The organism is Aeromonas sp. FDAARGOS 1417, assembly GCF_019046985.1.
In the GTDB taxonomy this organism is placed as follows: domain Bacteria; phylum Pseudomonadota; class Gammaproteobacteria; order Enterobacterales; family Aeromonadaceae; genus Aeromonas; species Aeromonas veronii.
Window position 1 is genome coordinate 3,357,501 of record NZ_CP077221.1, and the last position, 56,509, is coordinate 3,414,009.

Below are 56,509 nucleotides of genomic sequence, written 5' to 3' on the forward strand. Positions count from 1 at the left end.
CGAGACGGACAGGTCGAGCAGGTACGAAAGTAGGTCATAGTGATCCGGTGGTTCTGAATGGAAGGGCCATCGCTCAACGGATAAAAGGTACTCCGGGGATAACAGGCTGATACCGCCCAAGAGTTCATATCGACGGCGGTGTTTGGCACCTCGATGTCGGCTCATCACATCCTGGGGCTGAAGTCGGTCCCAAGGGTATGGCTGTTCGCCATTTAAAGTGGTACGCGAGCTGGGTTCAGAACGTCGTGAGACAGTTCGGTCCCTATCTGCCGTGGGCGTTGGATGATTGAAGGGAGTTGCTCCTAGTACGAGAGGACCGGAGTGAACGAACCTCTGGTGTTCGGGTTGTCACGCCAGTGGCACTGCCCGGTAGCTAAGTTCGGAATCGATAACCGCTGAAAGCATCTAAGCGGGAAGCGAGCCCTGAGATGAGTCATCCCTGACCCCTTGAGGGTCCTAAAGGGCCGTTGGAGACCACAACGTTGATAGGTGGGGTGTGTAAGCGCGGCGACGTGTTGAGCTAACCCATACTAATTACCCGTGAGGCTTAACCATACAACACCCAAGAAGTGTTCTAAGGCTTGTAGCAAATAGAACGAACTACTCAAATTCAGTGATAGTGACAAGCCAAGCGCAACATCACTACTCACGTCAGCTTTCTAGATTAAGAATTTGCCTGGCGGCCATAGCGCCGTGGAACCACCTGATCCCATGCCGAACTCAGAAGTGAAACGCGGTAGCGCCGATGGTAGTGTGGCATTCGCCATGCGAGAGTAGGACACTGCCAGGCACCCAATTAAACAGCGATGTGAAGAATCACGTCACTGGCTGCGAGGATGACACCTCAGAAGAAGCAGCAGAAGATTTAGCGCAAGCTAACCGAATGCGGAGCGGTAGTTCAGTCGGTTAGAATACCGGCCTGTCACGCCGGGGGTCGCGGGTTCGAGTCCCGTCCGCTCCGCCAATAATTTGAAGGCCTTCCCGATTGGGAAGGCCTTTTTGCTATGGGCGTTTTTACCCACTGACCCCGATGGTTGCACACCAGAATCAACACAAAGCCCGGCTTCACGACCGGGCTTTTGTATTTTAAGCGCCTTAAATCACCAATATCTGGCTTTTCCCTGCCGAGAGAGTGCCAGATAGCCGGTTATTTCCATCATTTTCTGGCTATATCTGCGTTATATCAGCTTCATTTACAGCCATTTGAACGATCCTGCAGGTGGTCAAATCAGGCTTCTGCCGCTTGCTGACTACAGGGCAGTTCCATATTGACGACCCCTCTTCCATCTGCACATCGATCTTGAAGCCCAGCAGCTTGGCTAGGTTGGGAATACCGAGATTGCCGGATTAATCAGGTACTGTTCAAGCAAAGAGGCCTTCCCGACGGGAAGGCCTCTTTGCTTTATGTATCAGCTGATTACCATCACTCGGTCTATTTATCAGGGCTTCTCTTTGTTGCCAATGCTCAGGCCGAGCTTGATGGAGAGGGCCGCCAGTAACAGCAGCATCATGATCAGGGAGAAGAAGTTGCTGCCAAGCTCCGGGTATTGCACCTTGAGCAGCGCTGAGTGGCCGAAGGCACCGATAAAGAAGCAGAGCAGGGTGCAGATGGGGGTGTTGCCCACCATGGGTTCATGGCGATAGTGCTGGAACAGCTGATAGGCCGCCAGCCAGAGGGCAATCAGCGGGAAGAAGGAGAAAGGCACAACCGAGTTGGTCAGCACGGCCAGAGAGGCATCGCCACAGATACCAATCAGCATGGCCATGGCGAGCGGTTTTTTCGGAATCATAAGCTGTTCAGTCATATCGTTCTCCATCCTGTGGTCATGGGTGAGGTTCACGGCGCTTCTGGTTTTGTACCTCGGCGCCCATGGCGATCATCCGCAGTTGGCGAATTGTTCGGTCGGAGAGTGCACGGCACTCTTCGCTGGTCATGTCGAGTGCATCGGCACCGGCACTGAAGACGATGGTGACCATGGCTTCTGCCTGGATGTAGGCATCTTCCCGTGGTGCTTCGGTGGTAGCTTCCAGATAATCGGTCAGCTCTGCGATAAAGTGCTGGATTTCGCGAGCCACTGCCTGACGAAAGGCGGCCGAGGTGCCGGAGCGTTCCCGCAGCAGCAGCCGGAAGATGTTGGGGTTGTTCTCGACGAACTCCATAAAGGTCTGCACCGAGGTGCTGATGACACTGCCACCACCGGCAATGCGCTGGCGTGCCTGGCGCATCAGTTGGCGCAGGGTAAGGCCTCCTTCGTCAACCAGGGTCAGGCCCAGCTCCTCCATATCGCGAAAGTGGCGATAGAAAGAGGTGGGCGCGATACCCGCTTCGCGAGCGACTTCCCGCAGGCTGAGATTGGAGAAACTCCGATTGGCGCACAGTTGGCTGAATGCAGCATCGATCAATGTACGCCGGGTTTTTTCTTTTTGTTGAGCGCGAATACCCACGAAATCAGTCACCTTCAGCTTAACGAGGACAAATGATAACCCGAAGGCGCCTCAGGATCAGGTTTGTATCCTACTTTTTTACCATTGACCGTGAGGAAATCACCATAGAAAATGGCTAACAGCTGTTCGCTGAAAGGATGCAATGAGATGGCCAGACCCCCCATTATTTTGACCAATACCCTTCTGTTTTCCCTCTCCGGGATAGTGGCGTTGATTGTCGTACCCTGGTACGGCATGAGCCACGGTTACGATTTCTGGCAGTGGGCCAGTTTCCTGTTGTTGTTCTGCCTGAGTGGTCTCTCCATCACCGCAGGCTATCACCGGCTCTGGTCGCACAAGGCTTACAAGGCGCACCCCGCTTTGCAGTGGTTATTTGCCATCGGCGGTGCGTTGGCGCTGCAGAATTCTGCCCTGCACTGGTCGGCCGATCACCGCCGTCACCATCGTCATGTGGATGACAACGATAAAGACCCCTACAGCGCGGGGCGCGGTTTCTGGTATTCCCACATCGGCTGGATGCTGCGGGAGCATCAGGGAGATCTCTATGGCGATTACAGCAATGTGCGTGATCTGCAGAACAACCCGGTGGTCGCGTTTCAGCACCGTCACTATCTGACGCTGGCACTGGCGGCTAATGTGGGGCTGCCGCTGCTGCTCGGCCTGTGGCACGGGGACTTGCTCGGCATGTTGCTGTTGGCGGGCGTGCTGAGAATGGTGATGACTCACCACACCACCTTCTTCATCAACTCGCTGGCCCATATCTGGGGCAGTCAGCCCTATACCGACCGCAATACCGCTCGCGATAACGGCATCCTGGCCTTTTTCACCTTTGGCGAGGGGTATCACAACTTTCACCACCTGTTCGAGAATGACTACCGCAACGGCATTCACTGGTGGCAGTTCGATCCGACCAAGTGGTTGATCCGGCTCGCCTCCTGGTGTGGTCTGGCGGGGGATCTCAGATCTTCGCCGGAGGAGCGTATCGAGCAGGCCCGGCTGCAGATGCAGCTGAAACGGGCACAAGCCAAGTTGCGCAAGCAGGAAGATCGAGAACTGTGGCAGGCGCTGCTGCAGGAGGAATACGACAAGCTGAGCCAGCAGTTGCAACACTATTATGCCAGTCGCAAGCGGCTGCTGGAGCTGCGCAAGCGCAAGGCGCTGGCGCGCTATGACCGCCTCAAGCTGCAACTGGAGTATCGGGCCCTGCGGGACGGCTTTATCGCAGGTAAACGCAACTGGAGTCGTTTGCTGGCAGGTATTGCATGATGCCGTCCGATTATCACAGAGACTAAAGGAGAAGACCGCCTGCTGGCGGTCTTCTCTTTTATGATTCAACTCAAGCTAGTTGGCTTGGCTCTGCTGTTGCTGCAACTGATCCAGTGCCTGTTGCTCCTGCTGGCTGAGACCCAGTTGTTCACAGGCCTGCTCAAAGCTGATCCCCAGATGGCGCATCATGATATCCAATAACGGGAGGGCTTAGTTGGCTTGGCTCTGCTGTTGCTGCAACTGATCCAGCGCCTGTTGCTCCTGCTGGCTAAGACCCAGTTGTTCACAGGCCTGCTCAAAGCTGATCCCCAGATGGCACATCATGATATCGATGGCGGGCAGATAGTTCTTCATAGCTTCTTCCATGGTGATCCTCCAGACCCGTCACTTATGCCCTGAACCACTCGGTGCGGCAATTAGACTTTAGGCTTAGCCTGCCCATTTGATAAGCACCCCTGCCACTGGGGGAGGGAATTTGTTACCCTGCACCATGATAAAAACGGTTGCCGTATGACTGCGAGCAACAGGTGAGGAGCAGGGCATGTTATTGAGTTTCTTGATCATCGCTTCAGGTTGGTGGCATATCCGTGCTGCCTATGGTTCAGACAGCCGCCAGTTCTATATCAGCAAGCCGCTGACCATGCTGCTTATCATCGCGTTGGCGTTCGGCTACCAGAGTTATGACCACGATGGCTCACACGCCTGGATCCTGCTTGGCCTCTGCCTCTCGCTGGCGGGCGATGTGCTGCTGATGTTGCCAAGCGATCGCTTCATTCAGGGGTTGGCGGCATTTCTTGTCGCGCATCTCTGCTATATCGTCGGTTTTGCCCAGGGGCCGTTGTTGCTCAATCTGGTGGATGGTTTGCTGCTGTTGCTGATCGCTGGCATGGTTTTTGGCCTGCTGTGGGGCAAGCTGGGGGAGATGCGGATCCCGGTCTTCTGCTACATGCTGGTGATCATTGGCATGGCCTGGGTGGCCGCCGGTGCCTGGCACGCCTCTCTCACTGCCGGTTCTGCCGCCGCTCTGGTGGGGGCGCTGATGTTCCTCTTCTCCGACAGCATGCTGGCGCTCGATCGCTTCCGCCGCCCCTTTCCCCACGCCCGCGCCTGGGTGATGAGTAGCTACTTCGCAGCGCAATTCCTGATTGCAGGGTCGCTGGCGGGATAACGCCTTTTGGTTGAGTGCAGGTAACAGATAACGAAAAACGGGCCTTGGCCCGTTTTTCGTTTTATGCCCGGCGGTTTTTCACGCCTCTAGCGGTTCGGCATCCGCAGCCCGTGGGGCGGGGGATTTGAGCAACAGCATCAGTGCGCTGGCGATCAGAAGGAAGATCCCCATGATGTAGAACACCTGGTTGTAGGCCATGATGGCCGCCTCCCGGTTGATGGTATTGGCCAGCATGGCGTGGGCTTGTTGCTGGGCTATCTCGGGGCCTGAACCCTGCGCCATCATGCTCTGGGCCAGTTGCAGCAGATAGCTCTGCCCCTCGATACTGCTGGCGGCCAGAGTGCTGCCAATTTGCAGCACGTGGGTGCGGGTATCGTTGTCGAGCATGGTCGCGATGATGGCGATACCGAACGCACCACCGAGGTTGCGCAGCACGTTGAGCAGGGTCGAGGAGGAGGGGATCTCGTCGTGGCTCAGGCTGGCGGTGGCGACCAGGGAGAGCGGCACCATGATGAAGGGCTGCCCCAGCGCCCGCACGATGAGCGACTGGATCAGCTGCGGCCCGGCGTAGTCGGCACTCATGTTGACGTTCATAAAGCAGCTGACGGCGAAGATCAGGAAGCCGAAACTCACCAGATAGCGCGGGTCTATCTTGTGGGTCAGTTTGGGCACCAGCGGCAACACCAGCAGTTGCGGTAGTCCCATCCACATCAGGACTTCGCCGATTTCCAGCGCGTTGTAGTTGTGGATCTGGGTCATGTAGAGCGGCAACACATAGATAGATCCCATCAGCGCCATGCCGAGGATCAGGTAGGCAAAACAGGCGAGTGCGAAGCGCGGGTTGTGCAGCAGCCGCAGATTGACCAGCGGGTGACGGCGGATCAGCTGGCTGATGACAAAGAACACCAGCGCCACCGCCGAGATGACCGCCAGTCGCACGATGAAGCTTGAGCCGAACCAGTCCTCCCGGTTGCCCTCCTCCAATACCACCTCCAGCAAGCCGAGGCCAAGCGCCATGGTGACAATCCCGATGAGATCCACCCGCTTGATCACGGCCCAGTCCACCGGTTTTTTATCAAGCCCGTGGGCCAGCATGGCCATCACCAGCAGTCCCGGCGGCACGTTGAGATAGAAGATGTAGTGCCACGACATCTGCTCGGTGAGCCAGCCACCGAGGGTCGGGCCGATGGCGGGGGCGAAGGTGGCGCAGAGGCCAAAAAGCGCCATGCCGGTGGCCCGCTTCTGTAGCGGCAACAGGGTGACGATGAGGGAAAAGGCCATCGGGATCAGCGCCCCGCCGGTGAAGCCTTGCAGCGCCCGGAAGACGATCATGCTGGTGAGGTTCCAGCTGAACGAGCAGAGCACGGAGGCGGCGATAAACGCACCGGTGGTCCAGAGCAGGTAACGGCGCACACTCAACCCCCGGCTCAACCAGCCGCTCAGGGGGATGGCGATCATCTCCGCCACCAGATAGGAGGTGGAGATCCAGGAGCTCTCGCTCAGGGTGGCTGACAGGGCCCCCTGAATGTCCTTCAGGGAGGCATTGGTGATCTGGATATCGAGGATGGCCATAAAGGCGCCGATAAGGCCCCCCATGACCGCGATCCAGTTGCGACGTGGAATGGGTTCCATCAGTTGGCAGCCACCACGGGCTCAGGAGTGCGGGTATCCACGATCACTTCGGTGGAGAGACCCGGCAGCAACTTGCCTGCCAGCGGGCCCGGCTCGGGGATGCGGATCTTGACCGGTACCCGCTGCACGATTTTGGTGAAGTTGCCGGTAGCATTCTCCGGTGGCAGCAGGGCGAACTTGGCGCCGGTCGCCGGGGCCAGGCTGTCGATGATCCCTTCGACCGGTTGATCCGGGTAGGCATCGAGTACCACTTCGACCTTCTGGCCCGGCTGCATATGGGCGAGCTGGGTCTCCTTGAAGTTGGCCTCGACCCACACCTGTTGCAGCGGCACCAAACTGGCGACCTGCATGCCGGACTGGACGTAGAGCCCTTCCCGCAGGCTGCGCTTGCCGATGATGCCGTCGGCAGGCGCCCGCAGTTCGGTGTAGCCGAGCTCCAGCTTGGCCTGCTCCAGTTGTGCTTCGCTCAATGCCAGCTTGGCCAGATTCTGTTTGCGCTCGGCATCCAGTACCAGCAGTCGCTCACGGGCCGCTTGCAGGGCGGCTTGGGCCTCCCGGGCTTGCGCCTGATTGACCTGCAGGCCGGCACGCACCTCGTCCAGACTGTCTTGCGAGCTGTAGTGGCGCTGGTTGAGCTGACTGATCCGGTTGACCTGCTGGCTGGCGCGCAGCTGTTCGGCATTGGCGGAGGCGACTTTGGCCTCGGCCTGCTGGATCAGGCTCAGTTGTTGGGTGCGGGTGGCGGCCAGATTTTCGGCCGTCGCCTGATTGAGGCGCAGGTCGGCTTCGGCCTCCGCGACCCTGGTTTTGTATTCGCGATCATCGAGCCGGGCGATCAGTTGGCCCGCTTTGACCGGCTGGTTGTCGGTGACCAGCACTTCGCGGATATAGCCGGGCAGCTTGGAGCTGATCCCGGTCACTTCACTTTGCAGATAGGCGTTGTCGGTGCTTTCAAAATAGCGGCCGTGAAGATACCAGTAACCGGCGAACAGCAGACCGAGCAGTGCCAATATCATGGCTGCCAGCAGGGGAATTTTTTTGTGTTGACTCATTTTTGTGATTCCTGAACTTAAGGGGCGCAGGCTAACACTGGTCAACTGTTTCGATTAGTATTGGTTCACGAGATATACAGTTTCACTGGTGCAACAATGGATCTCAATGCCGCGTTAATTCTGGTGCGTATCGTCGACAAGGGCTCGTTTACGGGGGCTGCCCGTGAGTTGGGGATGACCAAGGCGATGGTCAGCCGCCGCATCGCCGAGCTGGAACAGCGGCTCGGTGTACGCCTGCTCTATCGCTCCACCCGTCAGCTTACTTTGACCGAGGAGGGGGAGAAGTACTACCTGCACTGCAGCAAGGCGGTCGATGCCCTGACCGAAGCCGAGCTGATGCTGAGCGCCAGCCAGCAGGAGGTGACCGGTACCCTCAAACTGGCGGTGCCCATCGAGACGGGGCAACTGGTGGTCGGGCGCTTGGTCGCCAAGTTTTTGCAGGCCTATCCCGCCCTGCAGGTGGAGCTGGAGCTGACCAACCGGGTGGTGGACCCCATCAGCGAAGGGCTGGATGCGGTGGTGCGGATTGGCGACATGAGCGACTCCAATCTGGCGGCGCGCCGACTCTGGAGCACCGGAAGGCTGCTCTGTGCCAGCCCGGACTATCTGGCCCGTAGTCCGGTCATCGAGCGGCCGGAGGATCTGGCCAACCACGAGCGGGTGACGGTGAGCAGCGGGTTTCTCGCCTCTCACTGGTGTTTCGAGCTGGATGGCAGAGAGGTGCTGGTTGACCCCCCATCCCGTTTTCGGGTCAATAATATTACCTGTGCCCGGGAGGCGGCGAAGGCGGGGCTGGGGTTGGCCTCGTTACCCGCTATGCTCTGTCAGGATGAGCTGGCCAGCGGCGAGCTGGTGATCCTGCTGCCAGACTGGCAGCAACCCAGGGTGCCGATTTATTTGCTGTTTCCGGAGCGGCAACTGATGCCGCGCAAGTTGCGGGCATTCATCGATTTCATGATTGATAACGGCGCCGAGTTTGGCATCGACAAGTTGTTGTAAGGGGGAGCTATGGATAACTGGATCAATCTCTATCGCGCCTCACACACCCTGGAGGCACACGCGTTGAAAGGGGCGCTGGAGGCGGAAGGGGTGCTGGTGCGCCTCAATGGCGAGGGGCTGTCGGGCGCCCTTGGCGAACTGCCGGTCGACATGTTGCAGGTGACCCTGATGGTGCGGGCCGAGGATCGCAGCAAGGCAGGACGGGTCATCGAGCGTTACCAGCAGCGTCAGGGTAATGGCTGGCTGTGCGGCCAGTGCGGGGAGGAGAACGGCGCCAACTTCGACGTCTGCTGGCGCTGTCACCACGATCCCCACGACAGCTGAGCTTTCTTCCGCTAGCGCGGCGGGAACTCGATATCTTCCCCTGCGCTGGCATCGTGATAGGTCGCCAGATCCAGCTCGTTTTCGCTGCGGGCGATCAGCACCGATACCAGAATATCCCCCGATACATTGACCGTGGTGCGCGCCATGTCGAGGATCCGGTCAATGCCTGCAATCAGTGCCACCCCTTCCAGCGGCAAGCCCACCGCCGTCAGGGTCAGGGTCAGCAGCATCAGCCCGGTGCCAGGGGTACCTGCCGTACCGATACTGGCCAGGGTGGCGATGCTGATGATGGTCAGATAATCGACCATGTGCAGATCCACCCCGAATGCCTGAGCCACGAACAGCGCAGTCACTCCCTGATAGAGGGCGGTGCCATCCATGTTGATGGTGGCGCCGATGGGCAGCACCTTGGCGGTGATGGCGGGGGAGACTCCCAGCCGCTTCTCGGCGCAGGCCAGACTGATGGGCAGGGTGGAGTTGCTGGAGCTGCTGGTGAAGGCCACCGCTTGGGCATCAACGATGCTCTTGAAGTAGTGCAGCGGATTGAGCCGTGCCAGCAGGAGCAGCAGGGTGCTGTAGACCCCGAGCACGTGCAGTAGGCAGCCGAGGTAGACGGCGCCGATCACCTTGAGCAGGGGCAGCAGCAGGTCGATGCCATATTTGCCGGTCATCCAGGCCATCAGGGCGCAGACACCATAAGGGGCGAGTGCCATCACCATCTGGGTCAGCTTGAACATCCCCTCGGCCAGCGAGATGAAGAAGAGGATGGCGGGACGGCCACGGCGACCGCTGGCATTGAGGGCGACCGCCAGCGCCACCGCAAAGACGATCACTTGCAGGATCTTGCCATCCACCATCGCCTGTACCGGGTTGCTCGGCACCAGATGGCTCAGCACGCTGGCCAGGGTGGGTGGTTCCGACATACCGATCCGCTCATAGGGGCCCATGTCGGCACCCATGCCGGGCTCCAGCAGCCAGCCCATCATCAGGCCGATGCAAATGGCGATGGCGGTCGAGCAGAAGTAGAGGCAGATCGCCTTGCTGCCGATGCGATCGAGGGCCTTGCCCTTGAGCAGCGAGGTGAGACCGGCGATGACCGAGCAGAAAATGAGGGGCACCATCAGCATCTGGATGGTGTTGACGAACAGGACGCCAAGGGGCTTGAGCAGCAGGGCTTGCTCTTCAAAGCCGACGCCCAGACCCACCCCTGTCAGCATACCGATCAGGGTCTTGAGCCAGAGTGGTCGGCGGGTCCAGATCTGCCAGGGCTTGAGAGCCTCTCCATGGAACAGCATGACGCCAATATCCTTATACATTGTCTGCGATGGCCAAAAAGGGGCGCCAGTGTAGCGATCCCTGACGCGGGTTGCCACATTATCGACAAAGCGGTGGCGGTGACCACTCTCCTGACCAGGTAATGCGCAATTTATTGGCCTATATCAAGATCCCTCCGGGCGTGGAGATATTTAATTGGCATTAAATATGTTCATTATTGAGGTGAGAGATGTCGCAATCGGTTCATGGTCACGAAGTGATGGAGATGATGCTGGCGCAAGGAGGGCAATTTACCCGTGCCAGCCTGAAGCTGGCGATGGCAGAGCGGTTTGGTGCCGAGGCCCGTTTTCATACCTGCAGCGCCAGCGAGATGGATGCGGAAGCATTGATCGACTTTCTGGCTGCTCGCGGCAAATTCATCGACTCGGCCGAGGGTTTCCAGACCCGTGCCGACAAGATCTGCAACCACGGTTAATCCCGCTGCGAGCGCATCATGGCGCTCGCTCAATTCTTCGCCCTTTGCTATATTTCGCCCCCTCTATTTTCCCTATTCAGGGCGTAGCCCGGACGTTGTATGGATACTTTTTCTGCCGCAGTCATGCTGTTTCTGATCATGGACCCGCTGGGCAACCTGCCGGTCTTCCTCTCTATCCTGCGTCATATCGATCCCAAGCGACGTCGCAAGGTGATGGTGCGCGAGCTGCTCTTCTCGCTGGCCATCATGATGCTGTTCCTGTTCGTTGGTCAGCAGATCCTCGGCTTCCTCAACCTGCGGCAGGAGGCGGTCAGCATTGCGGGGGGCATTATCCTGTTCCTGATCGCCATCAAGATGATCTTCCCGAGTGAGGGGGGCGTGACCGGGCTGGCGGCGGGCGAGGAGCCCTTCCTGGTGCCGATGGCGATCCCGATGATTGCCGGCCCCTCGATCCTCGCCTCCTTGATGCTGCTGGCCAATCAGGAGCCGACCCGGATGGTGGACTGGTCGCTGGCACTCTTTCTGGCCTGGGCTGCCAGCGCGGTGATCCTGATGTTCTACGAGGTATTCAACAAGCTGTTGGGTGAGCGGGGACTCACTGCGGTGGAGCGGCTGATGGGCATGCTGCTGGTGATGATCTCGGTCCAGATGTTGCTGGACGGGGTACATCACTATCTGGCGGTGACCGGTCAGGGCTGAGTGGGTTACATCTTGAAGTGAATGAAACGGGGCTACGCAGAGCCCCGTTTTTTGTGCCGCCGAGCAGGCGTACCGTCACCCGTGAGTGGTCGCAGCGGGTTCCAGTTTGCTCATGATGAGGGACAGCAGCAATTCCCGCAGCCAGCGGTGGCCCGGATCCTCGCTGTGACGCTGATGCCAGATGAGCAGATGGGAGATGCTGTCCAACCCGATGGGCAGCGGCAGCTGTAACAGCGGATAGACCTGGGTAGCGTGGCGGGCGTAGAGCCTGGAGAGGGTCACTATCATGTCGGAGTGCATCCCCATCCGCAGCGCAGCCTCGAAGGAGGGTACGGTTGCCTCGATACGCCGGTAGAGATCCTGCTCTGCCAGCTTGTGATCCAGCATCCAGCGGTCCCGCCCCTCGCAGTAAGTCTGTACATGGGGATAGCTGAGGTAGTGCTCCAGATTCCAGTTGGGCTCTCGCAGCGCGGGGTGGTGCTGCTGCACCAGACAGGTGAGATCATCGACAGCCAGCACTCGCTGACAGATGCTGTCGGGCAGGGTATCGAGCCGATAATCGGAGCTGATGCAGTTCTCTCGCACCGCGAAGGCGATGTCCACCTGTCCCTGACTCATCTCGGTCAGACTGTTCTCGGTCCACTCCTCGTAACGCAAGCGGATCCTTGGTGCCTGCCGCTTCAGCTCGCTCAGGTAGAGCGGGGCAAACAGGGTGAAGGCGCTGTCCATGCTGGCGATGACGAACTCTCGCTCCGAGCTGGCGGGGTCGAACTCGGGCGGCTGGATCAGGTTGTCCAGCGACAGCAGGATGGGCTGCAACTGCTGTTGCAGCGCAAGGGCGCGGCCGGTGGGTTCCAGCCCGTAGGCAGAGCGGATGAAGAGGGGATCATTGAAGGTATCGCGCAGACGGCCGAGGGCTTTGCTGACGGCGGACTGGCTCAGATGAAGGCGGCGTGCCGCCTTGCTGCCGTTGCGCTCCTCCAGCAGTACCTGCAGGATAATCAGCAAATTGAGGTCGATGCGACCCAGTTGTTCCAGCAGCATGATATGAATCCTCTTCAATTCTAAGATGAATTTATACCATTTGTTTTCATATCTTGGCGATCTTATCCTCGAATGGTCTCAGGTTCGCATGAACCACTGGTACAGGATGTAGCGGTTGAGGGGACATGTAGCACAATCAATATGGCGACCTCAGGGTCGCCCTATTTTTTGGCTATGATTTATTTGCTCACTTGCACCTGCCTTGATTTTGCCCAACAATCCCTGCGCTCTATTTTGATACAAGTAACAGATATCTCTTTGTGAGGGAGTATCCCTATGGGACTCGGTGGAATTCATATCTGGCATATGCTGATCCTCTTGCTGGTTGTTGTGCTGGTCTTCGGCAGCAAGCGTCTTGCCAGTGCAGGTGAGGATCTGGGTACCGCCATCAAAGATTTTCGCAAGGCGATGCGTGACGACGCAAATCATCCGAAATAAGCAGTAGGAGTAGAAAATGTCTGTAGACGAGAAAGTTGAACTGAACGAAACCTGTGACAGCTGCGGCTGTTTTGCCGAGATCGGCACCATCATCGGCGAAGGCGACGATGTGATGGATCTGGTGATTGAAGCCGCTGCCGAGGCGGATGCCCGCGCCAAGCTGGCTGCCTATGAAGCACTGGCCAAACAGGTCACTGCCGAAGCTCAAGTGAGCAGCGAACTGACCCAGGGCGCTAACGGCGTGATCCTGAAAGCCCGCCTGCAATTCACCTGCACCGCCGAAAAACTGATTTTCGAAATGCGGGCCCGCTCTATCTGAGTTGTCTGATAACGCGGCAGGTTTGCCTGCCGTGTTGACCCTTCTGCTGTGGGTCGGCGTTCTATAGTTACTCTATCCCACAGACGTTTTTGCCCGGCGCGAGTCGGCCAACAGAAGGCGCAAACATCATGACGCAGCGATGGATCTCTGCTCCCAATCCCAGCCTCTATCGTGATCCGTGCTGCCAACAGGCAGCAGGTGTGACGTCAGCACAGGGGCAGCCATCGTGATGCGACGCTGGATCTGGGCTCTGCTGGCCCTCTGCTGTTTTCCCCTGCTGGCGGCTGAACTCAAGCCACAGCGTCTGCCCCAACCCGGGGACCTCGAAAGCATTCTGCAAAAGCGCGAACTCAGGGCTCTGGTGGTCTATGAGCGCGGCTTCTACTTTCTCGATCGCGGCGCCCAGTACGGCATTCTGGTCAATCAGCTGCAAGGGTTCGAGCGCTGGCTGAACAAGACCTATCTCGCCAAAGAGAAGGTCAAACTCAAGGTGGTCTACATCCCGGTGCGTCAGGACAAGCTGCTGGACTATCTGACCGAGGGGCGTGGCGATCTGGTGGCGGCAACCATGACGGTGACCCCGACCCGGCGTGAACAGGTGGCCTTCTCCCGACCGCTCATTTCATCCATCGAGGAGTGGGTGGTGAGCCAGCAGAGCCTGCCCGCCTTCAGCCGCATTACCCAGCTCTCCGGCAGGCGGGTCTGGGTGCGCGCCAGTTCCAGCTACTACGAGAGTCTGCGCCAGCTCAACTGGCTATTTCGCGAGCTGGGGCTGCCCCCCGTCTATATCGAAACGGTGCCCGAATACCTGCAGGATGGTGATCTGCTGGAGATGGTAGCCGCCGGCATTATTCCCCTGACGGTGACTGACAGCTACAAGGGGCGGATTTGGCTGGGTGGCATGATCTCCGGCCTCAAGGCCCACAAGCTGATCCCCCTGCGCAGCAATGGCACCAGCGCCTGGGCGCTGCGCAAGAACAGCCCCGAGCTGCTCAAGGCGGTCAATGGCTATCTGGCGAGTGTCAGCCGCAACAGCCTTTACAGTGACATGACCCTGCGCCGGTTGCTGGTTCGCAGCGATCAGATGAGCAATATCCTGGCGCCGGATCCCATGGGGCGCCTCGCGACCATTCGCAAAGTGCTGGAGAAGTACGCCAATCAATACGATCTCGACTGGCTGATGCTGGCGGCGCTCGGCTACAAGGAGTCCGGCCTCAATCCCAAGGCGCGTTCGCCCAAGGGGGCCGTGGGCCTCATGCAGCTACTGCCCAGTACGGGGCGGGAAGTCGGCATCAACGGCGCCAGACTCACCACGCTGGAGGGAAATGTGGAGGCCGCCTGCCGCTACATGCGGTTGATCCTCGATACCTACTTCAATGATCCCAAGCTGGATCGGCTCAACCGCCACCTGTTTGCCCTTGCCGCCTACAACGCCGGGCCGAACCGGGTGCAGGCGCTGCGAGGCAAGGCGGAGAAACTGGGGCTCGATCCCAATGTCTGGTTCGGTAACGTGGATCAGCTGGTGGCCAACGAAGTCGGACAGGGGCCGATCAACTATGTCGGCACCATCTACAAGTACTACGTAGCCTATCGTTTCAGCCTGCCCCAGATCGAGGGCAAGGCTGCCGCTATCGAAGCGGCTCAGCCCTGAGCCGGTTGACCGGCAGGGTCGCCTGCACGGTCGGCAATTGCCAGCCACCGTCCCTGTGTTGCAAAAACCAGTGAGCAGGGCCGGTGGCCGGGATGAGATCTGGCTGGCTGAGCTGGCCCAGATAGCGCAACATCGGGGTATCATGCAGTTCCATCAGCAACTCCTTTTGAATATGTGAAGAGGCTCGCCAGCGTTATGACACCCGGCCATGACAGCAGGATGACACCATGATCCCCGGATCCTTTGCCCTGATCGACGATCCCCTGCTGGCGCTCAAGGTGCGCTGCCACTGGATCCGTCATGCCCGCGAGCGGATCCAGGCGCAGTACTACAGCTGGGAGGAGGACAGCAGCGGCAAGCTGCTTCTGAGCGAGCTGCTTCACGCCGCCCGGCGCGGTGTCAAGGTGCAGCTGCTGGTGGATGATCTCTATGCCGGTGACAACCGCTTTCTGGAGATGGTGGCTCACTACCCGGGGATCGAGGTGCGGCTGTTCAACCCCTTCTGGCTGCGGGGCTGGCGCCCGCTGGCACTGCTGCTGGAGGGGTTGCTCAGCTTTCGCCGCATCAACCACCGGATGCACAACAAGCTGCTGCTGGTGGATGGCAAGCTGGCGCTGATCGGCGGGCGCAACATCGGCGATCGCTACTTCGGTCTGGATCCGCAAGCTCCCTTCGTGGATCTCGATCTTGCCTGTCAGGGGGGACTGTGCCAGCAGATGGTGCAGGGGTTCGAGCAGTTCTGGCACAGCCGCTGGAGTCACCCCATCCGCCATCTGCTGCGCCGCGAGCTGCTGCCCGCCGAAATAGAGGTGGTCAACGACTTCCTGTTTACCATGACGGATCCGGCGGTGGCGACGGTCTACGATCTGCCTGCGGCGCTGTTTGACGAGCGCGATTTGCCGCTGCAATGGCATGAGGGGCGGGCCGAGGTGTGGTTCGACCGTCCCGGCAAGGGGCTTATCTCCCGTCCCACCACTGCCCGTCAGCTCTGGCGGCAGCTGGCTGACAATCCCGGCTCGCTGGGGTTGGTGACCCCTTACCTCATCCTTACTCGCGGGTTTCGGCACCGTCTGGCGCGGCTGCGCCAGCAGGGGGTCGCCATCGACATTCTCACCAACTCGCTGGCCAGCACCGATGTGCCGCTGGTCTATGGCGCCTATCAGCGTTATCTCGGCTGGTTGCTGCGCTGCGGGATCCGGGTCGCCGAGTTTGACCATGGCCACGGCAGCCTGCACGCCAAGCTGATCCTGCTGGGGGAGGAGCGGGCGCTGTTTGGCAGCCTCAACCTCGATCCCCGCTCGCTGTTTCTCAATACCGAACTGATGCTGCATTTGCACTGCCCGCTGATCTGCGAGGCGCTGCGAATGTGGCTGGCTCGCTGGCAGGAGCAGGCGGGTGGATTGCCGCGCAAACCCGAAGGGTGGTCAAGGCGACTGATAGCCCGCCTTAGCGACTGGTTGCCCCTGCGCCGTTGGCTGTGAGGCGGCCATTTTTTGTGCGAGATCTCGCAAAGCCTTGTAAGCCATTGCTGATACCCTTTGCGGGTGAATAACCATGCATGAATCTATCTTGCTGTTTTATAACAATTTAGTGGTGATGATAAGGCTGTTTTTTGTACTCTGATGTGAATGGAATTAGCATAAAAACGTTTTTTATTTTGTTTTTATGCGTAATATTTCAGTTGCAAGGACAAACACGGTGGCTTGTCTGCCGTGTGGATGAAGGTTGTAACGGGTAGCTGGTCGGTTGCATTGCTGCAATTGGCGCGCACTTCAGATGGGTCGCGAACTATCGGAAAGTGAAACAGAGACCCGGCGTGGCCGGACTCCAATATGGAACATGCTATTTGCGAGGGGGTGACATGGACATGTCACCCCACTTTTTTGGCCGCTCGCCACCGTTTATCTTTTTCCATGATTGTTGCTCATCGCAAGAGCCGCAGAGGGCAAGGCAATAACAAGGCAATAGAAAGAGGGCCGCAATAGCGGCCCTCTGTCTCATCTGCCCGGTGGATTAACCGGCCTTGACGCTGCGGCGACGCTGCAGCCAGACGATCGCCCCGAACAGCAGGAAGCCCGGGATCCACATCCACTCCTTGGTCCAGCGCTCGGTCGGCGCCTTGACGATGAGGATCTCCTGATCGAACTCCAGTCCCATGGTGGCGGCCGGGCTGCCAAAGGCGACGTTGTCGATCAGCGTCTTGCCATCCTGCTCATAGAGGCTCAGCCCCAGATTGGCCAGCCGCTCCTCGCCATTTGCCCCATCCGGTACGGCGACCAGCAGGGTGAACTTGCGTGGCTTGCCCACGGCATCTTCACCGAGGATCCGCAGCCGCAGGGTGCTCTCCGCCTCCACTTCACCCATGGTTTGGGCCAGCTGGGCAGGCGGGGTCTCACGATAGGGGTCGTGCACCATGTCCATCCAGAAACCCGGGCGGAACAGGGTAAAGGCGACCAGCAACAGCAGCACGCTCTCGTACCAGCGGCTCTTCACCAGGAACCAGCCCTGGGTGGCGGCGGCGAAGATCAGCATGGCGATGGTCGCCACGATGAAGATCAGCACCCCGTGGGCGAAGTCCACGTCGATCAGCAGCAGATCGGTGTTGAAGATAAACAGGAATGGCAGCGCCGCGGTACGCAGGCTGTAGTAAAACGCCGTGATCCCGGTCTTGATGGGATCACCCTTGGAGACAGCCGCAGCCGCGAAGGAAGCCAGCCCCACCGGCGGCGTCACATCCGCCATGATGCCGAAGTAGAAGACGAACAGGTGCACCGCGATCAGCGGCACGATCAGCCCGTTTTGCTGCCCCAGCGTCACCACCACTGGTGCCAGCAGGCTGGAGACGACGATGTAGTTGGCAGTGGTGGGCAGCCCCATGCCGAGGATCAGGCTCAGCAGGGCGGTGAGCAGCAGCATCAGCAGCAGGTTACCCATGGAGAGGAACTCCACCAGATCCGCCAGCACCAGACCAACCCCGGTCTGGGAGACCGCACCCACGATAATCCCCGCGGTGGCGGTGGCAATGCCGATACCGATCATGTTGCGGGCACCGGCAACCAGCCCTTCCCGCAGATCCACCACGCCATCAGCGACGGTGCCGTAGTCGTGCTTGCCGTCCTTGCGCAGCCAGTTGAGCAGCGGGCGCTGGGTCAGCAGGATGATCACCAGCATCACGGTACCCCAGAAGGCCGACAGCCCCGGCGAGAGGCGTTCCACCATCAGGCACCACACCAGTACCACCACCGGCAGCAGGAAGTGCAGGCCGGAGAGCAGCACGGCGCGGGTGTTGGGCAGCTCGGTGAGCGGCTTGTCGGGATCTTCGGCAGGCAGTGGTTCATTGCTGGCGGCGATCTTCAACAGGGCCACATAGGTGGCAGCCAGCAGTACCGAGATCCCCGGCAGGGCGTAGTCACCCAGCGCAGGTTTGAGCCAGCCGAGGCCATAGTAGACCGCCAGTGACAGGCCGCTAATGAGGGCCGCGCCAAAGGCAAAGCCGGTCAGGCGACGCAGCCAGGGTTTGGGTTGATGGTTGCCGATGGGCTGCATGCCCAGTTTCAACGCCTCCAGATGGACGATGTAGAGCAGCGCTATGTAGGAGATGGCGGCAGGCAGGAAGGCGTGCTTGATGATCTCCACATAGGGGATACCCACGTATTCGACCATCAGGAAAGCCGCAGCCCCCATCACCGGCGGCATGATCTGGCCGTTGACCGAGGAGGCCACTTCCACCGCCCCCGCTTTCTCTGAACTGAAGCCCACTTTCTTCATCATCGGGATGGTGAAGGTGCCGGTGGTCACCACGTTGGCAATTGACGAGCCGGAAATCAGACCGGTCAGGCCGGAGGCGACCACTGCCGCCTTGGCGGGGCCGCCGCGCAGGTGACCGAGCAGGCTGAAGGCGAGTTGGATAAAGTAGTGACCGGCACCGGCACGCTCCAGCAGGGCGCCAAACAGCACGAACAGGAACACGAAGCTGGTGGAGACGCCAAGGGCGATGCCGAACACCCCTTCGGTGGTGATCCACTGGTGGTTGGCCAGCGCGGTGAAACCTACCCCGCGGTGTGCCAGCAGTCCCGGCATCCAGGGGCCCGCCAGACTGTAGATCAGAAAGACGATGGCGATGACCGCCAGTGCTGGCCCCAGGGCGCGGCGCGCCGCTTCCAGCAGCAGCGGAATGCCGATGCAGGCGGTCACCAGATCGGCGGTGGTGAGGGTGCCGGGACGCAGCGCCAGTGCTTCATACATCACAAACAGGTAAGAGGCGGCGCCAGCAGCGATCAGACCGAGGGCGATATCACCGAGGGGAACTCGATCCCGCGGCGAGGAGCGAAATGCCGGGAACACCAGAAAAGCGAGCAACAGGGCAAAGGTGAGGTGAATGGAGCGGGTTTCGGTGTCATTGAGTACGCCAAACCCCACCATGAAGGGGAGTGGCGAGGCGATCCAGAGCTGGAACAGCGACCAGGCCAGTGCCAGCGTGGTGATGATCCAGCCCAGCGGGCCCAGCGGCAGGCGAGCGCCCACATCCTGGGCGATCAGTTCCTCGGTAGAGAGTTGTTTATCTTGCATAGGGTTAACTTGTGCCAACGAGTACAACAAGAGCGACACCCGCCCCCGCAATCAGGCGGCAGACGGGTGTCGAAGAGAGTGACAAAGGCCCCGGGGCCTTTAATCAGAGCCAGCCGCGCTCTTTGTAGTAGCGGGCAGCCCCTTCATGCAGCGGTGCAGAGAGACCCACCTTGATCATGTCGGCCTCTTTCAGGTCGGCAAAGGCAGGGTGCAGGCGCTTGAAGCGATCCAGGTTGTCGAACACCGACTTGACCAGCTGATAGACCACTTCCGGATCGGTTTTGGCGCTGGTGGAGAGCACCGCTTTGCCACCGATTGAGGGAGTCGGCTTGTCGCTGCCCTTGTAGATGCCGCCCGGGATCTCGGCCTTGCTGTAGTAGCTCTTCTCGGCCAGCAGCTTGTCGATGTCGGCGCCGGTCACAGGTACCAGTACTGCATCTGTGGTGGTGGAGGCTTCCTGAATGGCGCCGTTCGGGTGACCGACGAAGTAGCTCATGGCGTCGATGTTGTTGTCACCGAGGGCGGAGGCCTGTTCTGCCGGCTTCAGCTCGGAGACCAGACCGAAGTCACCCTTCTTCCAGCCTTTGACCGCCATGATCTCTTCCATGGTGTCACGCTGGCCGGAGCCCGGGTTGCCGATGTTGACGCGCTTGCCCTTCAGGTCGTCGAAGCTGGCGATCTTGGCATCGCGGCGAGCCAGGATGGTGAACACCTCGCTCTGCAGGGAGAAGACGGCGCGCATGTCGTTCATGGCCCCTTCGGCCTGGAACGGTGGCAGCCCCTTCATCGCCTTGAACTGGTGGTCGGATTGCATGATGCCGAAGTTGAATTCACCGCTGCGGATGCCGTTGACGTTGGCAACACCACCGCCACTGGCCGGGGCGTTGCACTTGATCTGGTGATCGGCGGCGCCGCGATTGAGGAAGCGGCAGATGGACTGGCCAGCGACATAGTAGACGCCGGTCTGACCGCCGGTGCCTATGGTCACGAAGCGCTCCTGCGCTTGTACCGGACCACCGAATGAGACACCGACCAGAGCCGCCGACAGGGCGCATGCCAAAGTTAATCCTTTCATTTTTTCTCCCTTTTCTTTGATTTTGTTTATCCGATCCCCGGATAAATTGATGGCAATCCCGTTCTGCGCCGGGCTTGCCCGCTCTTCTCGTTGCGCGAAAGCGGGGGAGTTGATCACCCCCTTTCCGGCAGTCACCCTCATCCTGTGGTGAGGCTACCGACCTCCTGTCGGTCGAAGATAAATTGGCCCCTGAGGGGCCAAATAAAAAGTTGCAAGCACTCCGATTAAGCACATTCACCCAACATAAATCAAACGAAATGGCAAAATAACGGAGTTAAATCTTGAGAAACATGACCTCGATCATTCATTTTCTTGCCGAAGATTAATTTGATATGAAGGGAAATGGAAGAGGGAAAAACTACGAGAGGATTCTTATGCGGCCCTTGAATGACAAGGGCCGGAGTCATGAGAGATCAGTTGGCCGGGGTGGCCAGATCCAGGATGAAGGCGTATTCCAGCGCGATATCCTCGTAGGCTTTGAAGCGGCCCGACTTGCCGCCGTGGCCGGCGTCCATGTCGGTGTTCAGTAACAACTTGTTATCATCCGTCTTCAGTTCGCGCAGCTTGGCGATCCACTTGGCGGGCTCCCAATACTGCACTTGCGAGTCGTGCAGCCCGGTGGTGACCAGCAGGTTGGGATAGGCTTGCGCCTTGACCTGATCGTAGGGGCTGTAGCTCTTCATGTAGTCGTAGTAGCGCTTCTGGTTCGGGTTGCCCCACTCGTCATACTCCCCGGTGGTGAGGGGGATCGACTCGTCCAGCATGGTGGTGACCACATCAACGAACGGCACCTGCGCCACCACGCCGCGATAGAGTTCGGGCGCCTGATTGATGACGGCCCCCATCAGCAGACCACCGGCGCTGCCGCCCATGGCGTAGACCTGATCTTTGGCACCGTAGCCTTGCTCTACCAACGCCTTGGTGACATCGATGAAGTCATTGAAGGTGTTCTGCTTTTTCAGCAACTTGCCATCTTCGTACCAGTGACGACCCAGCTCTTCACCACCCCGGATATGGGCGATGGCGTAGACGAAGCCGCGATCGAGCAGGCTCAGGCGCGAGCTGCTGAAGTCGGGATCCATGCTGGCGCCGTAGGATCCATAGCCATAGACCAGCAGCGGATTCTTGGGCGCATCGGCCTGCTCTTTCTTGAACTTGTCCTTGCGATAGACCAGCGACACCGGCACCGATACACCGTCGCGGGCGGTCACCCAGAGTCGCTCGCTGGCGTACTGGTCGGCCTTGAAGCCGGCCACCGGCTGCTGCTTGAGCAGGGTGCGCTTGCCGCTCGCCATATCCAGCTCATAGGTAGAGGCGGGGGTGGTCATGGAGGAGTAGCCATAACGCAGGGCGCTGGTATCCGGCTCCGGGTTGTAGGCGAGCCAGGTGACATAGGCGGGATCGTCGAAGGCGATCTCCTTCTCGTCACCGCTCTGCCAGTTGATCTGGCGCAGTCGGGTCAGTCCCTTGTTGCGCTCTTCCAGCACCAGCCAATCCTTGAACAGGGCGTAGCTCTCCAGCAGTACCTCCGGATTGGGGGCGATCACCGCCTTCCAGCGATCGACCGGGCTCTCTTTGGTCTCGTAGAGGCCGAAGTTCTTGCCGTCCTTGTTGGAGCGCACATAGAAGCGGCCGCGGTAGTGATCCAGGCTGTATTCGTGATCCACCTGACGGGGCAGGAACAGGCGTGGGGCGTGCTCCGGCTGGTTGGCATCGATCAGCCGTGCTTCGCCTGTGGTGGTGCTGGAGAGGGCGATGACGATGAAATCTTCCGAGGTGGTGGCGTAGAGGCTGATGTAGAAGGAGTCATCTTTCTCCTCGTAGACCAGCTTGTCTGTGGCCGGATCCGTCCCGAGCGTGTGGCGATAGACCTGATAGGGAAGCAGGGTCTGCGGGTGCTTGCGCACATAGAAGACGGTCTTGTTGTCGTTGGCCCACACCAGATTGCCGGAGGTATTTTCCAGTTTGTCGGTGGCCCACTGGCCGCTCTCCAGATCGAGGAACTGGATCTGGTACTGACGGCGGGAGAGGAAATCTTCCGCCACCGCCAGCCAGCGATTGTTGCGGCTCACCTCAAGGGCGCCGAGGGCATAGAACTCGTGCCCCTCGGCTCGCAGGTTGCTGTCGAGCAGCAGACTCGCCTGCTCTTCACCGAGCTTGGTGCGCGAGTAGATCCCGTACTCCTTGCCCGGCTCATAGCGGGTCTGGTAGCGGTAGCCATTTTTCACATAGGGTACCGACTCATCCTGCTGGGGGATGCGGGCGACCATCTCTTTGTAAAGCTGTTCGCGCAGGGGTTGGGTCGGCTTGAGCATGGCCTCGGTATAGGCGTTCTCGGCCTCGAGGTATTGCAGTACTTCCGGCGCCTGACGCTGGTCGTCGCGCAGCCAGTAGTAGTTGTCGATGCGGGTATCCCCGTGTTTTTTCAGGGTGCGGGGATGTTTGGCGGCCACGGGCGGCTGGATTGGATGTTCGCTTGTCAGCATGGCGGGCTCTTCATTGGCATAAGTGGGGGGGAGAACTGTCAGAAAGGCTAGCAGCAGAACTCCTCGGGAAAAGGTAAACATGTCGCATCCTTGGCGCTGGAAAGGGTTGGTAGACCTGAGCATCGGCTCCATGAATTGGGGTTAAATCTGCCCCTTGTTGCCGGTGGTTGCAAGCAATCCCTTGTTATTTCAGGAAATGTAATCAAAAAAAGCCGCTATCTCGCGATAGCGGCCCTCTTTCTGGCCATGAGCGGCAAGAGTCCGCTCAGGTGTGCCTCACATGATATGGGAGTGCCCTCTCATGGCCAGTTTTCGTCAGCCTGGGTAGCTCGACCAGCGGTTGGTCGCGCCCTCGTTGCTGATACTCAGTACCTCATAGGGATGGCCCGGAATATCCATGCCCGGCGCACTCTGGGGCATGCCCGGAATGGTCAGGCCACGGATCGCCGGTTTTTCCCTGAGCAGCTTCTGCACATCGGCGGCCGGTACATGCCCCTCGATCACATAGCCATTTACGATACCGGTATGGCAAGAGGCCAGTTCCGGCGCGATACCGTATTGCTGCTTCACTGCGCCGAGCTGTTCGGTTTCGATGACGTCCAGTTCGAAGCCATTCTGCTCCATGTGCTCGTTCCAGCTTTGGCAGCAGCCACAATATTTGGATTTGTAGACGGTCATCTTCTCGGCCGCGAGAGCCGAAAAGCTGACGGTACCGGCCAGCATGGCCAGTAACAGGGGTTTGTACATCACTCACCTCAGATTGAAAGAAAAGATGCCCGATACGGGATGCGTTTCAGATCTGGATGCGTGGGGGACGTTCGAGCCGCTCGCACGGGGCGTCCGGCATAAAGAGAGAGGGGGAGGCGAAGTCGGGGGTATCCGGTTCCAGTACGGCGACCGTCAGGCTGTCGCTGCCTACCAGCGTCATCGAGAGGGCGGTGGTAAAGCTGCCACAGGGCATCGCTTTTTCCAGGGTACGCTCGCTCTGGCTGCAGTGGGTGGTCAGGGTACAGAGGTCGGTTGCGGCCCGGCTGCCAAACGACATCAACACCAGCACCAGACTCCACAAGGGGAGCCAGCGACGGGCGTGAGCGAGTTGGCGACGGGTGAGAACCATGGAATGACTCGGAAAAAACAAGGGGCACATGGTAACCCTGTGCCCCGGGGGAGGGTCAAGCCCTCCCCATGGTGTCAGTCAGCCAGGATTAAGGTTGCTGACGGGTCGCCGCCAGCACGATCTCGCGCACGCAGACGTTGGCAGGCTGGTTCCAGGCGTAGAGCACGGCATCGGCGATCACTTCCGGCGCAATGACGCCACCCATCTGATCTTTCCAGTCGTGGTAACCGGCCTTGATGCTCTCGTCAGTGGTGTGGCTGAGCAGCTCGGTCTCGACCGCACCCGGGGCAATGGTCACCATCCGTACGCCGACATCGGCCACCTCTTCCCGGATGTTCTCGGTCAGGGCGTGCACGGCGAACTTGGTGGCGCAGTAGGCAGCATGGTTCGGGAAGGTCTTGCGACCGGCGATAGAGCTGATGTTGATGATGGTGCCGCTGCGGCGCTCCTTCATGCCTGCCAGCACTGCGTGGACGCCGTTCAGTACCCCCATCACGTTGATGTTGAGCATCTGCTGCCACTCGGCGGGATCCTGCACATCGGCCTGACCCAGCAGCATGACGCCGGCGTTGTTGACCATGCAGCCGACCGGGCCAAATTTGGCTTCTGCCTGCTGGACGGCGGCTTTCATGGCGGCGGTATCGGTCACATCGACCCCGATGCAGAGGGTATCGGGCAGGTTCAGCGCCTGCATCGGCTCGACCCGGCGGGCCAGCAGTAGCAGCGGATGACCGGCGGCAGAGAAGGCACGGGCGATGGCGGCACCGATCCCGGCGGAGGCACCGGTGATCACGACGAGAGATTTGGACATGGGTCTTTCCTTCTGATTCAAGAGTCGGTTTGAGCAAACAGGTGGCTGGCCAGCACGGAACCCAATCACTATAGTCACTGTATCTATAAGTGATAAATATTGTTTTCCGCTGGTTATCATCTGAAAAAACTATGGTTGGTTTATGCTGGACTTGAGATTGCTGCGTTTCTTCATCGCCATCTATGAAGAGAAGAACATCACGGCGGCGGCTGAGCGCTGCCACGTCAGCCAGCCCTCCCTCTCGGCGGGGCTGCGCCAGCTGGAAGAGGCGCTCGGTGACAGCCTGTTTGTCCGGGGCAAGAAGGGGGTGGTGGCGAAAGATCCGGCCCACTATCTCTATCCCCACGCGGTCAAGCTGGTGGAGGAGGCGCGCCGTCTGCCGGAGCTGTTTCGCCAGAAAGCGACGCGTGCGAGGCTCAATATCGCCATCATGCCGGACTTGAGTCGCCGCCGGGTGGCCGGGCTGCTGCAGCAAGTGCAGGGCGTGTTGCCGCAGCTGGATCTCACCCTCTCCGACTACACCACACCCGCCGACTGCCGCTTGACGCTGGATGCCTTGCGCCGGGAGGACGAGATCTTTCTGCCGCTGTGGGAGGAGGATTACGTGCTCTGCGTGCCGGTCGATCACCCTCTGGCCAGTCGCGAAAGGATCGAACTAGCCGAGCTGCAACATTATGATTTTATTGAGTGCCCGCCCTGCGAAGCCCATCAGCAGACTATCGGCCTGCTGGCCTGTGACCGCCTTACCCTCAATCTGGTGGCCAAGGCCGAAAGCAAGGGGTTGGTGATGGCGCTGGTGCTGGCGGGAGTCGGCATCAGTTTTCTGCCGGACGGGCTGGTGGAAGATGAGGCGGGTCTCTGTACCCTGCCGGTGAGCGGGCCGCGGATGTTTCGCCGGATCGGGCTCTGCTATCCCGCCCACCAGACCCTCAATCCGGCGCTGCGGGAGCTGATCCCCGAGTTGGCAGGCTATGGCGCTTCCTGATAAGGTCGCTCTCCTGTGCACCTTTACGATGCAGCTCCCCAGACTCCCCTTTTCTGTTTACCGCGCCTTGCACCGCAAGGCTTTGTTCGGGTGATGTGGTCATGAAACGCATTCTGGTTATTTTTTCCCATCCCGCGCTGCAGAGCTCGCGGGCCAACAAGCAGCTGTTGCAGGCGATTGAGGGGCTGGAGGGGGTCACGGTTCACGACCTATACCAGCACTATCCCGACATGTTCATCGATGTGAAGCGGGAGCAGGCGCTGCTCTGTGAGCACGATATCATCGTCTTCCAGCACCCGTTTTACTGGTACTCCTGCCCGGCCATCATGAAAGAGTGGATGGATCTGGTATTGGAGTATGGCTATGCCTACGGCCCCGAAGCCCACGCCCTCAAGGGCAAGCAGTGGTTGAGCGCCATCACCACCGGCGGGGCGCCGGAGTCCTACTGCAGCGAGGGTTACAACAGCCGACCGCTGCTCGATTTTCTGCTGCCATTTCAGCAGGCGGCCACCTTGTGCGGCATGAACTGGCTGCCCCCTTTCGTGCTGCACTCCTTTCACAAGATCAAGGATCCCGCCGCCCTGCGCCGCTGTGGTCAGGACTATCGCCAGCTGCTTTGCGCCCTGCGTGACGATCAGCTGACCCCGGAGCAACTGGCCGGGCGCCCTTATCTGCGCGACTTGCTGGAGGTGCTCTGATGAAACACGGGCTGCTTGTTGGCCGAGCTTATGAGCCGGACCGGATGTTCACACTGAGGGCTGACTGATGGGCCACGGGATCCTGTTTGATGCCTTTATCTATCTCTCTGCCGCCGTCATCGCGGTGCCGCTGGCCAAACGCTGGGGGTTGGGTTCGGTGCTCGGCTACCTGCTGGCGGGGATCATCATAGGCCCCTTTCTGCTGGGGCTGGTGGGGGAACAGAAGGATGTGATGCACTTCGCCGAGTTTGGCGTGGTGCTGATGCTGTTTCTGGTCGGTCTTGAATTGCGTCCTGCCCTCTTGTGGCAGTTGAAGGGGCCGATCCTCGGCACCGGCGGCCTGCAGGTGCTGCTCACCACGGCGGCACTGACCGGCGTGGCGCATCTGATCGGTCTGCCGTTGCAACAGGGGCTGGCCATCGGCCTCATTCTGGCGCTCTCTTCCACCGCCATCGTGTTGCAGAGCCTGCAGGAGCGCAAGCTGATGCAGAGCGAGAGCGGTCGCTCCGCCTTTGCGGTGCTGCTGTTTCAGGATATTGCGGTCATTCCGATCTTGGCGATCCTGCCGCTGCTGGCCATGGCGCCGGTCGCCAGCAATGGCGGTTCCGAGCTGGCGGGGTGGCAGCACGGCCTGCTGGTGGTCGCGGCCATCTCAGGCATAGTGCTGGGTGGCCACTACCTGATGCGGCCGGTGTTTCGTGCCATCGCCCAGTCCCACATGCGGGAGATATTCGTCGCCGCCGCCCTGCTGCTGGTGATCGCTATCGCCGTGTTGATGGAGTCGGTGGGGCTTTCGCCCGCTCTCGGCTCCTTCCTCGCCGGTGTGGTGCTGGCCGACAGCGAATATCGCCATGAGCTGGAGGCCGACATAGAGCCGTTCAAGGGCTTGCTGCTCGGCCTGTTCTTTATGTCGGTGGGGGCGGGGATCGACTTCGGGCTGTTTGCCGAACACCCCTTCCTGATACCCACTCTGGTGGTTGGCCTGATGGTGCTCAAATGGCTGGTGTTGATGGCACTCGGTTTCATCATCCGCATCTCGCCGAGTCAACGCTGGACCTTCGCGCTGGCGCTCGCGCAGGGGGGCGAGTTTGCCTTCGTGCTCTTCTCGTTTGCCGCCCAGAACCGGGTGCTGCCCGGCGAGACCATCTCGCTGCTGACGCTGGTGGTGGCGCTCTCGATGGCGCTGACGCCGCTGCTGTTGATCCTCAACGATCGGGTGATCCAGCCCTGGTTCGATTACCGTAACCAGAGCGACGCGCCGCAGCATGAGCAGCCGGAGCTGGTGGAGCATCCGGTGATCATCGCGGGCTTCGGCCGCTTCGGTCAGATCGTGGGGCGTCTGCTGCACGGTCACGGCATCGGTACCACCATCCTCGAGCAGGATGCCAGCCAGATAGAGACCCTGCGCAAGTATGGCTATCAGGTCTTCTATGGCGATGCCAGCAGGATCGACCTGCTCCATGCCGCCGGGGCGCACAAGGCGAAGCTGCTGGTGCTCTCCATCAACGATCCGGCTACCTCGCTGGCGGTGATCGAGATGGTGCAGAAGCACTTCCCGCACCTGAAGATCCTGGCGCGAGCGCTAGATCGGCCCCACGCCCACGAGATCCTGCGCCGCGGGGTCGAGAGCGTGCACCGGGAAACCCTCGGCTCTGCGGTCGATCTGGGGGTGGAAGCCCTGACCCAGCTTGGGTTTAGGGCCAACCAGGCCTGGCGGGCGGGGCAGACCTTCAAGCAGCACGATAACTGGCTGTTGCGCGAGCAGGTCAACTATCTGGACGACGAACACACTTATATCAACAAGAGCCTGCAATACCGGGAGATCCTCTCCGATCTGTTGCAAGACGACGAGGAGGGGCAGGAGCGTATCCATGCCCACAACTGGAATAGCGGGCTACCCGACGACAAGGAAGCAAAATGATTGCCTATTACCCCATGTTCAAACACCTGCATATGACGCTGGCACTGGTCAGTCTGCTGCTCTTTATCTATCGCTGGAGTCTGGCGCTGGCCGGCAGCGATCGGTTGCAGCAGAAGTGGCTGAAGATCCTGCCGCATATCAACGACACCTTCCTGCTGCTGTTTGGTGTGTTGCTGGCGGTGGCCTTGCAGTTGAGCCCGGGTCAACAACCCTGGCTGATGGCCAAACTGATTGCACTGGTGCTCTATATCGGTCTGGGTGTCATGGCGCTCAAGCGCCCGGCCCGCGGTCAGAAGCTGGTGGCCGGTGTGGCGGCACTGGCGGTGTTTGGCTACATGGTCGGTGCGGCTATCACCAAGTCAGCCTGGTCGTGGCTGATGTGAGCAAAAGGGGAGAGTCATGCTCTCCCCTGAAATCATATTCTGTGATGAATTAATTAATCGGAGTTTTATGCTAACAATAAATCGCAAGATAGAACTTTCATTTGAGGGATTTTTGGCTAATTTTAGCCTCTAGCGGCTCCTTTTTTGAGTTCATTGTCTTTATAAATCAACTGTTTAGTGTGTTTTGTATGAAAATGGCGACAGTTGTCGCAGCAAAACTTGCGACATAGACTGTCGCAAGTCACGACTAGCATACAGTCAACGCTAAACCAGTGAAGGCAAGCACCATGAGCAAGAAGCTGTTACGACAACTGACCTTGGCGCGTTGCATCCCGCACCGCCCTTACAAGCTGACCGCCAGCCAACTCCAGGTAAAACTGGAAGAGGAAGGTATCCACGTCAGTCTGCGTACCGTGCAACGGGACCTGGAGGAGATGTCCGGCATGGGACTGTTCGACCTCACCTCGGACGAGCGCAGCAAACCCCATGGCTGGTGCTTCGAGCGCCACGGCCTCAACGACTTTGCCAATATCATGCCGCTCTCGCTGGCGGTGGCCCTGAAAACCTGGAGTGATCAGGCGAGCCAACTGTTGCCAGCGAGCGTACTGACCGAACTGAACCCGCTGGTCGACAAGGCGAGCCAGGTGATCCGCGACAGCCAGAGCGAACTGGCCGAACGCTGGCTGGAGAGTGTCCACCAGTCACCGCGTCCGTTTGCCGGCAACCCGGAGATCCGCCGCAGCACCCTGATCCGCGATGCGCTCTGGCGTGGTCGCAAGTTCAGTGCCGAGATCCAGCGCGTGATCAAAGAGCGCACCGTGTGGCTCTGCTACGACCGTATCAACCCGCTCGGCATTCTCAATCAGCCGGACGGCCCGATCCTGCTCTGCACTCTGTCCGAGCTGGATCCCAAGGTCTACGGCATTCCGTTTGACCATATCAAGAACGTGGAGCTGACCAACTTCAGCGCCACCCAGCCGAAGGATTTCAATATCCAGAAGCTGATCCGCGATCAGGGCTATCAGGATGTGAGCGGCCCGATCCGCTTCGTCGGCCGGATCGATGCCAACAGCCAGTCGCTGGTGGATAACCAGATCCCCGGCAATAATCCGCGCATGACCCGCTATGACAAGCGCAGTGTGGTGGTGGAGACAGAAGTGCAGGACACCCCGGAGTTTCGCAGCTGGTTGAACAACATCGGCGGTGAACTGGAAGTGCTGGCACCGGAATCGCTGCGCAAGGCCTATCTCAATCCGGCCAACCGCTTGAGCTGATTAAAAGATTGGAATGTTGAAGAGTCGAGCCTGGTCTCGGCTCTTTTTTTTGCGGTTTTTTTAAGCATATTTATTCAACTAATTTTTAAGTCTTAACGTCAGGATTGAACCGTTTTCCTGCCCCGTTTTTGGGGGCGAAACCCGTGTAAGAGATCTGCCATAGCGACTGTAAGAGGCTGGCGCTTTGAGCCGTACGCGAAGCCATGCCAGAATGATCGAGCTTTCCTGTGAAACTAAATAAATGGCTGATATTAAAGGATTAGTTTTTAAGTTCGTATTTTTGGATGGGAGCTGCATCGGATCTTTATCATTGGATGGCCCTTGTTCGGGGTGCGCATTTCCTTAGTATGGGTCTCACAAGGACGGAGCTGGTCCGGCAGGATGCAGGGCAGCGCATAAAGATGGAATAGTCCGCAGGATGTGGACAAGGGACACCTCAGGATGAGCTCGATAATCAGGATGATTATCGTCACGGATGAATAAAGGAACACCGCGGGATGCGGCAGGACACTCTCGGGATGGGAGCAGAACGAACGGAACCTCGTTCTTCAGGATGAACAGGACCTCGCCGGATGCGAGAGGAATACTTCAGGATGAAGTGAGATAACCCGGATGGTTATCTGTCAGGAAGACGCAAGGAACCCCACAGGACGTGGTAATGGACACCTCCAGGATGGAGACAGGGAAGCAGTTCAGGATGAATTGCCAGGCTAGGAACGCCGCAGGACACGCCAACGGATTGGAAAGGGGATATTCCAAAGGATTAGGATAACGTCAGGGATTGCAGGGAGCATTGCAGTTCTACGGACAGGACGACACGACTCTAGGGGACGGCTACCGCCGTCCCCTTTTCTTTTATGGTTTGTCCGAGAGATTGCCGCGCTGGGCGGCGTTGACGATCTCTTGCAGGCGCTGACGAATGTCGACCATGCCAAACACGCCAAATATCAGCACAGTGACAAATTCGGCCTTGGTGACAGCGAAGTAGCGTTTGCAAGCTGCCTTGATCATGCTGGCCTGCAGCCAGTGCAGCAGGGCGACGATCACGCCGCAGACCGGCAGAAAGCCGTTGAGTTTGCCGGGCAGCGGGGCAATCAGGCTCACCAGCACGCCAAACCAGAAGAACAATATCAGCCCCATCGCCAACAGATTAAAGACTCGCTTCATTGTTTACCTCTCTTAGATAGAGTTGATAGCAGACCTGACCTGCTTGTTTGTCCTTGAGTAACTGCCAGTTGGCGGGCAGCGCCAGATCGGCCATCTCTTTTTCCCGCTCCAGATAGATGAGGGCGTCCGGCGCCAGCCAGCCGCGCTGCTCCAGCAGTTCGCACACTTGCGGCAGCAGCTCGCGGCGAAACGGCGGATCGAGGAATACCAGATCAAACGGCGTGGCCGGGCCTTGCAGCCAGCTCACTGCATCTGACTGGATCACCTGACCCTGACTGCTGCCGAGGGCGGTCAGGTTCTTCTTGATCTGGTCGGCGGCCCCTTTGTCCATCTCGATCAGGGTCACCTGCTCGGCATAGCGCGACAGCGCCTCCAGTCCGAGTCCGCCGCTACCGGCAAACAGATCCAGGCAGCGGGTGCCGCGAATGTGGGGGGCCAGCCAGTTGAAGATGGTCTCCTTGACGCGATCCGTGGTGGGTCTGAGCCCCTCCACATCCTTGACCGGCAATTTGCGGCCTCGCCACTGGCCGCTGATGATTCTTACAAAGCCCGATTTTCCTTGCGGGGCGGGACTCTTGCTCGGGTTGCTACGGCTGGATTTCACTCTGGGCATCGCGTTTCATCGTCAGAAAATAAAGTGGTAGTATAAGGCGGTTCATTTTTATGCCGACCCGCCAAGGGACGGCTATCTTAGCAGTCAGCCTTTGATGTGAGTATTTTTAGATGGCAAAAGGTTTGTTTTCCTGGCTGGGTTTCGGCCGCAAGAAAGAAGAGGCTGAGGCTGTCCAACCACAGACACCCCAAGCCACCCCCGTTACCGTTGAGCCCGAGGTCACTGCTACCCCCGCTCCCGTTTCCGATACCACTGTTTCCGATAGTACGCCGGCTGTTGCCCCCGAAGTGCCTGCCAGCGCACAGAATTCCGTTTTGCAAGATGATTGCTGCTTGCCTACCGAGCTGGACGATCACGGCCCGCTGGTGGTGGAGGAGTGCGCCTCCGATCTGGAGCCGGTGATCGTCAACGAAGCGCTGATCGCCGAAGAGGAGCGTGCCGCTGAAGCCGCTCGCACTGCCGCAGAAGCGCAAGCCGCTGAGGTCAAGGCAGCCGAAGAGGCTCGTATTGCTGCCGAGGCTCGCGCCGCGGAAGAATCTCGCATTGCTGCCGAAGCCCGCGCTGCGGAAGAGGCTCGTATTGCTGCCGAAGCCCGCGCTGCGGAAGAGGCTCGTATTGCTGCCGAAGCCCGCGCTGCGGAAGAGGCTCGTATTGCTGCCGAAGCCCGCGCTGCGGAAGAGGCTCGTATTGCTGCCGAAGCCCGCGCTGCGGAAGAGGCTCGTATTGCCGCCGAAGCCCGTGCTGCGGAAGAGGCTCGCATTGCTGCCGAGGCTCGCGCCGCGGAAGAGGCTCGTATCGCCGCCGAAGCCCGTGCTGCGGAAGAAGCTCGCATTGCCGCTGAAGCTCAGGCTGCGGAAGAAGCCCGTATCGCCAAAGAGGCACAGCGCGCGGAAGATATGCGCCTGGTCGCCGCGACGGAGGCTGAGGCCGCCGCACTGGCTGCTCTGCCGCTGGCCGCCAAGGTAGACGACGACACCCAGGACAAACCGCAGCGGGAGGGCTTCTTTGCTCGCCTCAAGCGCAGTCTGGTGCGCACCAAGGAGAATATCGGCTCCGGTTTCTTCGGCCTGTTCCGTGGCAAGAAGATCGACGATGAGCTGTTTGAAGAGCTGGAAACCCAGCTGCTGACCGCCGATCTCGGTGTGGATACCACCACTCGCATCATCGAAGGGCTGGTGCAGCACGCGGACCGCAAGCAGCTCAAGGATGCCGAGGCGCTCTACGGCCTGCTCAAGCAGGACATGGGCGAGATGCTGGCCAAGGTCGAGCAGCCGCTGGTGATCGACACCAGCAAGAAGCCTTATGTGATCCTGATGGTCGGCGTAAACGGCGTCGGCAAGACCACCACCATCGGCAAGCTGGCCAAGCAGTTCCAGGCTGAAGGCAAGAGCGTGATGCTGGCGGCGGGTGACACCTTCCGTGCCGCAGCGGTCGAACAGCTGCAGGTTTGGGGTCAGCGCAACAACATTCCGGTGATTGCCCAGCATACCGGTGCCGACTCCGCTTCCGTCATTTATGACGCTATCGAGGCCGCCCGCTCCCGCGGGGCTGATGTGCTGATCGCCGACACCGCCGGTCGCCTGCAGAACAAGAGCAACCTGATGGAAGAGCTCAAGAAGGTGGTGCGGGTGATGAAGAAGCTGGATGAAGAGGCGCCCCACGAGATCATGCTGACGCTGGACGCCGGCACCGGCCAGAATGCCCTGAGCCAGGCCAAGCTGTTCAGCGAGGCGGTTGGCCTGACCGGCATCACCCTCACCAAGCTGGATGGCACCGCCAAGGGCGGCGTCATCTTCGCGGTGGCCGACAAGTTCCAGATCCCGATCCGCTATATCGGGGTGGGCGAGGGGATCGACGATCTGCGTCCCTTCGTTGCCAACGATTTCATCGAGGCGCTCTTTAGCCGCGATGAATAAGTCCGGCCGTGATGAGTCAGCTCAGCCGTGATGAGTAAGTGTTGCATACCCCGACTCCGGTCGGGGTTTGTCAATTTCAGGGAACCGTTATGATTCGTTTTGACAAGGTCAGCAAGGTATACAGCGGCGGCCATCAGGCGCTGCAAAAGGTCAGCTTTCACCTGCGCAAGGGGGAGATGGCTTTTCTGACCGGGCACTCGGGGGCGGGCAAGAGTACCCTCCTCAAACTGATCAGCGTGATGGAGCGCCCGACCGATGGTCGTGTCTTCTTTCATGGCGATGATGTCAGCCATATCCAGCGCAGTCAGATCCCCTATGTTCGCCGCCAGATCGGGATGATCTTTCAGGATCACCGCCTGCTGATGGACAGAACCGTGTTCGACAACGTGGCGCTGCCGCTGGTGATCGATGGTTACAGCCATGCGGACATCAACAAGCGGGTGGCGGCGGCGCTGGACAAGGTGGGGCTGCTCGGCAAGGAGCGTTACCAGCCGCGGATGCTCTCTGGTGGTGAGCAGCAGCGGGTCGGCATCGCCCGTGCTATCGTCAACAAGCCGCCGCTGCTGCTGGCGGATGAGCCGACCGGCAACCTGGATCCCCAGCTCTCCATGGATATCATGCGGCTATTTCAGGAGTTCAACAATTTTGGGGTCTCGGTACTGATTGCTACCCACGATCTGGGGCTGATCGCCCGTATGCGCTATCGCACCCTGACCCTCAAGGCGGGTCGCATGTATTCGGCCGGGGAGGAGCTCTGATGGCTATCGTTCGTCATAAACAACCGCCGCTGCGCCGTCTGATGATGTACGGGGTTGACCATGTTCGGCAGGCGTTTGCCAGTCTCGGGGAGCTGTGGCGCAATCCGCTCGCTTCGCTGATGACGCTGGCGGTGCTTGGCGTCAGTCTGGCGCTGCCCTCCTGTTTCCACGTGTTGCTGAAAAACGCCGAGGTGGTGGAGGGGAGCTGGCAGAGCAGTTCCCAGATCTCTCTTTACCTGCGCAAGGATCTGCCGGAGCAGAGCATTCTCGATCTGCAGCACCGGATCCTGCTCTATCCCGAAGTGGATTCGGTCACCTACCTGAGCCGTGACGATGCGTTGCGGGAGTTTCGCGAGATCTCCGGCTTCGGCGATGCGCTCGATTATCTGGACAGCAACCCGCTGCCGCCTGTGCTGAGCGTCATTCCGGATCCACGCTGGCAGAACCCGGAAGGGGCCGCCGAGCTGCTCAGCAAGCTCAACAACGAAGTGGGGGTCGAGCAGGGCAAGCTGGATCTGCAGTGGTTGACCCGGTTGCAGGGGATCATGAACCTGCTGCGCCACACCATTACCGGTATCGCGGTGCTGCTGCTTTCCGCCGTGTTGCTGATCGTCGGCAATACCCTGCGTCTCAACATCCTCAACCAGCGTTCCGAGATTGAAGTGCTCAAGCTGGTGGGGGCGACCGATTCCTTTATTCATCGTCCTTTCCTCTATACCGGCATCTGGTTCGGGGTGATCGGCGGCATGCTGGCCTGGTGGCTGACCGAAGTGATGGTGATCTGGAGCGAAGGGGTGGTGAAGGAGCTGGCGGGCTTGTATAACAGTAACTTCCGGCTGGTTGGCATGGGAGCGGTAGACGGGATCAATCTGATCTTGCTGGGCGCCCTGCTGGGGCTGATTGCCTCCTGGTTCTCGGTCCATCGCCACATTCGCGACATCGAACCATCCTGATTATTTTGTCATCAAAGTAAATCGCTGGATTTTGAGAGGCGGATCAAGTAAAAGAGGGGCCGTTTCTGGCTTGGCCCCCATAGTCAGAGTATTCTGAATAACAATGATCTTCCGGATCTTCGCTAGATCCAGTGAACCTTCTGATTTATAAGCAGTCTATTAAAGCTGAAGCATTTATACGGGTGTGGCCCCTCTGCCTTGCTCGTCAGACTTGGCAAGCATGTGAAGGTTGCGAGCTCCGCAACAATGGACTTAGCATGCTACTTTTCGGGGGTCCTTCATTGTGACCCCCTTTTTTTGACTGTTCATTCATGATTCATCCTGCAGGCTTAAGATAAGCCGGTCTAAAACTGGGCATGTTCTTTGATACACGCCGCAGAATGGCATCCGGTCAGTAGACAGACCCTCTCAGGGTGTTAGACTGATTCGATTGAAAAGTAAGAGGTAACAGATGGGAACTTCATTGCAGCGCACTATGGCTCTGATTCCGCAAGGTAGTCTGGAAGGCTATATCCAGGCAGTAAACTCTATTCCTGTGCTGAGCGCAGAGGAAGAGCGTGAACTGGCTGAGCGTTTGCAGCAGGATGGCGATCTCGAGGCTGCTCGTCAGCTGGTTATGTCGCACCTGCGCTTTGTCGTTCATGTCGCCAAGAGTTATGCCGGTTACGGCTTGCCCCAGGCCGATCTGGTTCAGGAAGGCAATATCGGCCTGATGAAGGCGGTCAAGCGCTTCGACCCGACGGTCGGCGTGCGTCTGGTCTCCTTTGCCGTGCACTGGATCAAGGCCGAAATCCACGAATATGTCCTGCGCAACTGGCGCATGGTCAAGGTGGCGACCACCAAGGCCCAGCGCAAGCTCTTCTTCAACCTGCGCAAATCCAAAAAGCGTCTGGGCTGGCTGAACCACGAAGAGGTTCAGGCCGTGGCGGCCGATCTCGGCGTCTCTGCCGCTGACGTGACCGAGATGGAAGCGCGGATGGCCAACTACGATCAGGCGTTCGATCTGGTTGGTGATGATGATGAAGAAGAGGGCGGTTTCGCTCCGGTTCACTATCTGGAGGACAAATCCTCCGATCTGGCAGCGACCATCGAGAACGACAACTGGGACGATCACGCGACCCGTCGCCTGAGCTCTGCCCTCGCCACCCTGGATGAGCGCAGCCAACACATCATCCGCGCCCGCTGGCTCGATGATGACAGCAAGACCACTCTGCAGGAGCTGGCCGATACCTACGGCGTCTCTGCCGAGCGTGTGCGTCAGCTTGAGAAAAACGCACTCAAGAAGCTGAAAGATGCCATGGAAGCCTGATGCTTCCTCTCATAAAAACAGGGCCTGATGGCCCTGTTTTTGTTTCGCAAGGATCTGGTCGGCCTTGCTTTGGTTACCCTTGAGTGTGTTATGTTGCCGCCACTGCCACATTAGGGAGAGCAGAAGTGAAACTGTTGAACGACCTGTTTACCAACAACCGTGAGTGGGCCGAACGGATCAAAGCCGAAGATCCCAATTTCTTTGCCACTCTTTCTGCCCAGCAGGCCCCCGAATACCTCTGGATTGGTTGTTCCGACAGCCGGGTCCCCGCCAACCAGCTGATGGGCTTGCTGCCGGGGGATGTCTTCGTCCACCGCAACGTCGCCAATCTGGTGGTGCATACCGATTTCAACTGCCTCTCCGTGCTGCAATACGCGGTAGAAGTGCTCAAGGTGAAGCACATCATCGTCTGCGGTCACTATGGTTGCGGCGGCGTCAAGGCCGCGATGCAGAACCAGGAGTTGGGTCTCATCGACAACTGGCTGCGCAACATCAAGGATGTCTACTTCAAATATGGTGAAGAGCTCGAGGCTATCGAGGATGAGCATGAGCGCTTCGACTACCTGTGCGAGCTGAACGTGGCCGAGCAGGTCGCCAACGTCTGCCACACCACCATCATCCAGAACGCCTGGCGCAAGGGGCAGGAGCTGGCGGTGCATGGCTGGATCTACGGGATTAAAGACGGTCTGCTGCACGATCTCGATCTCTGCATCAGCGGCCCGGATCAGATCCCTGACGTCTATCGCGCCTGGCCGGATATGCGTCCGCCCCACCGTCGGCGCTAGGGAGCTTCATGGTGGCGCCAGCTCTCTATCTGCAGATCAAGCAGCACATTCTGGACGGGATCCGCGAACGCCACTATCAGGCGGGGGACAGGATCCCGACCGAAGCTGCCCTGTGCGAGCAATTCACCGTGAGCCGGATGACGGTCAACCGGGCGCTGCGGGAACTGGTGGCTGAGGGGTGGCTGGTGCGTACCGCCGGTTCCGGCAGCTTTGTGGCGGACCGGCGTACCGAGTCACCGCTGCTGGCTATTCGCAATATTGCCGACGAGATCGCCGAGCGTGGCGGTGAGTACAGCGCCCGGGTGATCCGGCTACAGCGACTGGCCGCCGACGAGAAGGTGGCGGTACAACTGGGGCTGCGGGTTGGCGCCCCCATCTTTCACAGCCTGATCGTCCATCAGGCCGATGGCGAGCCGTTGCAGCTGGAGGAGCGCTTTGTCGATGCCGGGCGCCTGCCGGGCTATGGCGAGCAGGATTTTACCCAACAGACTCCCAACCGTTATCTGATGGATGTCTGCCCCCTCTCGGAGATGGAGCACGTGGTGGAAGCCGTGCTGCCGAGCGCCGGTGAGGCGGGATTGTTGCAGATCCGCGTAGATTCCCCCTGCCTGTTGTTGCACCGGCGTACCTGGTCGGAGGGGCATCTGGTCTCCTATGCCCGTTTGCTCTCCCCCGGTTCCCGCTACAAGCTAAGCTCCAAGACTCAGTTGGAGTGAATGTATATACAACTCGATGTTGCAAAGCCCACCTCTTGGTGGGCTTTTTTGTGCTTAAACTCTAAGTTTGATGCTGTTATCAGGATGTGAATTTCGCTCTTCCTTTCGTCATAGAGATCGACTATAAGAATATGTATATACATTTGAGGTCGCTATGAACAAGGAACTGTTGAACTGCGAGCGGGTCTGGCTCAACGTGACGCCCGCTACCCTGAATGATGAGCTGGCCGACTACGGCCTGCTGCCGCTCCACGCCATCGGCGTGAAGGATGGCAAGATCCACGCGCTGGTGCCGATGGCCGAACTGAAGGGGTCGTATCCCGCTCACTGGCAGGATATGCAGGGCAAGCTGGTCACCCCCGGCCTTATCGATTGTCACACCCATCTGGTCTTCGCCGGCAGCCGTGCCGAGGAGTTCGAGCTGCGCCAGCAGGGGGTGCCCTATGCGGAGATCGCCCGTCGGGGCGGTGGCATCATCAGCACGGTGCGTGCGACCCGTGCCGCCAGCGAAGAGCTGCTGTTCGAGCTGGCGTTGCCGAGGGTGAAATCCCTGATCCGCGAAGGGGTCACCACGGTGGAGATCAAGTCCGGCTATGGCCTGACGCTGGATGATGAACTCAAGATGCTGCGGGTGGCCCGTCGACTGGGAGAGGCGTTGCCGATCCGGGTCAAGACCACTCTGCTGGCGGCCCATGCGGTGCCGCCGGAGTATCGCGACGATCCCGACAGCTGGGTCGAGACCATCTGTCAGGAGATCATCCCGGCCGCCGCCGAGGCGGGTCTGGCCGATGCGGTAGATGTCTTCTGCGAGCACATCGGCTTTTCGCTGGCCCAGACCGAGCAGGTCTATCTGGCGGCGGATCAATACGGCCTGCCGGTGAAGGGGCATATGGATCAGCTCTCCAATCTCGGTGGCAGCACACTCGCTGCCAACTTTGGCGCCCTCTCGGTGGACCATCTGGAGTATCTGGATCCGGAAGGGATCCTGGCGCTGGCCCACCGTGGCGTGGTCGCCACCCTGCTGCCCACCGCCTTCTACTTCCTCAAAGAGACCAAACTGCCGCCGGTCGCCGCGCTGCGCAAGGCGGGGGTGGCGATGGCGGTCTCCTCCGACATCAACCCGGGCACGGCCCCCGTCGTCTCGCTGCGGATGGCCATGAACATGGCCTGTACCCTGTTTGGCCTGACTCCGCTGGAGGCCATGCTCGGGGTGACCCGTCACGCCGCTAAAGCGCTCGGCGAGCAGGATCGCCTTGGCCAGCTCAAGGCGGGCATGGCGGCTGATTTCCTGATCTGGCACTGCGCCCATCCGGCCGAGCTGAGCTACATGGTCGGCGTCGATCAGCTGGCAGGCCGCATCTTCAACGGCGAGGAGACTCTCCATGGATAAGTTCAACCCGGTCGATATGTCGCTCTGGCAGGGACGACAGGATCCGGAAGATGGCGAACTGGCCCTGCGCTGGCATGACAAAGTTCTGCCTTGGCATGAGGCGCAGCCCTGGGCTGCCGGGGCACAAGACTCTGCCGGTGTAGTACTGCTCGGTTTTGCCTGCGATGAAGGGGTGCGCCGCAACAAGGGGCGTGTCGGCGCCGCCGGTGCGCCGCAAGCGGTGCGCAAGCTGCTGGCCAACACTGCCTGGCACCTGAATCGCCCCGTCTACGATGGCGGGGATGTGAGTTGCCCCGATGATGATCTCGACGCTGCCCACGGCCGTCTGGCCGAGCAGGTCGCCGCTGCGCTCGATCTGGGCCACTTCCCGCTGGTGCTGGGGGGCGGTCACGAGGTGGCCTTCGGCAGCTGGAGCGGCCTCAACTTGCATCTGGCGGGTCAGGGGCGAGTCGGTATTATCAATTTTGACGCCCACTTCGACCTGCGCATGAAACAGGAGCAGGCGAGCTCCGGCACCCCCTTCTTCCAGATCGCCGAGCAGTGCGCCGCTCAGGGCTCGCCGTTTCACTACGCCTGCCTCGGGGTAGCCGAGACCGCCAATACCCAAGCCCTGTTTGCCCGTGCCAAGGCGCTGGGTGTGTGGCATGTGCTGGACGAGGCGATGACCCAGACCGAGCTGCCAGCCTTGCTAAGCGGACTGGACGCCTTTATCGCCCAGTGCGATCACCTCTATTTGACCATCGATCTCGACGTGCTGCCCGGCGCCGTTATGCCGGGAGTGAGTGCCCCCGCCGCTCGCGGCGTGGAGCTGGCGGTGATCGAACCGCTGATCGCTCATATCCGGGCCAGCGGCAAGCTCAGGCTCGCTGATCTGGCCGAGTACAACCCGACGCTGGATCAGGATAACCGCAGCGCCCGCGTGGCCGCGCGACTGGTTCATCTGTTGACCCGTTAACCCTTTGGCCGCATATCACCGAAGGCACCCTATTGATACAACAAGGAGTGTGTATGTCTGTGCAACAGCAGGATCCCCGTCATGATCCGAACAGCGTGATCCGTGCCCCGCGCGGCACTGAACTGACCGCCAAGAGCTGGCTCACCGAGGCGCCGCTGCGGATGCTGATGAACAACCTGGATCCCGAGGTGGCCGAGCATCCCCAGTCGCTGGTGGTCTATGGCGGCATCGGTCGCGCTGCCCGCAACTGGGCCTGCTTCGACAAGATCGTCGAGGTGCTGACCCGGCTCGAGGAGGATCAGACCCTGCTGGTGCAATCCGGCAAGCCGGTCGGGGTGTTCCAGACCCACAAGGATGCACCGCGGGTGCTGATTGCCAACTCCAACCTGGTCCCCCACTGGGCCAACTGGGAGCACTTCAACGAGCTCGATAAGAAGGGCCTGATGATGTACGGCCAGATGACTGCGGGTTCGTGGATCTACATCGGTACTCAGGGGATCGTGCAGGGCACTTACGAGACCTTCTTCGCGGTGGCCAATCAGCACTTCAACGGCGAACCCAAGGGGCGCTGGATCCTCACCGGTGGTCTCGGCGGCATGGGCGGTGCCCAGCCGCTGGCTGCGACCATGGCCGGCTTCTCGATGATCGCCGTGGAGTGCGACGAGACCCGCATCGATTTTCGCCTGCGCACCCGCTATGTGGACAAGAAGGCCCACAGCCTGGATGAGGCGCTGGCCATGATCGAAGAGGCCAAACAGAGCGGCACCGCCATCTCCGTCGGTCTGCTCGGCAACGCCGCCGACGTCTTCGCCGAGCTGGTGGCCCGCGGCATCACGCCTGACGTGGTAACCGACCAGACCTCCGCCCACGACCCAGTGCACGGCTACCTGCCACAGGGTTGGAGCGTGGCCCAGTGGCGCGAGCTGCAAAAGAGCGCACCTGACGAGGTCAAAGTGGCCGCCCGTCGCTCCATGGCCCGTCAGGTGGAGGCGATGCTGACCCTGCAAGAGCGCGGTGCGGCGACTCTGGATTACGGCAACAACATCCGTCAGATGGCGCTTGAGGAGGGGGTGAAAAATGCCTTCGACTTCCCCGGCTTCGTCCCCGCCTATATCCGCCCGCTGTTCTGCGAGGGGATTGGGCCGTTCCGCTGGGTGGCCCTCTCCGGCGATCCGGAAGATATCTACAAGACAGATCAGAAGGTGAAAGAGCTGATCCCCGACGATCCTCACCTGCATAACTGGCTCGACATGGCCCGCGAGCGCATCGCGTTTCAGGGGCTGCCGGCGCGGATCTGCTGGGTCGGGGTCAAGGATCGGGTACGCCTCGGTCTGGCCTTCAACGAGATGGTGAAAAACGGCGAGCTGAAAGCCCCCATCGTCATTGGCCGCGACCATCTGGATTCTGGCTCGGTGGCGAGCCCGAACCGCGAGACCGAGTCGATGATGGATGGCTCCGATGCCGTCTCCGACTGGCCGCTGCTCAACGCTCTGCTCAACACCGCTGGCGGCGCGACCTGGGTTTCGCTGCATCACGGCGGCGGGGTCGGCATGGGCTTCTCCCAGCACTCCGGCGTGGTGATCGTCTGTGACGGCTCCGATGACGCTGCCCGCCGCGTCGGTCGGGTGCTGCGCAACGATCCGGCCACCGGGGTGATGCGCCACGCGGATGCCGGCTACGAGATTGCCATCAACTGTGCCCATGAGGCGAAACTGGATCTGCCGATGATTGACGGCGCCAACGGTGTCAAAGGAAAGGTGTAACACCATGTTTGAATTGACTATTACTCCGGGCGAGCTGGATCTTGCCACCCTGCGCCGCGTCAGCCGCGAGCCGGTACATGTTTCACTGGATCCGGCCGCGCTGCCGGGGATCCACGCCTCCGCCGCCGTGGTTACCAAGGTGATCGAACAGAACCGGGTGGTGTATGGCATCAACACCGGTTTTGGCCTGCTGGCCAACACCCGCATTCCGGTGGAGCAGCTGGACGAGCTGCAGCGCTCCATCGTGCTTTCCCATGCGGCAGGGATTGGCGAGTACATGGATGACGCTACCGTGCGGCTGATGATGGTGCTCAAGCTCAACTCGCTGGCGCGCGGCTTCTCCGGCATCCGGCTGACGGTGCTTGAGGCCTTGATGACCCTTATCAACGCCGAAGTCTATCCGGTAGTCCCGAAGAAGGGATCCGTCGGTGCCTCCGGCGATCTGGCGCCGCTGGCTCATATGAGCTGCCTGCTGATCGGTGAAGGCAAGGCCCGCCACAAGGGCGAGCTGATCGACGCCGCTACTGCGCTGAAAATTGCCGGGCTCGAGCCTATCGCGCTGGCACCCAAAGAAGGATTGGCGCTGCTTAACGGCACCCAGGCCAGCACCGCCTTCGCGCTGGAAGGGCTGTTCCACGCCGAGGATCTGTTCGCCGGTGCCATCACCATAGGCGCCATGAGCGTGGAGGCTGCCCTTGGCAGCCGCCGGCCGTTCGATGCACGCATCCACGTGGTGCGTGGTCAGCGTGGCCAGATCGACGCGGCCGCCTGCTATCGCCACCTGCTGGTGGATGGCAGCGAGATCGGCATGTCCCATCACAACTGCGAGAAGGTGCAGGATCCCTACTCATTGCGCTGCCAGCCGCAAGTGATGGGCGCCTGCCTGACCCAGATCCGCCACGCTGCCGAGGTATTGGCGAGCGAGGCCAACGCGGTCTCCGACAATCCGCTGGTGTTTGCCGATGACGAGGAGATCCTCTCCGGTGGCAACTTCCACGCAGAACCGGTGGCCTTCGCCGCCGACAATCTGGCGCTGGCCATCGCCGAGATAGGTTCCCTCTCCGAGCGGCGCATGGCGCTGCTGATTGACTCTCGGATGTCCGGTCTGCCGGCGTTTTTGGTCAATAATGGCGGGGTCAACTCCGGCTTTATGATCGCTCAGGTCACCTCGGCTGCGCTCGCCTCCGAGAACAAGACCCTGGCTCATCCCGCCTCGGTGGATAGTCTGCCTACATCGGCCAATCAGGAGGATCACGTCTCCATGGCAACCTTCGCCGGCCGCCGGCTGGCGGATATGGCGGAAAATACCCGTGGCATTCTGGCAGTCGAACTGCTGGCGGCGGCGCAGGGGCTCGATTTCCGCGCGCCGCTGCGCAGTACCGAGCTGATCGAGCTGGCCAAGGGACGACTGCGGGCAGAGGTGAGCTTCTACGACAAGGACAGGTACTTCGCGCCGGATATCGAAGCTGCCGCCGCCCTGTTGGGACGTGCCAGCTACAACGACCTGATCCCGGCCGGGGTGCTGCCCAGCCTGTAAGCCTTGATCACCCTTCTCCCCTGGCGGGAGAAGGGTTGGGGATGAGGGGAAAGCCGCTTCACAGGCGCCGGTGACAGCCGGGAGCAGATAACAAAAGACCGCCCAATCGGGCGGTCTTGGCGTTTCTGACGTTGGTTGAAAGCGGTTATTCGTGTTCGAACATCAGGAACAGATAGACCACAAACAACACCAGATGGGTCGCACCATGGAGCACATTGGTGCGGCCGCTGCTGAAGGTCACTTTACAGACCATCAAGGTCGTGACCAGCAGCACCATATCGGCTGGGGAGAGGCCGAGGCGCACCTCCTGATCCAGCATGGAGCCGATAAAGAGCACCGCAGGCACGGTGAGAGCGATGGTGGCCAGCACCGAGCCGAAGTAGAGGTTCATTGCCCGCTGCAGCTGGTTGTTGAAGGCGGCCTTGATGGCGCCGACTGCTTCGGGAGCCAGCACGATGCAGGCGACGATAAAGCCGCCCAGTGCGGCGGGCGCGTCCATGACATGCACCCCGTAGTTGATGGGGATGGCCAGGGTCTTGGCCAGCAGGATCACCACCAGCAGGTAGGCGAGCAGCAGGATGGTGTGATAGACGTTGCTCTGCAGCGGGCCGTGGTGCTCCTCATAATCCTCGTGATCGCTGTCGACGAAGAAGTGGCTGTGGCTGCGGGTCTGGATCAGCAGAAAGACCCCGTAGAGCAAGATCGAGATGATGATCAGCATCCACGACATGGCGCGCGACATACTGCCGATTGCACCGCCCTCGGTGAAGTTGGGCAGCACCAGACAGAGCAGGGCCAGCGGGATGATGGCCACCAGATAAGATTTCACTCCGTCCAGATTGAAGCTCTGGGTGTGGTAGCGCCAGCCGCCAAACAGCAGGGTGAAGCCCACCAGACCGGTACTCACCAGCATCACTACCGCAAACATGGTATCGCGGGCCATGGTGGGGTTGGGCTCGCCGGTCAGCATCACCGAGGAGATCATCACCACCTCCAGCGAGATGACCGAGAGGGTGAGGATCAGGGTGCCGAAGGGCTCGCCCAGCTTGATGGCGAGGGCATCGGAGTGGCGCACCACCGAGAAGATGGCCCAGGTGACGATGGCCAGTAGTGCCGCTGAAACCGGAAGATAGATCCCGAGCGGAGTTGTCTCTGTCAGCAGGTCACTGCCCAGGGTCTTGAAAAAGAGCAGGGTCAGCAGGCCAACGGGCAGGGCAATCTCTTGCCGGATAACTGTCTTCATAGGCAATGGTTCTCTATTGGGGGTCTTGACGACCGGATGACATAAACAGGCTGCTCGGTTATCGGTTGCGCAATAACCGGCTCCTTATGATAAAGGTTGTTATCCGCGTCAGGGCAGATCATTTTGTTGCTGAATGTAAATAAGGGGTGGCAGGAGACGGTTTGATTTCACCATGGAGCCGGGCCCGGGTCTGCTGGGGGATTTACCCGCCTGATGGCCGGGCTGGGTTACGGCGCTACCGCCAGCATCAACCTGATGATGTCGAGCCGCTGGCCAAACCGTTTCACGGCCAAATCCTGCCATCTCTGTGTTAGCTGGCCTTCTGGTGTTGCAACTGCCACTCCCGTTGCCAGTGGGTCAGTATCTTCAGCGGCATGGGCTTGCCGAAGAAGTAGCCCTGGATCAGATAGACGCCGTGCTGGCTCAGATAGTCGACCTGCAGCTGGCTCTCGACCCCTTCGGCGATCATCTCCATGCCCGATTCCCGACCGAAGACGATGATGGCATCCAGCACGCTGCGCTTGAGGTCGTTGGTGCCTATGGTATCGACGAACATCTTGTCGATCTTGATCTGGCGGATCCCCAGGCTCTGCAGGTAGGCAAAGCCGCCGTAGCCGGTACCGAAATCATCCAGCTTGAAGTGATACCCCATCTGTTGCAGCAGGGTGATCTCCTCGGTGGCCGCCTTGATGTCGAGGATCGGCTTGCGCTCCGTCAGCTCGAAGGTGAGCCGTGCGGGTGAGGGGTTTTGGCTGTGAGCGAGCAGGGTGCGCAGCAGGGGCTGCTCGATATGGGCCGCCACCAGATTGACGCTGACCCACTGCTCTGGCGCCAGCTGCGGCAGGTCGGTGATCACCTGCTCCAGCAACTGTTCGGTCATCGGCAGGATCAGCCCCTGCTCCTCTGCATATTCGATAAAGGTGCCCGGAGGGATCAGCTCGTTTCCACGCTGCCAGCGCAGCAGCGCCTCGAATCCCACCACTTGGTGGGTACGGGCATCCACTATCGGCTGGTAGAGGGGAATAAATTCCTTGCGGATCAATCCTGTTTGCAGCAGTCCCTTGAGGGAGCGCCGATAGCTGCGCAGCAGCCAGTATGTGACGCTTAACAGGGCACCGAGCGCGATACCGAACCAGAGACCGTAGTGATTGAGTTGGTCATGGGCATATTGCTCCAGCGCTTTTCCCGCCCAGACCGTCTGTTTGGTGAGTTCATTGGGATCGAAGAAACTGAGGCTGATATTGCTCTCTTCCTGTTTGATCTCCTTGTCACCACGGGGGAAGTGGACTGTGCTTGCATCGGCATCCTGTCGGCTGAACTCCAGATAGAAGCAGTGGCTGCAGGGGTGTTGCAGCAGGTCGTGGCTCCAGCTGTTATCCAGCACCCAGTAGGCGAGGTTGTCACCGGATCGGTAAAAGGCCATCAGCTCCTGCTCGGTATTGTATTTGGCCACGGTGGCGGTGATCCCCAACTTGCCAAACTTCTGCCCGCTGTTCTGGAGCTCTTTGATCAGCGGGATCTCCACCCCCAGGCTGGAGCAGCTGTTACCGGAGGCGAGCTCCAGCCCTTGCAGGCGGATATGAGCGCTGTAGAAGCGCGGATCGCGCAGCAGCTCCATGTCTTTGGCGCCGCAGTTGAACTCAAATTGTGCCAGTTGTTTGTTGATGGCAGCATCCAGCTCCCGGTGGCGTACGGCCATGGCTCCCTTGAGTTCGGCAACCTTCTCTTCCAGCAGATGAAAGGCCATCGGCTTGGCAAACCACAGGCCGAGAAACTGGCTGCCCACGACAGGCAGGACGAACAGCAACAGAGCGATCCAGACGGGTGATTTACGCAAAGGAAGTACCTGCCAGTTTCATGAGACACAAATGGACTTTGCCATCATAGAGCATTAGTGCAATCAATTTGAGTCCGAGTTGTCACACTTGTTGATTGATTTTTTAACTGCATGATTTTAAATGTGTTTATTATTAACTTTGGCTAGATTCAATCGCTGACCTGTCATAAATGACAATTGCTCAGCTTATCCGAACTGCATTAGAGTAGCCCTGCGGTTTGACTCACCGTGTGTTCAATACTCCTGTATCTGTTTTTTGTCAGTAGCACAGAGTGTTAGTTTTGATATGAGTGTTCCTTTTGGTCCCCTTTGAGGGACCATTTTTCTGTCTGTCATCCCGCCCTGTCCCGCATCTGTAGCCCGTCATCCTTGGTATTCTCCCTCTGCTTTGGGTTATGCTTGCCCGCTTAAATTGCAGAAGCGGGATCTTCATCCATAGCTGTGGCCCGATCGCCGCTGCTACCATGAGGCGACATGGATGATGCTGGGCATACGGAAAGGCGCATGAAACTCACTACACAGCTTGTCTCATTTATCACCCTTTGCGTGATCGCAGCCATGGCGACCGTGCTGATTGGCGGGGTGTTCAGCTTTCGCGAGCTGGGCATGGAGTTGCAGCAAAAGAAGGTCGATGCGCTGGTCGAAGTGATCGACAAGCAGCTCGATGTTGCTCACGACATGGAAGATATGAGCCACTGGCTGCCTACCCTGCTGCGGGCTGCCCATGTGGTGGAGCTGGAGGTACGCCAGAATAACCAGCGGGTCTACTGGTTCCGCGATGTGCGCAATCCGGTCGACGAACAGCTGCTGGTGCCATACAGCCACCCGCTGCCCCATCAGGCCGGCATGCAGGCCAACTTCAAACTGGAGCGCCCCTTCAAGGAGGCGGAATACTCCATCAAGGCAATGTCCGGCATCTCGCTGGGCATCTTTATCGTGGTGTTCGGTCTCTGGTACTCCATCCGCTGGCTGCGCCAGCAGCTGCGCGGGGCCGAGCTGCTGGGCATTCGTGCCCAGCTGATCCTCGATGACAAACTCTCCAAACTGAGTCATGACCCCGCCGAAGAGTGGCCGGTGGCCGCCAGTCAGGCCCTCGATCATCTGCTCGCCGAGCTGGCGGATGCCCGCAAGGAGCGCAGCCGCTTCGACAACTTCATTCGAAGCAACGCCTTCGTCGACAAGATGACCGGCATCGGCAACCGGCTGTTTTTCGACAACCGGCTGGAGAGCGCCATCATGGAGGCGAGCGTGATGAGCGGCGGCGTGCTGCTGATCGATCTCGCCTGTCTGGAGGAGCTGGAGGCCGATCAGTTCGAGTTGCTGGGGCACGATTTGATGATGGAGGCGAGCGCCACCATAGGTGCCTTCGTGCGCAAGCATAACGGCGCCCTGCAGGCCCGCTACGCCGGTCAGGTTTTTGCGGTGTTGCTGCCCAATATGTCCGAGAGCGAGATGGTGGATAGCGCCAGCCAGCTGCTCAAGAGCCTGCAACGGCTGCATTGGCCGCAGGAGGTCAACCCCGAGACGGCGGTCTATCTCGGCGCCGTCTGTTATCAGGCACAAGACAGCCTGCTCAAGGTGCAGGAGGAGGCTGAGCTTGCCCTCAAGAGCGCTCGTCTGCAGGGGCACAACGGCTGGTTCCTCTACGAGAAGCAGCTGGATGAAGAGCAGAGCAGCAAGGGCACGGTACGCTGGCGCACCCTGATCAGCCGCCGTCTCGAAGAGCACGGCATCGAATTTTACACCCAGCCGATCCAGCAGGATCGGGGGCAGGTGGTGCTGCAGCAGGAGTTGCTCACCTATCTGCACGACGAGCAGGGGCGTGCCCTGCAGGCGGGTATTTTCATGCCGATGGCGGAGAAGGTGGGCTTGTTGCTGCAACTGGATCGGTTGGTGGCGGAGCGCACTCTCGCCCTGCTGCGCCAGCGCTCCGAGCAGAGCTGCCCCATCAGCCTGACCCTCAGTGCCCAGAGCCTGCTAAACCGCGAGTTCCAGCGCTGGCTCTTCTTCGCCCTGTTCCAGCTGCCGCGTAGCACCAACGAGCGGTTGATCCTGCAACTCTCGGAATCCCAGGTGACCCGCCACTTCGAGGCGCTCAAGCGGCCGCTGCGCTCCCTGCGGATGCTGGGCTGCCAGCTGGCCATCGATCATGCCGGTCAGGATGTGGTGAGCACCCAGTACATCAAGGAGTTCGAGATCAACTTCCTCAAGCTGCACCCCAGTCTGGTGCGGGAGATCCATGCCCGTCAGGTCAACCAGATGGCGGTACGCAGTCTGGTAGGCGGCTGCGCCAATACCCGTACCCGGGTGCTGGCAGTGGGGGTGGAGAGTGGCGACGAGTGGAAGATGCTGCGCCACCTCGGGGTGCATGCCGGGCAGGGCCCCTGGTTTGCCGAGCCCCAGCGGCTGGTGCTGGAACCGGCTGGTGATTGAGATAAACAACAGAGGGTCGCCTTGGGGCGACCCTCTGTTGTTTGCGATGCTGTTTGCGGTTGCCGTCAGGCGGGGCTCACAGTCGCCCCTGCTCCCGCAGACCGGCGAGCCCTTGCATGCCGCCAGTGTGGATAAAGACGATTTTGCTGCCGGGGGCGATACGGCCCGCCGCCAGTTCGCGAAACAGACCCCACATCGCCTTGCCGCTGTAGATAGGCTCAAGGGGCAGATCGGTCGTGGCGCTGAAATTCTGCACCCACTGCCAGAGGTCCGGGCTGAACTTGGCATAGCCACCATCGTGGTGATCGAGCGCGATGCGCCAGCCGGGGATATTGGCAGCCGCGGGATGGAGGCGACACACCTCGTCAGCGATAAAGCCGCCACCTTTCAGTACCGCAATGGCGAGGATCTGCTCCCGATCCCGTTTGCCGGCGATCAGGCCCGCCAGAGTGCCGCCGCTGGCGCAGGGCAGTACCCAGAGATCCGGCGAGAAGGGCACCTCGCCGACCAGTTCCGCCACCCCGGGGATGGCCAGCGGGCTGCTCCCCCCTTCCGGCACGATCAGGGTATCGGGTGCATCGAATTGGGCCAGCCAGTCGGGATCCTGCCGTCGCCGGTAACTCTGGCGGTCGACAAAAACGAGATCCATGCCCCAGTGCCGGGCATCCCGCAGGGTAGAGTTACTGACGGCGTCATATTCGCCCCGTATGATACCGGTAGTACGAAGACCAGATTGGCACCCCGCTGCCGCCAGCGCGTGGATATGATTGGAGTAGGCGCCGCCAAACGAGAGCAGATGCTGTTTGTCGTGCTCTTTTGCATGCAGCAGGTGGTACTTGAGCTTGCGCCACTTGTTGCCGGAGATGGCCGGATGGATCAGATCATCCCGCTTGCACCACAGCTCGACACCATAGCGGGTCAGCAACGGATGGTGGAGGCGTTGCAAGGGGGAAGGGAGGATGGCTTGACCCTCTGACTCGGCGGAAAGGCTGGCTTGCAATGGTGAGTCCGTCTTTTAATCTGGAGGCTAATCTGCTGTTTATGTTAATATTTCATACATTTAATCACTATTGATGGGCGGGCTTACATGAAACAACTGTTCAGACGGTCGACGCCAAGCCGCCAAGTCGGGCTCTTGCTGGCCAATGACAGGATCATGCTGGCTGCGGTGGGCAATCCCCCCGTCTTCGCGACGCGCACCATCAACGGCCCACAGGAGTGGGCAGTGGCCATGAACGAGCTGTTCAGCCGTCATGGGCTGGCCAAGTCTACGGTGCGGGTGGCCCTCGCCGCCAGCCTTTATCAACAGATCCAGATCGACAAGCCTGCCGTGCCTGACGCCGAGATGGCGGGGGCGCTCCCCTGGGCCATCAAGGACTATGTCAGCGAACCCGTGCTGCAACTGGCGATGGATTATGTGGACTTGCCCACCCCGCCTGCCGGTCGCCCGCGCATCAATGTGATCTGCCTGCCCAAGAGCCGGGTGCAACAGCTGGCCGATGCCATCAACGGCATCGCGACCCTGCAATCCATCATCAGCGACGAATTGGCGCTGACCTCTCTCTATGACGCGGATGACACGGTGCGCATGCTGCTGTGGCAGCCCAAGGGGCAGGATCTGCAACTGCTGGTCTTCCATCAGGGCGGGCTCTGCTTCTCCCGCCAGCTGCGCGGTTTTACCAGCCTGACTGGCGAGCATGAGCCGGATAGCATGCTGCTCGATTCACTGGCGCTGGAGATCCAGCGCTCCCTCGACTATCTGGCGGGCCAGCTGAAATTGCCCGAGCTGGGGCAGATGCAGTTTGCCGTCGCCTCGCCCTTTATCGGTACCCTAGTGCGCCACATGGAGCAGACCTTCGGCTTTGCCGTCTCCGCCATGGCCAACAAGGCGATCCTGGCTGGCGTCGAATACCTCTCGGCCTACGCAGCCGCCATCGGGGAGGATGCGTGATGAAACGTCAGATAAACCTCTATGGCGCCGAGTTTCGCCCCAAGCGGCAGTGGGCCAGCCTCAATCAGATGGCGCTGGTATGGGGCTTTGCGCTGCTGCTGATCCTGTTGACGGGGGTTGGTTACAGCTGGCAACAGCAGCAGGTCAGCCGGGCGCTGGCGCAGCGCTCTGCCGAGCTGGAACTCAAGCGCAGCGAGGCGCAGCGGCTCGATGCCGAGTTGGCGCGCCATCAGGCGGATCCCCGGCTGCAACAGCAACTGGTCAACACGCAGGATGAGCTGACGGCCAAGCAGGGGCTGATGCGCCAATTGGGCAGCCTGACCCTGCAAAAATCCCAGGGCTATGCCAGCGTGATGGCGGATCTCTCCCGCATTCGCAACAGCAACCTCTCGTTGCAGCGCATCGAGATCAACGAAGGGCGGATCAACCTCTCCGGCTTTGCCGGACGCAGTCAGGATGTGCCGGCCTGGGTCAACCGCTTCAAGCAGACCCCGAGTCTGGTGGGCAAGGAGTTTGGTGAACTGACCCTTGGCCGTGACAAGGAGGGCCGTCTGACCTTCCAGTTGAGCGGCATTGCGCGGGAGAAACCCTGATGAACCTGAAAGCACAGTGGCAGGCATGGGGCCAGCGTATCGCCCTGTTGAGCCAGCGGGAGCGGGTGTTGATCCTGCTGACTGGTCTGGTACTGCTGGGCGCGGCTGGCATTTACGGCTGGATCGATGGTGCAGATACCCGTCTGCAACAGGATCGCATGGCCCTGAGCGCCGCCGAGCGCGACCTCGAGATCATGGAGCTGGAAAACCTCGGCAAGCAGGCCCGGCTCAAGCGGGATCCCAATCAGGGAGTTCGTGACCAGCTGGCGCAGGTCGAGGCGGATCTGGCCCGGATCGACGATGAGCTGAAGGCACAGACCGTCGATCTGATCCCGGCGCACGAGATGCCGCTGGTGCTGGAGGCGCTGCTCTCCCGTTCCGCCAACCTTCACATGCTGGCGCTCAGTTCGCTGGAGCCGACCCCGCTGATGGCGGGGGAGCAGAAGGTCAATCTCTACAAGCATGGTATCCGGCTTCAGCTTGAAGGCGGCTATTTCGATGTGTATCAATATCTTAAAGCGCTGGAAGCCTTGCCGCGCCACTTCTACTGGAAGCAGTTCGACTATCAGGTCAAAGCCTATCCCGGCGCGGTGGTGGAGATGGAGATCTACACCCTGAGTACCAGCAAGGAGTTTATCCGTGGCTAGAGTGTTTGCGTTGTGCTGTTGCCTGTTCAGCTTGCTGGTACAGGCGGAGCAGGTCGAGGTATTGCAGGATCCAACCGCGCCACTGGCGGATGTGGCGGTTGGCACCCGTGCAACTGGCGAGAGCAGTGCCGGTTTGCCGAAGCTGCAGAGTGTCGTGCTGGGCAATGGCCCGGCACTGGCGGTACTCAATGGCAAGAGTTATCGGGTCGGACAACAGGTGGACGGCTATACGCTGGTGGCCATCAATGCCGATGCCGTGGTGCTGGAAAAGGCGGGAAAACGCCATGCGGTAACACTGTTTGCCAGCAAGATCCGGGTTTGAGTCGTGCTTGCCTCTCGAGAGGTGAATCGGCTTTATCGAGTTTAATTGCAAGTCAGGGTGCCCTAATTACATGAAAAAACACCGTCTCTGTCTGATCACCGTGGCCATGATGGCTGCAGGCTGTACCACGTATCAGCACCCCGAGCCGACCCAGGCCAAGGATGCCCTCAAACAGGCCATGAACGAACAGCAGAAACAGGCTGCCCCTCTGACCGCGTTGCCCAAATCGGTGCAAAGTGAATTGCTGCAGTTGAACCGGCCGCAGATACCGGTCGGCATGCCGGAGAAGCGGCTGCGTATCGCGGCTCACGACGTGGAGGCGGTGGAGTTTTTCGGTTCCCTGTTCAAGGGCTCCCGCTACAGCGTGGCGGTGCACCCCGGGGTGGCCGGGCTGGTCTCCGTCGAGCTCAAGGATGTGACTCTGCCGGAGGTGCTGGCTGTGGTGGGCGATATGTACGGCTTCGACGTGCAGCGCAAGGGCAATGTCTTCCATATCTATCCGGCGGGTCTGCGTACCGAAACCATCCCGGTCAACTATCTGATGATGTCCCGTCGTGGCCTCTCCCGCACCTCGGTCAGCACCGGCGGGGTGACGGCCAATGACAGCAATAACAGCAGCGACAGCAGTTTTGACAGTGCGTCGAACAACAACAGCGGCAGCAACAGCTCAACCAGCAACAACTCGAGCGGTGACAACAACAACGGCACCCGTATCGAAACCGACACCAACAGCGACTACTGGACTGATCTGCGCGACTCTCTGCAGACCCTGATTGGCACGGGTGACGGTCGCGCGGTGATCACCAGCCCGCAGGCAGGTCTGGTCACCATTCGCGCCTACCCGAAAGAGCTCAAGGCGGTGCGTGAATTCCTGACCCAGTCCGAGAGTCACCTCAAGCGGCAGGTGGTGCTGGAGGCGCGGATCATCGAAGTTGCTCTCAATGAAGGGTATGAGCAGGGGGTGGACTGGAGCGGTCTTTCTGCCAGCTGGGATGGCAACAAGGGGATTACCGGTGGGCAGTCGCTTGCCAATACTCAGCTGCCTAGCACCCCCAACCAGATCTTCAGTGCGCTGGGGGGCGGCGCCGGTTTCAAGATCTCTGACGGCAACTTCAATGTGGCGGTCAACCTGCTCAAGACCCAGGGCGATGTGAATACCCTCTCCAGTCCCCGTGTCACCGCAACCAACAACCAGAAGGCGGTGATCAAGGTGGGGACGGACGAGTATTACGTCACCAATGCGTCCACCACTATTACCACTACCTCGACGGGCACAGACAAGACACCTAACGTGGAGCTGACCCCCTTCTTCTCCGGTATCGCACTGGACGTAACGCCGCAGATCGATGAAGAGGGGAAGGTGCTGCTGCATATTCATCCCTCGGTTATCGATACCGAAGAGCAAAACAAGGTGATCGACATGGGTACCTCGGGTGGCAAGTTGCAACTGCCGCTCGCCAAGAGCTCGATCCGCGAATCCGATACCGTGGTGCAGGCCAATAACGGTGACATCATCGTTATCGGCGGCCTGATGAAGACCGACAAGCAGGAGATCGTCAGCAAGGTGCCGCTGCTGGGGGATATTCCCTGGGTGGGTGAAGCCTTTACCAACCGCCGCGAGAGCACCAAGAAGGTGGAGCTGGTGATCATGCTCAAACCGACCGTGGTGGAGAAAGATACCTGGCAAAACGAGCTGCAACGCTCCTCCGAGCTGCTCGACAAGTGGTATCCGGCCAAGGGCTGACCCATGACACTAGATGCGGTCATCCTTATCCCGAACGGCCTGTGCGGCCTTGCCAGCACAGGCTGCTTGCTTGCCGTGGCAGGTGAGGTCTCATGTACCTGACCCACTTCGGCCTGCAGGAGGCACCGTTCAGCCTCACTCCCAATACCGGCTTCTACTACGGCCTGCCGCCTCACGAAGAGGCGCTGCAGGTGCTCAACTGGGCGCTGGCGCAGGGGGAGGGCTTTATCAAGGTGACCGGCGAGGTGGGTACCGGCAAGACCCTGCTCTGCCGCAAGCTGCTCAGCGAGCTGGGTTCGGAAGCGCGTCCGGTGCGGCTTGCCTGGTTGCCCAATCCCCACCTCACTCCGGCCGAGCTGCGCATCGCGCTGGCGCTGGAGCTGGGGTTGGCGGTACGGGATCAGAGCGAACTGGATCTGACCGATCGTATCCATCGTCACTTGATCAGCCTGCATCAGCAGGGCAGTCGGGTGGTGGTGCTGATCGACGAGGCGCAAGCGCTGCCGGACGAGACCCTGGAGGCGATCCGCCTGTTCGGCAATCTCGAGACCGAATCGAGCAAGCTACTGCAGATCGTGCTGTTCGGCCAGCCGGAGCTGGATACCAGACTGGCCAAGCCGCATCTGCGCCAACTGCGCCAGCGGATTGGCTTCTCCTACTGCCTGCGGCCGCTGCGTTTTGACGAGACCCGCGCCTATCTGGAGCACAGATTGCAGGTCTCCGGTTACCGCGGGGCACCGCTGTTTGCAGGTCGCGCCATGCGTCTGTTGTGGCGCGCATCGCGAGGAATCCCGAGACTGATCAATATCCTGGCGCAGAAGTGCCTGATGCTGGCCTATGGTCAGGGTGTGCGTCAGGTCGATAGCCGTCTGGTACGGCTCGCCATTCGCGATACCGACGATGCCAGCCGCTTTGCGCCACGGCGCTGGTGGCCCCTGTTACTGTTGCTGGGGTGCGCCCTGGCTTATGGAGTCTGGCCATGAGCGTCATTAACCAGATGCTGAAAGATCTGGATCGGCGCCAGCAAGGATCCGAAGGTGCTGCCATCTATATTGCCCCTGCGCGTCAGCAGGGATGGTGGATGTTGCTGCTGACCCTGATCTGCGGTCTGGCACTGGGGATCCTTGGTTGGCGAACCTGGATCTACTGGCAGCAGACCCATACCGTGACGGCTGCCAGCGAAGTGATCGCCCCCGATGCGGTGACTCCCGATGTTGTGGCAAGGGCCGCCGCGCCAGTCAGCCAGCCCGAGTCGGTCGAGGTGGCGGCCGCGCTGCCGTTGCCAAGTCAGGATGAGGTGAATGATGAGGCAGGCGAGAGTGACTCGGATGGCATGGCCGACGGTGCGCCCTTTGATGCCTCCAGCGATGTTGACGAGTCCGAGCCGACCGATGAAGAGCTGCAGCCCGAGCTTTACGCCGAACTGGCGGCAGAGCAGCAGGCAGTCGCCAGCGCGCCGCGCAAACCGAGCGTATTGAAGATCGAGACGGTGGAGCTGTCGGCCAAGGAGCTGGCGGCACTGGCGGAGCGCAAGGCGACGACCGCCATGGCCAAGGGAAGCCTGCGGGATGCGCAGGACAACTACTATCAGGTGCTGGCCCACGATCCCTACAATCAGGGGGCGCGCGAGCAGCTGGCGGGGCTGCTCTACGGCGAGGGCCGTCTGACCGAGGCGCGTCAGCTGCTGGAAGAGGGGATCCGGCTCGATCCCCAACAGGCCGATTTTCGTCTGCTGCTGGCCCGCCTTGCCATCAGCGAGGGGCAACAGCAG

General features: G+C 60.0%; 52 protein-coding genes, 1 tRNA gene and 2 rRNA genes (2 of these 55 only partly in view). 36 read left to right on the plus strand and 19 right to left on the minus strand.

Going from position 1 to position 56,509, the window contains the following annotated elements:
• From I6L47_RS15475 to I6L47_RS15485, 3 genes are all read left to right on the plus strand, one after another.
• Positions 1-555: ribosomal RNA gene (locus tag I6L47_RS15475) — 23S ribosomal RNA — on the plus strand; it begins 2,335 nt to the left of the window's first position.
• A 120-nt stretch (positions 556-675) separates the two neighbouring features.
• Positions 676-790: ribosomal RNA gene (gene rrf, locus I6L47_RS15480) — 5S ribosomal RNA — on the plus strand.
• Positions 791-887: 97 nt separating this feature from the next.
• Positions 888-964, plus strand: a tRNA-Asp gene (locus I6L47_RS15485).
• Between the two features lie 475 nt (positions 965-1,439).
• Here I6L47_RS15485 and I6L47_RS15490 read toward each other — a convergent pair.
• Both I6L47_RS15490 and fabR read right to left on the minus strand, forming a co-directional pair.
• Complete coding sequence (locus I6L47_RS15490) at positions 1,440-1,805, minus strand: YijD family membrane protein (protein WP_139429529.1); 366 nt, start codon at positions 1,803-1,805, stop codon at positions 1,440-1,442.
• A gap of 19 nt (positions 1,806-1,824) precedes the next feature.
• A complete protein-coding gene (fabR, locus tag I6L47_RS15495) occupies positions 1,825-2,445 on the minus strand; it encodes an HTH-type transcriptional repressor FabR (RefSeq protein ID WP_005339921.1) in 621 nt (206 codons plus the stop codon).
• Positions 2,446-2,592: 147 nt separating this feature from the next.
• Here fabR and I6L47_RS15500 point away from each other — a divergent pair, with 147 nt between their 5' ends.
• Complete coding sequence (locus tag I6L47_RS15500) at positions 2,593-3,711, plus strand: fatty acid desaturase (protein ID WP_216947798.1); 1,119 nt, start codon at positions 2,593-2,595, stop codon at positions 3,709-3,711.
• A 210-nt stretch (positions 3,712-3,921) separates the two neighbouring features.
• Here the strand turns inward: I6L47_RS15500 and I6L47_RS15505 are convergent, their stop codons facing one another.
• A complete protein-coding gene (locus I6L47_RS15505) occupies positions 3,922-4,077 on the minus strand; it encodes a hypothetical protein (protein WP_005348505.1) in 156 nt (51 codons plus the stop codon).
• 175 nt (positions 4,078-4,252) lie between these two features.
• Between I6L47_RS15505 and I6L47_RS15510 the strand changes: the two genes are divergently transcribed.
• On the plus strand, positions 4,253-4,879 hold the full coding sequence (locus I6L47_RS15510; RefSeq protein ID WP_005348507.1) for a lysoplasmalogenase: 627 nt from the start codon (positions 4,253-4,255) through the stop codon (positions 4,877-4,879).
• Between the two features lie 78 nt (positions 4,880-4,957).
• On the opposite strand, the gene I6L47_RS15515 is transcribed toward I6L47_RS15510, so the two are convergent.
• A complete protein-coding gene (locus I6L47_RS15515) occupies positions 4,958-6,511 on the minus strand; it encodes a DHA2 family efflux MFS transporter permease subunit (RefSeq protein WP_042052522.1) in 1,554 nt (517 codons plus the stop codon).
• Positions 6,511-7,563, minus strand: coding sequence for an HlyD family secretion protein (locus I6L47_RS15520; protein ID WP_021231553.1), 1,053 nt, complete (start codon positions 7,561-7,563; stop codon positions 6,511-6,513). The genes I6L47_RS15515 and I6L47_RS15520 overlap by 1 nt, the downstream gene beginning before the upstream one ends.
• A 96-nt stretch (positions 7,564-7,659) precedes the next feature.
• Between I6L47_RS15520 and I6L47_RS15525 the strand changes: the two genes are divergently transcribed.
• Entirely contained in the window at positions 7,660-8,562 is a 903-nt protein-coding gene (locus tag I6L47_RS15525) for a LysR family transcriptional regulator (RefSeq protein WP_216947800.1), read from the plus strand.
• 9 nt (positions 8,563-8,571) lie between these two features.
• Positions 8,572-8,886, plus strand: coding sequence for a DUF2007 domain-containing protein (locus I6L47_RS15530; RefSeq protein WP_005339933.1), 315 nt, complete (start codon positions 8,572-8,574; stop codon positions 8,884-8,886).
• Between the two features lie 11 nt (positions 8,887-8,897).
• Here the strand turns inward: I6L47_RS15530 and I6L47_RS15535 are convergent, their stop codons facing one another.
• Entirely contained in the window at positions 8,898-10,181 is a 1,284-nt protein-coding gene (locus I6L47_RS15535) for a dicarboxylate/amino acid:cation symporter (protein ID WP_216947802.1), read from the minus strand.
• A 209-nt stretch (positions 10,182-10,390) separates the two neighbouring features.
• On the opposite strand from I6L47_RS15535, the gene I6L47_RS15540 reads away from it, so the two are divergent.
• Positions 10,391-10,636 (plus strand): YecH family metal-binding protein, encoded by a 246-nt coding sequence (locus I6L47_RS15540; RefSeq protein WP_069555170.1) that lies wholly within the window; start codon positions 10,391-10,393, stop codon positions 10,634-10,636.
• Positions 10,637-10,735: 99 nt separating this feature from the next.
• Positions 10,736-11,335 carry a YhgN family NAAT transporter gene (locus I6L47_RS15545; protein ID WP_013724175.1) on the plus strand — a complete coding sequence of 200 codons (600 nt, stop codon included), beginning with the start codon at positions 10,736-10,738 and terminating at the stop codon, positions 11,333-11,335.
• 75 nt (positions 11,336-11,410) lie between these two features.
• Here the strand turns inward: I6L47_RS15545 and I6L47_RS15550 are convergent, their stop codons facing one another.
• Positions 11,411-12,379, minus strand: coding sequence for a LysR family transcriptional regulator (locus I6L47_RS15550; RefSeq protein WP_005357635.1), 969 nt, complete (start codon positions 12,377-12,379; stop codon positions 11,411-11,413).
• 276 nt (positions 12,380-12,655) lie between these two features.
• On the opposite strand from I6L47_RS15550, the gene tatA reads away from it, so the two are divergent.
• The 3 genes from tatA (at position 12,656) to I6L47_RS15565 (ending at position 14,787) form a co-directional block, all read left to right on the plus strand.
• Positions 12,656-12,817: a twin-arginine translocase TatA/TatE family subunit gene (gene tatA, locus I6L47_RS15555; RefSeq protein ID WP_005339944.1), complete on the plus strand. Its 162-nt coding sequence runs from the start codon at positions 12,656-12,658 to the stop codon at positions 12,815-12,817.
• 16 nt (positions 12,818-12,833) lie between these two features.
• A complete protein-coding gene (locus tag I6L47_RS15560) occupies positions 12,834-13,136 on the plus strand; it encodes a YfcZ/YiiS family protein (RefSeq protein ID WP_005339945.1) in 303 nt (100 codons plus the stop codon).
• A gap of 229 nt (positions 13,137-13,365) precedes the next feature.
• Positions 13,366-14,787, plus strand: coding sequence for a lytic transglycosylase F (locus tag I6L47_RS15565; protein ID WP_021231555.1), 1,422 nt, complete (start codon positions 13,366-13,368; stop codon positions 14,785-14,787).
• Here I6L47_RS15565 and I6L47_RS15570 read toward each other — a convergent pair.
• Positions 14,765-14,941, minus strand: coding sequence for a hypothetical protein (locus I6L47_RS15570; RefSeq protein WP_005339947.1), 177 nt, complete (start codon positions 14,939-14,941; stop codon positions 14,765-14,767). The genes I6L47_RS15565 and I6L47_RS15570 overlap by 23 nt on opposite strands.
• 73 nt (positions 14,942-15,014) lie before the next feature.
• On the opposite strand from I6L47_RS15570, the gene I6L47_RS15575 reads away from it, so the two are divergent.
• Positions 15,015-16,268 carry a phosphatidylserine/phosphatidylglycerophosphate/cardiolipin synthase family protein gene (locus I6L47_RS15575; RefSeq protein ID WP_216947804.1) on the plus strand — a complete coding sequence of 418 codons (1,254 nt, stop codon included), beginning with the start codon at positions 15,015-15,017 and terminating at the stop codon, positions 16,266-16,268.
• Positions 16,269-16,800: 532 nt separating this feature from the next.
• Here I6L47_RS15575 and I6L47_RS15580 read toward each other — a convergent pair.
• The 6 genes from I6L47_RS15580 to I6L47_RS15605 all read right to left on the minus strand — a co-directional run bounded on the left by I6L47_RS15580 (position 16,801) and on the right by I6L47_RS15605 (position 24,845).
• Positions 16,801-19,356 (minus strand): TRAP transporter permease, encoded by a 2,556-nt coding sequence (locus I6L47_RS15580; protein ID WP_216947806.1) that lies wholly within the window; start codon positions 19,354-19,356, stop codon positions 16,801-16,803.
• Positions 19,357-19,459: 103 nt separating this feature from the next.
• The gene (locus I6L47_RS15585) at positions 19,460-20,431 is read right to left on the minus strand and encodes a TAXI family TRAP transporter solute-binding subunit (protein ID WP_216947808.1); all 972 of its coding nucleotides are present in this window, start codon (positions 20,429-20,431) and stop codon (positions 19,460-19,462) included.
• 413 nt (positions 20,432-20,844) lie between these two features.
• On the minus strand, positions 20,845-22,998 hold the full coding sequence (locus I6L47_RS15590; RefSeq protein ID WP_216947810.1) for a S9 family peptidase: 2,154 nt from the start codon (positions 22,996-22,998) through the stop codon (positions 20,845-20,847).
• Between the two features lie 234 nt (positions 22,999-23,232).
• A complete protein-coding gene (locus I6L47_RS15595; protein ID WP_005348551.1) occupies positions 23,233-23,664 on the minus strand; it encodes a DUF411 domain-containing protein in 432 nt (143 codons plus the stop codon).
• Positions 23,665-23,710: 46 nt separating this feature from the next.
• On the minus strand, positions 23,711-24,034 hold the full coding sequence (locus I6L47_RS15600; RefSeq protein WP_005357652.1) for a hypothetical protein: 324 nt from the start codon (positions 24,032-24,034) through the stop codon (positions 23,711-23,713).
• An 88-nt stretch (positions 24,035-24,122) separates the two neighbouring features.
• Positions 24,123-24,845 (minus strand): SDR family oxidoreductase, encoded by a 723-nt coding sequence (locus tag I6L47_RS15605; protein ID WP_005348556.1) that lies wholly within the window; start codon positions 24,843-24,845, stop codon positions 24,123-24,125.
• Between the two features lie 142 nt (positions 24,846-24,987).
• Here I6L47_RS15605 and I6L47_RS15610 point away from each other — a divergent pair, with 142 nt between their 5' ends.
• From I6L47_RS15610 to I6L47_RS15630, 5 genes are all read left to right on the plus strand, one after another.
• Positions 24,988-25,830, plus strand: coding sequence for a LysR family transcriptional regulator (locus tag I6L47_RS15610; RefSeq protein WP_005342847.1), 843 nt, complete (start codon positions 24,988-24,990; stop codon positions 25,828-25,830).
• Between the two features lie 101 nt (positions 25,831-25,931).
• Entirely contained in the window at positions 25,932-26,528 is a 597-nt protein-coding gene (locus I6L47_RS15615) for an NAD(P)H-dependent oxidoreductase (RefSeq protein ID WP_005339958.1), read from the plus strand.
• A gap of 67 nt (positions 26,529-26,595) precedes the next feature.
• Positions 26,596-28,449 carry a monovalent cation:proton antiporter-2 (CPA2) family protein gene (locus tag I6L47_RS15620; RefSeq protein ID WP_216947812.1) on the plus strand — a complete coding sequence of 618 codons (1,854 nt, stop codon included), beginning with the start codon at positions 26,596-26,598 and terminating at the stop codon, positions 28,447-28,449.
• Positions 28,446-28,832, plus strand: coding sequence for a SirB2 family protein (locus I6L47_RS15625; RefSeq protein ID WP_042081419.1), 387 nt, complete (start codon positions 28,446-28,448; stop codon positions 28,830-28,832). The genes I6L47_RS15620 and I6L47_RS15625 overlap by 4 nt, the downstream gene beginning before the upstream one ends.
• Before the next feature lie 287 nt (positions 28,833-29,119).
• Entirely contained in the window at positions 29,120-30,106 is a 987-nt protein-coding gene (locus tag I6L47_RS15630; RefSeq protein ID WP_005339987.1) for a YafY family protein, read from the plus strand.
• Positions 30,107-30,961: 855 nt separating this feature from the next.
• On the opposite strand, the gene I6L47_RS15635 is transcribed toward I6L47_RS15630, so the two are convergent.
• Both I6L47_RS15635 and rsmD read right to left on the minus strand, forming a co-directional pair.
• Complete coding sequence (locus I6L47_RS15635) at positions 30,962-31,273, minus strand: DUF1145 domain-containing protein (protein ID WP_005342853.1); 312 nt, start codon at positions 31,271-31,273, stop codon at positions 30,962-30,964.
• Complete coding sequence (gene rsmD, locus I6L47_RS15640) at positions 31,257-31,886, minus strand: 16S rRNA (guanine(966)-N(2))-methyltransferase RsmD (RefSeq protein WP_088870315.1); 630 nt, start codon at positions 31,884-31,886, stop codon at positions 31,257-31,259. The genes I6L47_RS15635 and rsmD overlap by 17 nt, the downstream gene beginning before the upstream one ends.
• Before the next feature lie 110 nt (positions 31,887-31,996).
• Here rsmD and ftsY point away from each other — a divergent pair, with 110 nt between their 5' ends.
• From ftsY to hutH, 10 genes are all read left to right on the plus strand, one after another.
• The gene (gene ftsY, locus I6L47_RS15645; RefSeq protein ID WP_216947814.1) at positions 31,997-33,802 is read left to right on the plus strand and encodes a signal recognition particle-docking protein FtsY; all 1,806 of its coding nucleotides are present in this window, start codon (positions 31,997-31,999) and stop codon (positions 33,800-33,802) included.
• Between the two features lie 89 nt (positions 33,803-33,891).
• Positions 33,892-34,560 carry a cell division ATP-binding protein FtsE gene (gene ftsE, locus I6L47_RS15650; RefSeq protein ID WP_005339995.1) on the plus strand — a complete coding sequence of 223 codons (669 nt, stop codon included), beginning with the start codon at positions 33,892-33,894 and terminating at the stop codon, positions 34,558-34,560.
• Positions 34,560-35,513 (plus strand): permease-like cell division protein FtsX, encoded by a 954-nt coding sequence (gene ftsX / locus I6L47_RS15655; protein WP_005339996.1) that lies wholly within the window; start codon positions 34,560-34,562, stop codon positions 35,511-35,513. Before ftsE ends, ftsX begins: the two co-directional genes overlap by 1 nt.
• Before the next feature lie 451 nt (positions 35,514-35,964).
• A complete protein-coding gene (gene rpoH / locus I6L47_RS15660; RefSeq protein WP_216947816.1) occupies positions 35,965-36,822 on the plus strand; it encodes an RNA polymerase sigma factor RpoH in 858 nt (285 codons plus the stop codon).
• Between the two features lie 125 nt (positions 36,823-36,947).
• The gene (gene can / locus I6L47_RS15665) at positions 36,948-37,607 is read left to right on the plus strand and encodes a carbonate dehydratase (RefSeq protein WP_042076162.1); all 660 of its coding nucleotides are present in this window, start codon (positions 36,948-36,950) and stop codon (positions 37,605-37,607) included.
• Between the two features lie 11 nt (positions 37,608-37,618).
• The gene (gene hutC, locus I6L47_RS15670; protein ID WP_041202413.1) at positions 37,619-38,323 is read left to right on the plus strand and encodes a histidine utilization repressor; all 705 of its coding nucleotides are present in this window, start codon (positions 37,619-37,621) and stop codon (positions 38,321-38,323) included.
• Positions 38,324-38,477: 154 nt separating this feature from the next.
• The gene (gene hutI, locus I6L47_RS15675) at positions 38,478-39,713 is read left to right on the plus strand and encodes an imidazolonepropionase (protein WP_254204754.1); all 1,236 of its coding nucleotides are present in this window, start codon (positions 38,478-38,480) and stop codon (positions 39,711-39,713) included.
• Positions 39,706-40,668: a formimidoylglutamase gene (hutG, locus tag I6L47_RS15680; RefSeq protein WP_216947817.1), complete on the plus strand. Its 963-nt coding sequence runs from the start codon at positions 39,706-39,708 to the stop codon at positions 40,666-40,668. The genes hutI and hutG overlap by 8 nt, the downstream gene beginning before the upstream one ends.
• Before the next feature lie 53 nt (positions 40,669-40,721).
• Entirely contained in the window at positions 40,722-42,431 is a 1,710-nt protein-coding gene (gene hutU / locus I6L47_RS15685) for a urocanate hydratase (protein ID WP_216947818.1), read from the plus strand.
• A 4-nt stretch (positions 42,432-42,435) separates the two neighbouring features.
• Positions 42,436-43,968: a histidine ammonia-lyase gene (gene hutH / locus I6L47_RS15690; RefSeq protein WP_216947819.1), complete on the plus strand. Its 1,533-nt coding sequence runs from the start codon at positions 42,436-42,438 to the stop codon at positions 43,966-43,968.
• Positions 43,969-44,113: 145 nt separating this feature from the next.
• Here the strand turns inward: hutH and I6L47_RS15695 are convergent, their stop codons facing one another.
• On the minus strand, positions 44,114-45,211 hold the full coding sequence (locus tag I6L47_RS15695) for a calcium:proton antiporter (protein ID WP_005340008.1): 1,098 nt from the start codon (positions 45,209-45,211) through the stop codon (positions 44,114-44,116).
• Between the two features lie 310 nt (positions 45,212-45,521).
• Entirely contained in the window at positions 45,522-47,048 is a 1,527-nt protein-coding gene (locus I6L47_RS15700) for an EAL domain-containing protein (RefSeq protein ID WP_216947820.1), read from the minus strand.
• Between the two features lie 504 nt (positions 47,049-47,552).
• On the opposite strand from I6L47_RS15700, the gene I6L47_RS15705 reads away from it, so the two are divergent.
• Positions 47,553-49,481, plus strand: coding sequence for an EAL domain-containing protein (locus I6L47_RS15705; protein ID WP_047434652.1), 1,929 nt, complete (start codon positions 47,553-47,555; stop codon positions 49,479-49,481).
• Positions 49,482-49,557: 76 nt separating this feature from the next.
• On the opposite strand, the gene I6L47_RS15710 is transcribed toward I6L47_RS15705, so the two are convergent.
• On the minus strand, positions 49,558-50,481 hold the full coding sequence (locus I6L47_RS15710) for a 1-aminocyclopropane-1-carboxylate deaminase/D-cysteine desulfhydrase (protein ID WP_216947821.1): 924 nt from the start codon (positions 50,479-50,481) through the stop codon (positions 49,558-49,560).
• Positions 50,482-50,568: 87 nt separating this feature from the next.
• Between I6L47_RS15710 and I6L47_RS15715 the strand changes: the two genes are divergently transcribed.
• The 7 genes from I6L47_RS15715 to I6L47_RS15745 all read left to right on the plus strand — a co-directional run.
• Positions 50,569-51,432 carry a hypothetical protein gene (locus I6L47_RS15715; protein WP_040069497.1) on the plus strand — a complete coding sequence of 288 codons (864 nt, stop codon included), beginning with the start codon at positions 50,569-50,571 and terminating at the stop codon, positions 51,430-51,432.
• Positions 51,432-52,025 (plus strand): PilN domain-containing protein, encoded by a 594-nt coding sequence (locus tag I6L47_RS15720; RefSeq protein ID WP_069555191.1) that lies wholly within the window; start codon positions 51,432-51,434, stop codon positions 52,023-52,025. Before I6L47_RS15715 ends, I6L47_RS15720 begins: the two co-directional genes overlap by 1 nt.
• Positions 52,025-52,672: an MSHA biogenesis protein MshJ gene (locus I6L47_RS15725; RefSeq protein WP_216947823.1), complete on the plus strand. Its 648-nt coding sequence runs from the start codon at positions 52,025-52,027 to the stop codon at positions 52,670-52,672. The genes I6L47_RS15720 and I6L47_RS15725 overlap by 1 nt, the downstream gene beginning before the upstream one ends.
• Positions 52,665-52,994 (plus strand): MSHA biogenesis protein MshK, encoded by a 330-nt coding sequence (locus I6L47_RS15730; RefSeq protein WP_216947824.1) that lies wholly within the window; start codon positions 52,665-52,667, stop codon positions 52,992-52,994. Before I6L47_RS15725 ends, I6L47_RS15730 begins: the two co-directional genes overlap by 8 nt.
• 70 nt (positions 52,995-53,064) lie before the next feature.
• Entirely contained in the window at positions 53,065-54,738 is a 1,674-nt protein-coding gene (mshL, locus tag I6L47_RS15735; protein ID WP_216947825.1) for a pilus (MSHA type) biogenesis protein MshL, read from the plus strand.
• 92 nt (positions 54,739-54,830) lie between these two features.
• Positions 54,831-55,721 carry an MSHA fimbrial biogenesis protein MshM gene (gene mshM, locus I6L47_RS15740; protein WP_216947826.1) on the plus strand — a complete coding sequence of 297 codons (891 nt, stop codon included), beginning with the start codon at positions 54,831-54,833 and terminating at the stop codon, positions 55,719-55,721.
• Positions 55,718-56,509 carry the 5' portion of a tetratricopeptide repeat protein gene (locus I6L47_RS15745; RefSeq protein WP_216947827.1) on the plus strand. The gene runs 303 nt beyond the window's last position, so the window shows 792 of its 1,095 coding nt (coding positions 1-792); the start codon lies at positions 55,718-55,720; its stop codon lies beyond the right edge, outside the window. The genes mshM and I6L47_RS15745 overlap by 4 nt, the downstream gene beginning before the upstream one ends.

Excerpts from the sequence above, each read along its gene's own strand:
- I6L47_RS15545 (WP_013724175.1), top strand. The coding sequence starts at position 10,736 with ATGGATACTTTTTCTGCCGCAGTCATGCTGTTTCTGATCATGGACCCG.
- I6L47_RS15695 (WP_005340008.1), bottom strand. The coding sequence starts at position 45,211 with ATGAAGACAGTTATCCGGCAAGAGATTGCCCTGCCCGTTGGCCTGCTG.
- tatA (WP_005339944.1), top strand. The coding sequence starts at position 12,656 with ATGGGACTCGGTGGAATTCATATCTGGCATATGCTGATCCTCTTGCTG.
- I6L47_RS15505 (WP_005348505.1), bottom strand. The coding sequence starts at position 4,077 with ATGGAAGAAGCTATGAAGAACTATCTGCCCGCCATCGATATCATGATG.
- I6L47_RS15635 (WP_005342853.1), bottom strand. The coding sequence starts at position 31,273 with ATGAAGCGAGTCTTTAATCTGTTGGCGATGGGGCTGATATTGTTCTTC.
- I6L47_RS15600 (WP_005357652.1), bottom strand. The coding sequence starts at position 24,034 with ATGGTTCTCACCCGTCGCCAACTCGCTCACGCCCGTCGCTGGCTCCCC.
- mshM (WP_216947826.1), top strand. The coding sequence starts at position 54,831 with ATGTACCTGACCCACTTCGGCCTGCAGGAGGCACCGTTCAGCCTCACT.
- I6L47_RS15550 (WP_005357635.1), bottom strand. The coding sequence starts at position 12,379 with ATGCTGCTGGAACAACTGGGTCGCATCGACCTCAATTTGCTGATTATC.
- I6L47_RS15605 (WP_005348556.1), bottom strand. The coding sequence starts at position 24,845 with ATGTCCAAATCTCTCGTCGTGATCACCGGTGCCTCCGCCGGGATCGGT.
- I6L47_RS15725 (WP_216947823.1), top strand. The coding sequence starts at position 52,025 with ATGAACCTGAAAGCACAGTGGCAGGCATGGGGCCAGCGTATCGCCCTG.
- I6L47_RS15705 (WP_047434652.1), top strand. The coding sequence starts at position 47,553 with ATGAAACTCACTACACAGCTTGTCTCATTTATCACCCTTTGCGTGATC.
- ftsE (WP_005339995.1), top strand. The coding sequence starts at position 33,892 with ATGATTCGTTTTGACAAGGTCAGCAAGGTATACAGCGGCGGCCATCAG.
- I6L47_RS15510 (WP_005348507.1), top strand. The coding sequence starts at position 4,253 with ATGTTATTGAGTTTCTTGATCATCGCTTCAGGTTGGTGGCATATCCGT.
- mshL (WP_216947825.1), top strand. The coding sequence starts at position 53,065 with ATGAAAAAACACCGTCTCTGTCTGATCACCGTGGCCATGATGGCTGCA.
- I6L47_RS15595 (WP_005348551.1), bottom strand. The coding sequence starts at position 23,664 with ATGTACAAACCCCTGTTACTGGCCATGCTGGCCGGTACCGTCAGCTTT.
- I6L47_RS15535 (WP_216947802.1), bottom strand. The coding sequence starts at position 10,181 with ATGCTGTTCCATGGAGAGGCTCTCAAGCCCTGGCAGATCTGGACCCGC.
- I6L47_RS15500 (WP_216947798.1), top strand. The coding sequence starts at position 2,593 with ATGGCCAGACCCCCCATTATTTTGACCAATACCCTTCTGTTTTCCCTC.
- hutI (WP_254204754.1), top strand. The coding sequence starts at position 38,478 with ATGAACAAGGAACTGTTGAACTGCGAGCGGGTCTGGCTCAACGTGACG.
- I6L47_RS15575 (WP_216947804.1), top strand. The coding sequence starts at position 15,015 with ATGATCCCCGGATCCTTTGCCCTGATCGACGATCCCCTGCTGGCGCTC.
- rsmD (WP_088870315.1), bottom strand. The coding sequence starts at position 31,886 with ATGCCCAGAGTGAAATCCAGCCGTAGCAACCCGAGCAAGAGTCCCGCC.
- rpoH (WP_216947816.1), top strand. The coding sequence starts at position 35,965 with ATGGGAACTTCATTGCAGCGCACTATGGCTCTGATTCCGCAAGGTAGT.
- I6L47_RS15585 (WP_216947808.1), bottom strand. The coding sequence starts at position 20,431 with ATGAAAGGATTAACTTTGGCATGCGCCCTGTCGGCGGCTCTGGTCGGT.
- I6L47_RS15540 (WP_069555170.1), top strand. The coding sequence starts at position 10,391 with ATGTCGCAATCGGTTCATGGTCACGAAGTGATGGAGATGATGCTGGCG.
- hutG (WP_216947817.1), top strand. The coding sequence starts at position 39,706 with ATGGATAAGTTCAACCCGGTCGATATGTCGCTCTGGCAGGGACGACAG.
- I6L47_RS15615 (WP_005339958.1), top strand. The coding sequence starts at position 25,932 with ATGAAACGCATTCTGGTTATTTTTTCCCATCCCGCGCTGCAGAGCTCG.
- I6L47_RS15620 (WP_216947812.1), top strand. The coding sequence starts at position 26,596 with ATGGGCCACGGGATCCTGTTTGATGCCTTTATCTATCTCTCTGCCGCC.
- ftsY (WP_216947814.1), top strand. The coding sequence starts at position 31,997 with ATGGCAAAAGGTTTGTTTTCCTGGCTGGGTTTCGGCCGCAAGAAAGAA.
- I6L47_RS15530 (WP_005339933.1), top strand. The coding sequence starts at position 8,572 with ATGGATAACTGGATCAATCTCTATCGCGCCTCACACACCCTGGAGGCA.
- I6L47_RS15520 (WP_021231553.1), bottom strand. The coding sequence starts at position 7,563 with ATGAGTCAACACAAAAAAATTCCCCTGCTGGCAGCCATGATATTGGCA.
- hutH (WP_216947819.1), top strand. The coding sequence starts at position 42,436 with ATGTTTGAATTGACTATTACTCCGGGCGAGCTGGATCTTGCCACCCTG.
- ftsX (WP_005339996.1), top strand. The coding sequence starts at position 34,560 with ATGGCTATCGTTCGTCATAAACAACCGCCGCTGCGCCGTCTGATGATG.
- I6L47_RS15630 (WP_005339987.1), top strand. The coding sequence starts at position 29,120 with ATGAGCAAGAAGCTGTTACGACAACTGACCTTGGCGCGTTGCATCCCG.
- I6L47_RS15560 (WP_005339945.1), top strand. The coding sequence starts at position 12,834 with ATGTCTGTAGACGAGAAAGTTGAACTGAACGAAACCTGTGACAGCTGC.
- I6L47_RS15515 (WP_042052522.1), bottom strand. The coding sequence starts at position 6,511 with ATGGAACCCATTCCACGTCGCAACTGGATCGCGGTCATGGGGGGCCTT.
- I6L47_RS15715 (WP_040069497.1), top strand. The coding sequence starts at position 50,569 with ATGAAACAACTGTTCAGACGGTCGACGCCAAGCCGCCAAGTCGGGCTC.
- I6L47_RS15610 (WP_005342847.1), top strand. The coding sequence starts at position 24,988 with ATGCTGGACTTGAGATTGCTGCGTTTCTTCATCGCCATCTATGAAGAG.
- I6L47_RS15525 (WP_216947800.1), top strand. The coding sequence starts at position 7,660 with ATGGATCTCAATGCCGCGTTAATTCTGGTGCGTATCGTCGACAAGGGC.
- I6L47_RS15625 (WP_042081419.1), top strand. The coding sequence starts at position 28,446 with ATGATTGCCTATTACCCCATGTTCAAACACCTGCATATGACGCTGGCA.
- I6L47_RS15565 (WP_021231555.1), top strand. The coding sequence starts at position 13,366 with ATGCGACGCTGGATCTGGGCTCTGCTGGCCCTCTGCTGTTTTCCCCTG.
- I6L47_RS15720 (WP_069555191.1), top strand. The coding sequence starts at position 51,432 with ATGAAACGTCAGATAAACCTCTATGGCGCCGAGTTTCGCCCCAAGCGG.
- hutU (WP_216947818.1), top strand. The coding sequence starts at position 40,722 with ATGTCTGTGCAACAGCAGGATCCCCGTCATGATCCGAACAGCGTGATC.
- I6L47_RS15590 (WP_216947810.1), bottom strand. The coding sequence starts at position 22,998 with ATGTTTACCTTTTCCCGAGGAGTTCTGCTGCTAGCCTTTCTGACAGTT.
- I6L47_RS15490 (WP_139429529.1), bottom strand. The coding sequence starts at position 1,805 with ATGACTGAACAGCTTATGATTCCGAAAAAACCGCTCGCCATGGCCATG.
- I6L47_RS15570 (WP_005339947.1), bottom strand. The coding sequence starts at position 14,941 with ATGGAACTGCATGATACCCCGATGTTGCGCTATCTGGGCCAGCTCAGC.
- I6L47_RS15580 (WP_216947806.1), bottom strand. The coding sequence starts at position 19,356 with ATGCAAGATAAACAACTCTCTACCGAGGAACTGATCGCCCAGGATGTG.